Origin of the sequence: Enterococcus crotali (assembly GCF_000633635.1) — a bacterium.
Lineage (GTDB): Bacteria > Bacillota > Bacilli > Lactobacillales > Enterococcaceae > Enterococcus_L > Enterococcus_L crotali.
Map to the genome: position 1 here is coordinate 692057 of NZ_AYPQ01000001.1, position 57671 is coordinate 749727.

Consider the following 57671-nt stretch of genomic DNA (forward strand, 5'->3'; position numbering starts at 1 on the left):
TTTGTAATGAAGGTCAAGTGATTGAGCGTAAATCGAAAAAGAATCGATTATTCTATGGCTGTAGTCGTTATCCAGAATGCGATTTTACTTCGTGGGACAAACCAATCGGACGACCATGTCCAAAATGTGGACAGTATCTCGTTGAGAAGAAAGTCAAAGGCGGCAAGCAAGTCGTATGTATCAATGGCGATTATGAAGAGAATGTTCAAAAATAAACAACACCCACAAAATAGAAAATTTAAAAACCAGCGGAGAAGCCCGTTGGTTTTTTAAAGAAAAGAGGAAATAGATGACTACTTCTGTAACAGTTATCGGCGCAGGATTAGCGGCAGTGAAGCCGCTTGGCAAGTTGCTCAGGCAGGTGTCCCAGTAACGCTGTATGAAATGCGTCCAGTAAAAAACACTCCAGCACACCAAACTGAAAATTTTGCCGAATTAGTATGTTCCAATTCGCTGAGAGGAAACAACTTAACGAACGCTGTTGGCGTGTTAAAAGAAGAAATGCGTCGTTTGGATTCAATCATCATCACTAGCGCAGACAAAACTGCTGTGCCAGCAGGTGGAGCATTAGCAGTTGATCGTGACACATTTTCACAAGAAATTACTGATAAAATCAAAAATCATCCATTGATTACAGTAAAAAATGAAGAAATCACTGCAATTCCAGATGGAATCGTAATTATTGCAACAGGGCCGTTAACGTCAGAAGCATTAGCAGAGCAAATCAAAGAGTTTAACGGCTCAGATGGTTTTTACTTCTATGATGCAGCGGCACCAATCGTTGATAAAGCTACGATCGATATGGACAAAGTTTACTTGAAATCTCGCTACAATAAAGGCGAAGCTGCCTACTTAAATTGTCCAATGACAGAAGAAGAGTTTAAAGCTTTTTATGAAGCGTTAATTTCTGCAGAAGTTGCACCTTTAAAATCGTTTGAAAAAGAGAAATTTTTTGAAGGTTGTATGCCAATTGAAGTAATGGCCAAACGTGGTATCAAAACGATGTTATTTGGTCCTTTAAAACCAGTTGGATTAGAGGATCCTAAGACCGGAAAACGTCCATATGCGGTTATTCAATTACGTCAAGACAATGCTGCTGCTTCACTATATAACCTTGTAGGTTTCCAAACGCATCTAAAATGGGGGGAACAAAAGCGTGTTTTCCAAATGATTCCTGGTTTAGAAAATGCTGAATTTGTCCGTTATGGTGTTATGCACCGGAATAGTTTTATGAACTCACCAGAACTATTAAAACCAACCTACCAATCTCAAAAAAGAGAAAACTTATTCTTCGCTGGTCAAATGACTGGGGTCGAAGGCTATGTCGAAAGCGCGGCTAGCGGTTTATTAGCAGGTATGAATGCAGCACGTTTGGCTAAAGGAGAAGAACCTGTAGTTTTCCCGAGAGAAACAACTTTAGGAAGTATGGCCTATTACATTACACATGCAGAAGGCAAACATTTCCAACCAATGAACGCTAACTTCGGCTTATTCCCTGAATTACCAGAAAGAATCCGCGATAAAAAAGAACGCTACGAAGCAATTGCGGATAGAGCTTTGACGACATTAGCACAAGTAACAAACGAGCAAAATCTTGTAGAACAAACTAACTAATCAAAAGACCAAGACAAATCAAAATTTTTGTCTTGGTCTTTTGATTTATCGTGACAAGCGAACACTAGATTAAATTACGCTTATAATTTATGAGCATTTAAAGGCAAATATGAATAAATTGTTACCAAATTTGAAAATATTGATTAAATTCTGACAATTCGTTTGTTTTTTCAAAATGGTTATGCTAAAGTTACTGTGTAATTTAATGGAGGAAGATCTATGCATGAGAAAAATTGGTCTGAGTTGTTTCTAAATTATTTGATCGTTGAACGTGGTTATTCCCAAAAAACCAAGATTGCTTATGAAGAAGATATGCTTAATTTTTTTGATTTTCTAAAGGATTCAGGAGAAGCTGATTATTTAAGTGTTGATCATTTGGATATTCGTACTTACCTAAGTTTTCTCTATGACAAAGAATATAGTCGGAATTCTATTAGCAGAAAAATTGCCAGCTTACGCTCATTTTATCAGTTTTTACTTAAAAATGAAGTAATCAAAGAGAACCCTTTTTCATATGTTCACATGAAGAAAAAGCAATTACGACTTCCTCGTTTTTTCTATGAAAAGGAGATGGATGCTTTATTTGATAGCGCTAAGGGTTCAAAGCCTTTAGATTTAAGGAATCAAGCATTATTAGAAATTCTTTATGGTACTGGAATCCGGGTAAGTGAATGTACTAATCTAACGTTGCAGTCCATTGATTTTTCTGCAAATGTGTTATTGATTCACGGAAAAGGGAATAAAGATCGCTATGTTCCTTTTGGTTCTTTTGCTCAGGATGCATTGAAAGAGTATTTAGAACATGGACGTGCTCCTTTGATGGAAAAGTATCATCAAGCACATCCTTTTGTCTTTGTGAACCATCATGGTGAACAAATCACGCCAACAGGTATTGAATACGTGTTGAATCAACTTATTAAAAAAAGTACGTTAAATAGCGATATTCATCCTCATATGTTACGGCATACATTTGCAACACATCTGTTGAACAATGGAGCTGATATGCGGACGGTACAAGAATTACTAGGGCACTCTGACTTATCAACAACACAAATTTATGCCCACGTAACAAAAGAAAGCTTACAAAAAAAATATCGAACGTTTCATCCTCGTGCATAACGAGGGAAATTTTGTCTAGCTATGCGGGCTAGCGCTACGCTCTGCTTCGATCTCAACAATTCCAAAGAGCGACAGCTCTAAGGAGTGAAGGTTTTGAAAAAAAAGATAAAAAGCGAATGTGTCACAGAATGTCACAATCAATTTTTCTTTTTTTACTGCAGAGCTGAATGAGCCTGTTCAGCTTTTAAATTAGGAGGAACTATAATGGTTGAATCACAATTTCATTCGACAACGATTTGCGCTGTTGAAAAAGATGGAAAATTTGCGATGGCTGGTGACGGTCAAGTAACAATGGGCGAATCAGTTGTTATGAAAGGAACTGCAAAAAAAGTTCGTAGAATCTATAACGATGAGGTAGTTGTCGGTTTTGCTGGAAGTGTTGCAGACGCTTTTACATTAGAAGAAAAATTTGAAGGTAAATTAAACGAGTACAATGGCAATCTAACCAGAGCTGCAGTTGAATTAGCGCAAGAATGGCGTATCCAACAATCTATGCAAAAATTAGAAGCCATGTTGATCGTGATGAATGATAAAGAAATGCTGCTAGTTTCAGGTACTGGTGAAGTGATAACTCCAGATGATGGCATCTTAGCCATCGGATCAGGTGGTAACTTCGCATTATCCGCAGCTCGTGCTATGAAACATTACGGAGATAAAGAAATGTCTGCTAAGGAAATCGCGAAAAATGCCTTGAATATCGCAGCAGATATTTGCGTCTTCACAAATCACAATATCATTGTAGAAGAAATATAAATGGGGATAACGACCATGAACGAATTAAATAAAACACCAAGAGAAATCGTAACAGAACTAGATGAATATATCATCGGACAAGAAACCGCTAAGAAATCTGTTGCAGTCGCTTTAAGAAATAGATACCGTCGTTTGCAACTTGAAGAAAAAATGCAGCAAGATGTAACGCCTAAAAATATGCTGATGATCGGACCAACAGGTGTCGGAAAAACAGAAATCGCTAGGCGCTTAGCAAAAATCGTCAATGCCCCTTTTATCAAAGTAGAAGCAACTAAATTTACAGAAGTTGGTTATGTTGGTCGGGATGTAGAATCGATGGTTCGAGATCTAGTTGAAAACGCGATTCAAATCGTTGAAAAACAACAATACAGTAGAGTTTACTCTCAGGCCCTAAAAAAAGCGAATAATCGCTTAGTAAAAGTTCTAGTACCTGGGATCAAAAAAGAACAAAAACAAGCATCGAACAATCAGTTTGAACAAATGATGCAAATGTTCAATAATGCGCAACAACCCCAAGAATCACAAGAAGAAGTGACTGAAGAAATCAAAGTAAATCGCAAGACGATTCTGGAGCAACTAGAAAAAGGGCTGCTGAATAACCGTGAAGTAACCATTGAGATCGATGAACCTAAAAAAACGATGCCTGCGATGAATACAGGGATGGAACAAATGGGGATCGACCTAAACGAGACATTGGGCGCTTTATCTCCTAAGAAAAAAGTTGAACGCACAGTTACCGTGAAAGAAGCACAAGAGTTATTAGTAAAAGAAGAATCTGCGAAAATCGTCAAAGAGGCAGATATTCATAGCGAAGCGATCCGTTTAGCTGAAAGCAGCGGAATCATTTTCATTGATGAATTTGATAAAATCACTTCCAAAAGCCAACAAAACTCAGGTGAAGTATCTCGAGAAGGTGTACAGCGCGATATTTTACCCATCGTTGAAGGTTCACAAGTCAACACGAAATATGGTGCAATCCAGACAGACCACGTTTTATTTATTGCCTCTGGTGCATTTCATTTATCTAAACCAAGTGATTTGATTCCCGAGTTACAAGGTCGTTTTCCAATTCGCGTTGAATTAGACGATCTTACTGCTGAAGACTTCGTGCGAATTCTAACTGAACCAAATAACGCATTGATCAAACAATATATTGCCTTAATTGGTACTGAAAATGTCACAGTGATTTTTACAAAAGAAGCGATTGAGCGCATTGCTAATATTGCCTTTGATGTGAATCGTGATACGGATAATATCGGAGCTCGTCGTCTGCACACTATTTTGGAACGGTTGTTGGAAGACTTATTGTTTGAAGCACCAGATATGCAAATGGGCGAGATCACGATAACAGAAGCTTATGTAAATGAAAAACTGAACAGTATTGTTCAAAATGAAGACTTAAGCCGATATATTCTTTAAAATTACCTAGATTTATGTTTTTCAGTGTTTGCTTTGAAACGTGCTAAGAAACGCAAGTAAGAAGTGAAATGCTGCTAATTGGTTAATGTGAAGCAACGTGGAACAGTCTTGCCATGTATTATCTAGCTTTAAGAGCTAGCCTTTCAAGGAGAAGATAAAAAATAAATGAGACAAAAGCGTCTCATTTATTTTTCCTATTTTCTTTTCAAGGCTGAACAAGCTCTTTCAGCTTTTAAATTAGGAGGAGTACAAAATGACTACTTTATTAGAGAAAACCCGTCAGATCAACAAGCTTTTACAACAAAAAAATACTTTTGATCAAAAAGCTGATTTGCCTTATGACAAAATGGCGGTGATTTTAGGGGATGTGCTAGAAAGCAATGCCTATATCATAAGTAACGAAGGTGTTTTATTAGGGTATAACGAAAAGCTAGATGTTAATAATGCACGAGTGAAACATATGTTTGAAGAAAAACGTTTCCCTCAAAGTTATACAGATGCTGCAGACAATTTAATCAAGACTGAAGCCAATATTTCGATTGCCAGTGATTTAACAGCATTTCCAGTTGAACTACGTGAAAAATATCCTTTTGGGCTAACAACGATCGTACCTATGTTTGGTGCGGGGGAACGCTTGGGTACAATTATTTTAGCTAGAGTAGAGCAATCATTCAATGAAGAAGATTTAGTCTTAGCTGAATATAGCGCGACAGTTGTTGGGATGCAGATTCTCTATCAACAATCAAGAAACATCGAAGCCAACGTCCGCAGCGCAACTGCAGTCCAAATGGCGATCAATACGTTATCTTACAGCGAATTAAAAGCAGTCCAAGCTATTTTCAAAGCTCTGGATGGCGAAGAAGGCAGATTGACAGCTTCTAGTATTGCTGATGAAATCGGAATCACGCGTTCAGTTATTGTAAATGCATTACGAAAATTAGAGTCTGCTGGGATTATCGAATCAAGATCCTTAGGAATGAAAGGCACATATCTGAAAGTATTGAACAAGCAATTTATCAAAGAATTGGAAAAAGATAACCAGTAGGAGGCAGCGGACATGACTGTACAAATTGAAAATGAATTTTTGATCGCAACTATTGCAGAAGACGGTGCTGAATTAATCAGCTTAAAATCAAAGAAAAATAATATCGAGTATATTTGGCAGGGGGATCCAGCTTTTTGGGGGCGTCATGCACCCGTTTTGTTTCCTGTTGTGGGTCGTTTAAAAGACGATCAATATACCTATGAGAACAAAACATATCCGATGAGTCAGCATGGTTTTGCTAGAGATAGTCTTTTTGAAGTTATTGAGCACGGAAGTGAACTTGTTTCATTATCACTAAAAAGTAGTAAAAAAACAAAAGACGTCTATCCTTTCGACTTTGAACTGATTCTTTCTTATGCCTTAGAAGCCGATAATTTAGTCGTTCATTATCAGGTTGAAAATACAGGGATTGATGAGATGTATTTTTCAATAGGGGGGCATCCTGCGTTTAACGTTCCTTTAGAACAAGACTTAACGTTTGATGATTATTATTTAAGTTTTTCTCCTAAAAAATCTCGCACTCAAATTCCTTTAGCGGGACCTTTTGCAGATTTTGAACATAAAACGTTGGGTCAGACCAACACCAGTCTTGATATTCGCAGAGAACTGTTCAAAGATGATGCAATCGTTTTTGAAACTAAAGGGGCTAATGCTTTTACAATCGAGACAGATGAAGGCTCACATAGTATTAGTTTAAGCTACACAGATATGCCTTATGTAGGAATTTGGTCTCCTTATCCACAAGAAGCGCCATTTGTTTGTATCGAACCATGGTGCGGTATCGCTGACGAAGTCAATGCAACAGGAAACCTCGTAGATAAAAAAGGAATCAACAAATTAGCTCCATCAGACGTTTTTAAAACGCAGTATACTCTTACAGCTAAATAATGATAGTTAAAAACTAGAGCCCGAAAACAAAACTGATTTTTAGTTTTGTTTTCGGGCTCTAAATTCGGATAACTGGTGGTAACAGAAGCAACCTCTAGTTTTTAATTTCCTTTTTTTACGCCTAATCCAAAAGGGACGCGACTTTCAGTACCATCTTTGATTCGTTTTATATTATCTTTGTGACGGACGAAAATAAAAATCGTCAAAGCTAGTGCAATCAGCGTCAATAACCAATCAAACTGAGGCAATATAGCTGGGATAGCAAATGGGAGAATAACCGTTGAAAGAGTGATCAATACAGCGCTGATCATACTTGTCAAACTCACCATGCTGGTAATGTATAACATAATAATGAAAATTAAAGCAGAATAAACAAAAAATGCCGGATTGTAAGCCAAAATCATCCCTGCGCTTGTTGCAACAGCTTTTCCTCCTTTAAAATTTGCGAAAACTGGAAACGTATGTCCTAAAACGGCAGCAACACCAAAAACTAAAGGATTAACATTCAGAGAAAACAGCAATGGTAAACTAGTTGCTAATGTCCCTTTCAAAATATCCATCAGCAAAACCGCTACGCCAGCTTTTTTACCTAAAACTCTAAACGTATTTGTCGTTCCGGTATTACCACTGCCAAATTGACGAAGATCCTTTTTAAAAAAGAGTTTTCCTACCCAAACACCGGAAGGAATAGAACCAAGTAGATAAGCTATAATTAATAGCACAAAGAATTTCATTGAGCAACCTCTTTCCATTCAAACTAGCACTTATTTTATCATGAATAGAAACAGCTAACAATAATTAAATATTCGTTGTATAATGAAAGGAAGAGAAATTAGAAAGGAAGATCAAAATGCCGATAGAAAACCCTTCACAAGAACAAATTTTTGATTACTTAAAACAAGCTAAACGAATCGCAGTCGTTGGGCTAAGCGCAAAAGAAGATCGCACAAGTTATAAAATTGCTAAATTACTACAAGAATATGGCTACGAAATCATTCCTGTAAATCCAATCTTAGCTGGACAAGAAATCCTTGGTGAAAAAGTCTATGAGAAATTACAAGATGTGCCTGGCCAAATCGACATCGTCGATATTTTTCGCCGAAGCGAGTTTTTACCAGAAGTTGCGAAAGATTTCATTGAGACTGATGCAAAAATCTTTTGGGCTCAATTAGGGCTTGAAAGTCAAGAAGCTGCTGAAATCTTGAAAAAAGCAGGAAGAAATGCTATTATAATGAATCGTTGCATTAAAATTGAACTAGCAGAAATGCCGAAATAGATGCAAATAATTTTAAGAAAGAGTTACCGAATAGGAAAGCTCTTTTTTTTTGAGAGCTTTTAGAGTATTATTGTAATGATGTGGCCTTGCGCCCTATAATTCAAGAATAAGGAGTTTTTTCTTTGGCGAAAAAAGTAAACAATGAATACAATGACGCCTCCATCCAGGTCTTAGAAGGATTGGAAGCTGTACGGAAAAGACCAGGAATGTATATCGGCTCCACAGACAGCCGCGGATTACATCATTTAGTCTATGAAATCGTCGATAACGCTGTTGATGAAGCATTATCCGGTTACGGAAATGAAATCAGCGTGACGATCCAAAAAGACAATAGCATCAAAATCACTGACTCCGGACGCGGAATGCCAGTTGGCATGCATGCATCTGGAATCCCTACTGTAGAAGTAATCTTCACAGTTCTTCATGCAGGTGGTAAATTCGGGCAAGGTGGTTATAAAACATCTGGTGGACTACACGGTGTAGGTGCCAGCGTAGTAAATGCATTATCTAGCTGGTTAGAAGTACGTATTGTCCGTGACGGTGTTGAGTACATGGAACGTTTTGAAAACGGTGGAAAACCCGTTGGAACCTTAAAAAAAGTTGGGAAAACGAATAAAAAGAATGGAACTTCTGTAATTTTCCTTCCTGATGATACCATTTTTTCCACTATACATTTTTCATATGATACCTTAGCAGAACGCCTAAGAGAATCTGCGTTTCTATTAAAAGGTGTAAAAATTTCTCTAACAGATCTTAGAGGAGAAGAACCAAAAGAAGAAATCTTCCACTATGACGAGGGTATCAAAGAATTTGTAGCTTATCTTAACGAAGAAAAAGATACATTGACACCCGTTGTCTACTTTTCAGGTGAAAAAGACGGTATCGAAGTTGAGCTTTCTTATCAATATAATGATGGCTATTCTGAAAATGTCCTTTCATTTGTAAATAACGTACGAACAAAAGATGGTGGTACTCATGAAGTGGGTATGAAATCATCGATGACGAAAGCGTACAATGAATACGCAAGAAAAGTTGGTTTACTAAAAGAAAAAGATAAAAATCTCGAAGGTAGTGATTTCCGCGAAGGATTAGCAGCTGTATTATCGATTCGTGTTCCGGAAAACTTATTACAATTTGAAGGGCAAACTAAAGAAAAACTCGGCACGCCAATGGCACGTAATGCAGTGGATAACGTTGTCGGGGAACAAATGGGCTTTTATCTACAAGAAAATAGCGAAATGAGTCAACAATTGATTCGTAAGGCAATCAAAGCCCGTGAAGCTCGTGAAGCAGCCCGTAAGGCTCGTGAAGAAAGCCGAAATGGGAAAAAACGGAAAAAAGGAGAATCTCTTTTATCTGGTAAACTAACGCCAGCTCAATCGCGTAATCCTAAAAGAAATGAATTATATCTAGTCGAAGGAGATTCTGCCGGCGGATCTGCCAAACAAGGCCGGGACAGAAAATTTCAAGCGATTTTACCATTACGAGGTAAAGTGCTAAATACTGAAAAAGCAAAAATGCAGGATATTTTGAAAAACGAAGAAATCAACACGATGATTTATACGATTGGTGCAGGTGTTGGTCCAGAATTTTCAATCGAAGATTGTAATTATGATAAAGTCATCATCATGACCGATGCGGATACCGATGGTGCGCACATTCAAGTCTTGCTATTAACCTTCTTTTACCGCTATATGAAACCACTGATCGAAGCCGGTAAAATCTATATTGCATTACCACCACTTTACAAAGTCTCAAAAGGTGTCGGCAAAAAAGCAATAACAGAATATGCCTGGACAGACGAAGAATTATCTAACGTGACTGAACAAGTCGGCAAAGGTTATATGCTTCAACGTTACAAAGGTTTAGGTGAGATGAACGCAGATCAGCTGTGGGAGACCACAATGGACCCTGAGACACGCACATTGATCCGAGTGAGAATAGATGATGCTGCACAAGCAGAACGTCGTGTAACGACGCTTATGGGCGATAAAGTCGAACCAAGAAGAAAATGGATCGAGCGCCACGTCCAATTCACCTTAGAAGAAGATGGCAGCATTTTAGATAGAAAAGATGGTGAGACGGAGATTTCTCCATCCATTTCAAATGAAGTACTAGATGAAGAAAAAAAAGAAGAAACTGAACGTAAGAATGCAGAGACACAAGCAGCAGAAATCAGTTTATTCGACTTAGAGTAGGGAGTGACGAATTTGGAAAAACGCCAAGATATTCAAGAGTTAACACTTGAAGAAGTAATGGGCGATCGTTTTGGAAGATATTCCAAATATATCATTCAAGAACGGGCCCTACCTGATATTCGTGATGGACTAAAACCTGTACAACGCAGAATTTTATTTTCCATGAATAAAGATGGCAATACCTTTGAAAAAAGCTTTAGAAAATCCGCAAAATCTGTCGGTAATATCATGGGGAATTATCATCCTCATGGTGACAGTAGTATATACGAAGCTATGGTTCGCTTAAGTCAGGACTGGAAGCTTCGCGAAGTATTGATCGAAATGCACGGAAATAACGGTAGTATGGATGGGGATCCGCCAGCGGCAATGCGTTATACTGAAGCTCGCTTATCCGAACTGAGTGGAGAACTTTTAAGAGATATCGAAAAGGATACCGTCGATTTCGTTTGGAATTTCGATGATACTGAAAAGGAACCTACAGTACTGCCCGCTAAATATCCTAATTTATTAGTAAATGGCTCCACTGGTATCTCGGCAGGTTATGCCACTGAAATTCCTACGCATAATTTAGCGGAGATCATTGACGGTACGATTTATTTAATTGATCATCCCAATGCGACACTAGATAAATTAATGGAATTTATTCCAGGTCCTGACTTTCCCACAGGTGGTATTTTGCAAGGAAAAGAAGAAATCAAAAAAGCCTATGAAACAGGTCGCGGAAAAGTGATTCTTCGTTCTAAAACTAGAATTGAACCTTTAAAAGGCGGTAAACAACAAATTATTGTGACTGAAATCCCTTATGAAGTCAACAAAGCAACTTTAGTTAAAAAGATGGATGAAGTCCGCTTAAACAAAAAGATCGATGGTATTGCGGAAGTTCGTGATGAAAGTGATCGAACTGGGTTGCAAATCGCGATCGAACTTAAAAAAGATACAAATGCTGAAGGGATTTTAAACTACCTTTTTAAAAATACCGAATTGCAAATCAACTATAATTTCAATATGGTAGCAATTGATAACATGACGCCGCAACAAGTCGGCTTAAAACGTATTTTAGATAGTTATATTGCCCACCGTAAACAAGTGATCACTAACCGCAGTCAATATGAATTGAATAAGGCTAAAAAACGTCAACACATCGTTGCTGGTTTGATCAAAGCATTATCGATCTTAGATAAAGTAATTGAAACGATCCGTGGTAGTAAAGATAAAAAAGACGCTAAAATGAATTTAGTCAAAGCCTATGCATTTACAGAAGAACAAGCAGAAGCAATCGTTACTTTACAATTGTATCGTTTAACCAATACAGATATTACGCAGCTTGAAAAAGAAGCGGAAGAGTTAAACCACCTTGTTACAGAGCTAACGAAAATTCTAAGTGATGAAAAAGAATTATTCAACGTCATGAAAAAAGAATTACGTGAGGTCAAAAAACAATACGGAAATCCTCGCCTAACACGAATCGAAGATGAAATACAAGAAATCAAGATCGATACAAAAGTTCTGATCGCTCAAGAAGATGTAGTGGTTACTGTTACACATGAAGGGTACATCAAACGTAGCAGCTTACGCTCATACAGTGCATCAAAACCAGAGGAAGTTGGAATGAAAGATGGCGACTTCTTACTTTATACAGGTGAAGTCAATACGCTCGATCATATTTTATTGATCACAAACAAAGCAAATGTAATCTATCGACCTGTCCACGAACTTCCAGATTTGAGATGGAAGGAAATAGGTGAACATATTTCACAAGCTATTTTAAACCTTTCAGTCGATGAGTCAATCATTGCTGTCTACACCTACAAAGAGCTTTCTCCAACGAAAACATTTGTTTTCATGACAAAAGAAGGAATGATCAAACAGAGTAAAATGACCGACTTTGAACCATGGAGAACGTATAAGACTCGTCCGACAAACTGTATGAAGCTAAAATCTGAAACAGATGAAATCGTAAATGTCTATTTAACCAATGAACAAAAGATTTTAGACGTCTTTTTAGTTAGCCACCGCGGGTTCGGTTTACGTTATCCTTTAGAAGAGGTTCCTGTTGTAGGTGCTAAAGCGGCAGGTGTTAAAGCAATGAACTTGAAAGAAGAAGACTATGTTGTCAATGGCTTATTAGTTCATGAAGAGGGGGATACCCCAATAGTGATCTTGACCCAACGAGGTAGTATCAAACGTATGCTAGCTCAAGAATTGCCACAACTCGGGCGTGCTAAACGTGGACTGATGGTTCTTAGAGAATTGAAAAAGAATCCTCACCGTGTAACGTTTATGTCTGAAAGCAGTCCATTAGAATTACTAGTAACTACACAAAATGGGCAACAATACACAATTGATTCTGAAAAATATCCTATCAACGATCGAACGTCTAACGGTTCCTTTATGCTTGATGAAAAGCAAGATGGGGAAATTTTAGAGGTTCATGAGATGCACACTGCAGAATTAGAACCAAAAACAGAAGAGCAGTCTAGTTAAACGAATGATCTGTTCTATAGAATTAAGAAAAGCGCCTTTCTGTACTAGTACAGAAAGGCGCTTTTTTATAACAGATTTCTTACTTTGTAAACTTCGCAATCCATTGTTAGTACACTAAATCACAAAGATTAAACCTTGATATATCAGCATTTTAAAGGTATTTTTCGAAAAATAAAGAAATAAGTTCAAAATATAGTAAGGAAAGGCTTGCATAAAAATGATGATGTGTTATACTAATCACATAAAGCTGTTACAATAGATTTCAGCATACTAAGGAGGCCCCAAAATGGAGCAATGGAAAGGCTTTAAAGGCGACAAATGGCAAACATCAGTAGATACACGTGACTTTATCCAAAGAAACTACACTGAATACACAGGTGATGATTCTTTCCTAGAGCCAATCGCGCCAAGTACTGATAAATTATGGACAAAATTACAGGAATTATTTGAAGTACAGCATGAAAAAAATGGTGTATATGACATGGACACAAATATTCCTGCAACTGTTACTTCTCATGAACCTGGATACTTGATCAAAGAAGAAGAAAAAATCGTTGGTTTACAAACAGATGTACCTTTGAAACAAGCATTTATGCCATTTGGTGGTATCAATATGGCAAACAACTCTTTAACTTCAAATGGTTACGAAGTAGACGCAGAAATGTCTAAAATCTTTACAGAGTGGAGAAAAACTCATAACCAAGGTGTTTTCGATGCCTATACTCCAGAAATGAGATCAGCTCGTAAAAATAAAATCATTACAGGTCTTCCAGATGCTTATGGCCGTGGTCGTATTATTGGTGACTACCGTCGTATTGCTTTATATGGTATGGACTTCTTGATTGCTGAAAAGAAAAAAGATTTAAGTAACACTGGTAACAAAGTAATGACAGACGATGTTATTCGTTTAAGAGAAGAAATTTCTGAACAAATCAGAGCAATGGCTGATCTTAAAGAAATGGCTTCAACTTACGGTTTTGACATTTCTAAACCAGCAGCAAACGCTAAAGAAGCGATCCAATGGTTATACTTTGGTTACTTAGGCGCTATCAAATCACAAAATGGTGCAGCTATGTCTATCGGACGTATCTCTGCATTCTTAGATATCTATATCCAACGTGATTTAGAAGCTGGGGTAATCACTGAATTTGATGCACAAGAAATGATCGATCACTTGATCATGAAATTACGTATGGTTAAATTTGCTCGTACGCCTGAATACAACCAATTATTCTCTGGTTACCCAATCTGGGCAACATTATCAATCGCTGGTATGGGCTTAGACGGACGTTCATTAGTAACTAAGAGTGATTTCCGTATCTTACACACATTAACAAACATGGGTCCATCTCCTGAACCTAACTTAACTGTATTATACTCTTCACATTTACCAGTTGGATTTAGAACATTCGCTTCTAAAATTGCGAAACAAAGTTCATCTATCCAATTTGAAAATGATGACTTATTACGCGCTAACTGGGGATCAGATGACTGTGCAATTGCATGTTGTGTATCTGCAACAGTTATGGGTAAAGATATGCAATTCTTCGGTGCTCGTGCCAACTTAGCTAAAGCTGTCCTTTATGCAATCAATGGTGGGGTAGACGAAAAAACGAAAATGCAAGTAGCTCCTAAATTCCGTCCAATGACTGGCGATACTTTAGACTACAACGAATTTATCGATCGTTATAAAGATATTATGGATTGGTTAGCTGAATTGTATGTAAATACATTAAATGTTATCCACTACATGCATGATAAATATTCTTATGAAGCCGCTCAATTAGCTTTCATGGAAAGTAATTTACAACGTACATTCGCAACTGGTATTGCAGGGATTTCACATGCTGCAGACTCAGTAATGGCGATCAAACACGGTAATGTACAAGTAATCCGTGACGAAGATGGTTTAGCAATCGATTATGTTCCTCAAAATGAGTTCCCAACTTATGGTAACGATAATGAAGAAGCAGACGCAATGGCTAACTGGATCCTTGAGTACTTCATGACTCAAATCAGACGTCAACATACGTACCGTAATGCGAAACCAACAACATCATTATTAACAATCACTTCAAATGTTGTTTATGGTAAAGCAACTGGTAATACTCCAGACGGACGTCGCGCTGGCAAACCATTAGCACCAGGTGCTAACCCAAGTTACCAAGACGGAAAATTCTTAGGTGAGAAAAACGGTCTTTTAGCATCACTTAACTCAACTGCTAGATTAGAGTACACAAGTGCATTGGATGGAATTTCTAATACACAAACAATCAACCCTAACGGTTTAGGTAAAGATGATGATACAAGAATCGACAACTTACGTAACGTAATGGACGGCTACTTTGACAAAGGTGGTTACCACTTGAACGTTAACGTGTTCACAAACGAATTATTATTAGATGCACAAGCACATCCAGAAAAATACCCTAACTTAACGATTCGTGTATCTGGATATGCCGTGAAATTCCGTGACTTAACTCCTGAGCAACAAGCAGACGTTATCTCTAGAACTTCTCACGACAGACTATAATAAACTAAAAATTGAAGGGTTGACCTCGTGTCAGCCCTTTTTTTAAAAGAAATGAGGAACAAGAAATGACAACTCCTGTTATCGGTAGAATCCACTCTACAGAAAATTTTGGGACCGTTGACGGCCCTGGCGTTCGTTTCATCGTGTTTACACAAGGCTGCCGTATGCGCTGCCAATTTTGTCATAATCCTGATACTTGGAAAATCGGTTCTGGTGGACGTGAGGTTACAACGGATGAAGTCTTAGATGAAGCAATCAAGTATCGTTCATATTGGGGCGAAAAAGGTGGAATCACTGTCAGTGGGGGCGAACCTTTACTTCAATTAGCTTTTTTAACAGACTTATTTAAAAAAGCCAAAGAAAAAGGAATACATACAACAATCGATACTTGTGGTAAACCATTCACAAGAGAAGAACCATTTTTCAGTGAATTTGAAGAACTAATGAAATATACTGACTTATTGTTATTTGACATCAAACATATTGATAATGAACAACATAAATTACTTACTTCATTAGGAAATGAAAATATTCTAGAAATGGCTCAATATCTTTCAGAAATCGGTAAACCCGTTTGGATTCGTCATGTGTTAGTTCCTGAACGCAGCGACTATGATGACTATTTAATTCGCTTAGATAGTTTTATTAAAACATTGAAGAATGTCGATAAGGTAGAAGTGTTACCTTATCATACGATGGGTAAATATAAATGGGATGAATTAGGCTTAAAGTATCCACTAGATGGAATCGAACCGCCTAAAGAAGACCGCGTAGCAAATGCTAAAAAGTTACTTCATGTCAATGACTATCAACGATACGCAACAAGATAGTTGAGAAAAATAGAAAAGAGCGGCATTTATTGTTGTTTCTTTTCTATTTTTGTTATTATTAATAATGAAGAAAAAAGAAGGAGTGAACTATTTTTATGTCAAAAATACTCGTTTTCGGACATCAAAATCCTGATACAGACGCAATTGGAGCTGCAATCAGCTTTGCATACTTACAAAAAGAACTTGGGAAAGAAACAGAAGCTGTAGCTTTAGGTGCACCTAGCGAGGAAACACAATATGCACTGGATTACTTCAATGTCGATGCACCAAGAATCGTAGAAAGTGCTGCTAGCGAAACAAATCAAGTAATGCTTGTCGATCACAATGAATTCCAACAAAGTATTTCCGATATTGCAGATCTAAATATCCTTGCAGTAGTCGATCACCATCGTATCGCGAACTTTGAAACAGCAGATCCGTTGTATTATCGTGCAGAACCAGTAGGATGTACAAGTACGATCGTATTAAAGATGTTTAAAGAAAATAATATCACCATTCCAAAACCGATTGCTGGTATGATGGTATCAGCAATCATTTCTGATACGTTATTATTTAAGTCACCAACATGTACACAAGAAGATATCGATGCAGCGAATGAATTAGCCGATATTGCTGAAATCAATTTAGATGGTTATGGTTTAGACCTGTTAAAAGCCGGCACGAATCTAAGTGATAAAACGGCTGAAACTTTATTAGATTTGGACGCTAAAAGCTTCCCTATGGGGGATAAGAACGTCCGTATCGCTCAAGTCAATACTGTTGACCTAAATGAAGTATTAGATCGTCAAGAAGAGCTTGAAGCTGCTATGAACAGCGCAAACGCTACAAACAACTATGATTTATTTGTATTGATCATCACGAACATTCTAAACAGTGATTCTGAGCTATTAGTTATTGGAGAATCAATCGACAAGGTGGAAGCTGCGTTTAATGTAAAACTTGATAACAATCGTGCGTTCTTAAACGGTGTTGTTTCTCGTAAAAAACAAGTTGTTCCTCAATTAACAGAAGCATTTAGCTAAAATTACACATCTGATTTATGAATTAGCAGCTTAATAAACTACAGGTGGTGTTTTATATACTCCATCTGTAGTTTTTATTTTATCTAGGGGAAAGAAAGAGTGATGTTACTATGGAAAATACAAGCTATTATTTTACCTCAAACAAAAACGAAAAAGAGCTAGATAACATAATTTCTGATCCATTATTCAAAAAAATAATTGATTACCTTTCAGAGCACAAAAATCAAGAAGTGATTCTACGCCAAATAAAAGCAGCTATTCCAACTGATAGTAATTTGGAATTATACTTGGACAAATTAATTAAATATAACCTAATTGAACGGAAAAACAGAAGATATTCGTTAGTATTTCCCGTTTATTCCGCTGAAGAAAAATTATTGGTTCCTGACTCAATAACTGATCTGTTAGAAAATCTTATTCAAGCAACGCCACCCCAAATCCATTACTTTATATTTGGAGAATGGTTATGGCCTTTACTTTTTGAAGAAGAGCAAGACAGTTATTTTTTGGTGTTCAAGCTTCCTCAAATACTATCCCACTCTTTCGTAAAAGAGAAGAGGGGAATAGTACGCTACAGTTTGTGTCTATTTATCAGGATGAAGTGATCCCTTTAGACTTAGCAAATTATTTCAACTTACTTTCAAAAAGACAAAAACTACCTGAACATTTTAAACCATTACAAGCAATCATCGGTGATGTTGATATCAATTATTTTATAGCACAAGTCCAAAAAGTGATTCGATCTGTCAAACGAAACACGTCAAGAGTCAAAAAGCAAAATATCTTTGAACAGGCCTTGTTAACAACGAAGGATCTAAAAAGAAATCCTGAAGGAAAATTAATCTTGACGGCAACTCAACTTGATGATGTTACACTTTCTGAAGAAAATAAAATTATGCTAGACATGCTGAAAACGGAGTTAGTTCTATTTGGAACAACAATTGAAGAACGTAACCAACGTATATTCCTTAAAATGCAACTATACAGTACTCTATTTAGCATTTGTTTTCCAAATCAAAAAAATATCAATTATTTTAAAGATTAGTTCACTATAATTATATTATGTAAACTTAAAAAGAAAATAGACACCGTAACTTGATTTATGAATGGTCAAGCTACGGCGTTTAACTAATTATTTCTTTTCCGGACCTTCTTTGTCCAAAAACCTCCAGATATAAATTTTGGTTCATATGAAATGATAAATGCTCTAGGCTCTTGCTCATTAATTAGTTTATAGAGACTACGTTCATTCTTACGTGGAGATAGAATTTCTAATATCATCCGTTCACCTTCACGACCGGCACCAAAACTTTGCGTAACGCCATATCCATGGTCTCTCAATATTTCCGGCAGATTCAGTTGCTCTGTAGAAGAGGGAAGGATAGCCGTTACCATAATATAGCCTAGTGCTAAGTAATCTTCAATTTTAATGCCGACGCTGATTCCTACAGCATAACCAAGCGCATATACGACCAGATTCAGCGGATTATCTAAACGATTTAGCACCATGCTAAGGCCTAATACATAAATCGTTATCTCAGCCATACTAACTAAAGGAGCAATTAAGCGATAGCCTTTCATTGTAAGCATAAAACGGATCGTATTCAATGTGATATAAGAAAAATTGACCACAAAGATAGTGAGTAACATTTTAATATCCATTTTTATTCATTCCTCTTTCCAATTAACGATATCAGCATATTATAGTACAACATTATGAGAAATGAAATAGGGAAAATCAAAATATAAGAACAGTTAAGATTTAGACAATGAGAACAACTGATTATATGATATTCAGTGTTATTTCTTGGATGAATCTGTTGTTTTTGCTATAATCACTATATTACGTATTTTAAGGGAGAAATGAAATCGGATGAGAATCTTTATCATCATACTTGTTCTGTTAGTGTTATTAAATACAACAGCAGCACTTATTACAGTTTTTAGAAAACCAAGAAGTATTTCAAGTGTTTTAGCTTGGATCATGACTTTAGTATTTTTACCAGGAATCGGATTTATTATTTACCTCTTTTGCGGTAGAGGAATCAACGGTCAAAAAGTGTTTAAATTGACCGCACATGACAAAGAAAAAATCACTGAGATCAAGAAAATGGTCGATGACGATAATCTAAAGTCAAATGAAAAATTGGATATCAATTTATTGACTGATGCACGTGTGTTGAACAAATACTTTAGAAATATGGATTCTTCACCATTAAGTAAACGAAATAGTTTAAAAATCTACACAGACGGGAAAGAAAAATTTGAAGCCTTATTCGAAGACATCCGTCAGGCGAAAGAAACTGTTCATGTCGAATATTATTCTTTTTTTAATGATCGTATCGGGAATCAATTTTTAGATTTACTAGGCGAAAAAGTGAAAGAAGGAGTCGAAGTCCATCTGATCTATGATCCTTGGGGCTCTCCTGGAGCAAATAAAAAGTTTTTTGCAGCATTCGTTGCTTTGGGTGGGAAGGTAGCTCCTTTCATCACCTCCAAAAATATGATCAGTAAAACTCGCTTGAACTATCACTTACATCGCAAAATTGTCGTAATTGATGGGAAGATAGGGTGGACAGGTGGCTTTAACGTAGGTGATCAATATTTGGGTGAGAGCAAAAAATTCGGTTATTGGAGAGACACGCATATTCGTTTAGTCGGAACATCTGTTTTCTCATTGCAGGAAATTTTCATCATGGACTGGAATGCGTCCATTCAAGAAGAGTCTCACAAAATGGAATACTCAGAAAACTATTTCCAAATTGCTGAAGACAATGAACTTGGTGATTTAGCATTGCAAGTTGTTTCTGACGGACCTGATTCTGAAGAAGAAATTTTGAAAAGTGGTTTTATCAAAATGATTTTATCTGCTGAAAAATCGGTTTGGATCCAAACGCCGTATCTGATTCCGGATGACAGCATGATCAACGCTATTTTGATTGCAGTTCGCTCTGGAATCGACGTTCGAATTATGATTCCCTGTATGCCTGATCATCCGTTCATTTATCGTGCTACTCAGTACTACGCAAATTATTTACATAAGCGTGGTGTGAAAATTTATATGTATCAAAACGGCTTTTTACATGCTAAAACGATGATCATTGATAATGAGATCTGCATGGTTGGAACAACAAATCAGGATATTAGAAGTTATGCATTGAATTTTGAAGTGAGCACGTTTATCTATGATACGAGAATCGCATGGAAATTAACTCAAATTTTTGAATCTGATATGGATAAAAGTATTCTATTAACAGACGAAATAATCAAAAACCAATCTCACTGGTTACGATTTAAACAAAATTTCTCACGATTATTATCACCAATATTATGATATTCAAAGAATCATATAAGCAAAAACAACGAGTCCGCTAGTAAAAGAACTCGTTGTTTTTGCTTATATGATTAAAACTGTAAAGAGGGAGAGAAGTTCTTGTGTATTTTTAATTTTATATTCTAGTTAACATAATATACATTATGCAAAGTAGATTTTAGATTAGGAAAAAGTACTTACTCTCTGATCTTTGTATCAATTGGGATTAAACTACTTGAAAAAACGTTGAATTTCTGTAATCACTTTCTGACGTTCGTCCAATTGTAAATTATGACCAGCGGTATCAATCAAAACAAACTCACCATTTAGAAATTGATTTCGATAGTTTAAAATATCTTTATAGCCAACAACATCGTCTTGCTTACCTAAAATAATTAAACTATTACATGCAACTAATTCGCCGAAAAGATTTTTTTCAAAATCAAATGCATAACCCGTTTCTTGAAAAGACTTTTGGAAGCGGCGGTCACCAACGCATAATCCGGAATGGATTTCAGTGATATAATATTCATATCCTTTTTCGTGATGTTAACAGCAGAAGTTTTGTATTCTTCAAAAAGACTTTTCTCCTCAACCTCAAAAAAGACTTCTTTCGTCTTGAGTCTTTTCGGTAGTTTTCTCTTTTCACTGTCGGCTATAACTACTGGTGCTAATAAGACTAATTTTTCAATTCTTTTAGGAACTAATTTTACTAATCCCAAAGCTAGATAACCACCGTAAGAATAGCCTAGAATAGAAAATGATGCTTCTTTTCCTAGAATTGTGTCTATAAACTCAAGCAAGCTGTTTAATAGATCGTCCGCATTAATCGGTTTATTAGGTGCTGGTGATTTTCCCATACCAGGTAGATCGATATAAATCCGTTTATACATGTTCGCCTGTAAAGACTCTTCAGCGGTTCCTTTTAAACTTCTATGATCAATAGCAAATCCGTGAATAATCAGTAGTGGCTCCCCTTCTCCCACAATATCGTAGTACATATTTATTTCTTCATTAGAATAATACATTTTGTACTCTCTCCTTTTTGAATAGCCCTTCAATAATAAAAAAAGTCTTTCTATTTTTGATGTCTAGTGAAGTAGTTTTTAACCTCATTTAACATGAAATTTTCAATCAGCTCTACTTGATTGATAGTAGATCCTTGTTCCAGCACAGTTTTGCATTTTATGAAAGACCAGTCTGGCAGCGAACCCCTGAATCTGGGATCATTAGCGTATACAACTCCATCAATTCCACTCCAAATGACTGCAGATGAACACAATGGACAAGGTTCAAATGTTGAATACAACCAATAACCTGGCGGGAACGTATCAGTCTGTAAGAGTTCACAAGCAGATCTGATAGCATTGATCTCGGCATGTGCTGTCGGATCATTTGTTTGAGCAACAGTTGTTCTGCCGATAGAAATAATCTCTGATTTTTCGTTTACAACTGCAGCGTAAATAGAATGCTCTGACCATTGTTTTTCAATTAATTCTGTCATGATTTTTGTACTTGGGTGTTGAGTCATTTTGCCCTCCTTTTATAATTAAGTCTTTTCACTTTATTTGTCTTGTCATACTAATATCTGTTGCTATAAAACCCGTTTGCTCATATAGATGAATCGCACCTTTATTGTGAGCGAATACATGTAAGTCGATCTGTGATACATTCATTTCTTTTGCTTTTTCAGCCAGACAAGCAATTGTTTGTTTACCGTAACCTACATTTCTAAATTCTTCAAACACAATAAAATCATAAATGAATAATTTTGAATCATATGGTGTTTTATTTAAATGAACCCATAAATAGCCGACATTCTTATCAAACGAATCTTCCTTAATAGAATAAAGAAAATCATTTTTTGTATCCGTGCCTTCTGGCAGAAGTTCGTTAAAACTTTCTGTTGCTAACTGAATCGCTTCTTTCTCATTCCAAGTTCCAGCTGTAATTTTATCTTGAGCATAGTCTTTAATTGCGAAAGATAAATAATTTTTATAGTCAGTTTTTGACATCTTTTCTAACCTAATTGTCATTGTTTTTCCACCTATTCTAGTTATTTAGTCAAATAATACCATTTTTATTGTATGAAAAAAAGACTACAGTACGCATATGTTACTGCAGTCTTATACTTTTAAAGCCTATTGTTCGTTTTTCATAGCTACCAGTGCCGCTGTATTGATAATATTCCAAGGTTTATCAAACGATGGTTGGAAGAAAAAGTCGGCATAAGCTAAATCTTCAATCGTCATTTTCGCTTTAATTGCTAATGAAATTGCATTGATGTTTGCTGTAAGGTCTGCTTTTGACATCAATTGAGCCCCTAAAATTTGTGTTGTTTCAGGGTCATAAACTAGCTTAAACCACGCTTTTTGTTTATCAGGATTAAAATCCATTAGATAGTCTTCAACAACGATTGCAGATTTCGTCTTCATGTTCAATTTTTTAGCCATTTCTTCGTTGATACCTGTAGAAGCAAATTTGTAATCAAAGACAGCTAAACCTGATGATCCTTGAATACCAGGGAACGGTTTTACTGGTCCGTTTAAGTTTTTCACTGCAAAACGTCCTTGTTTTCTTGCGTTAGTTGCTAGAGCAATGTTTACTTCTGTTTCGCCAGGATTATATTTGATCAAAGTAGCATCTCCTACTGCAAATACATCCTTCGCGCTCGTTTGCATATACTCATCTGTTTTAATCAAGCCGTTAGGATGTAATTCTAAAGTATCCTTTAACCATCCAGTATTTGGACGAACGCCGACTGCTACAACAACAAGATCAGCATCATATTCCCCTTTATCTGTTACAACTTTTTGAACATGTCCTTCACCTTTATAACTTTGAACTGTTTCATTGGTTACTACGTTGATATTGTTAGCTTCCATTTCTTCTGTCAAAACATCTGTGAATTCTTTATCTAAATACACGCCTAAAGGTCGATCTAAAATATCGATCACTGTTACTTTTTTACCAGCTTTAGCAAATGATTCTGCAGCTTCAATTCCGATATATCCGCTACCGATCACAACAACATTGTTCACCTCAGGATCAACTGTTTTTGCTTTCAATTTGATCGCCCATTTTCTGCCACGCATCAAATAGATATTTTCTAAGTCTTTACCTGGTACATTTAATTCAAACGGAACTGCTCCAGGACTGATGATTAATTTGTCATACTCTTCCACTCGCTCTGTGTCCGTTAATAAATCTTTGACAACAACTTTATGCTCTTCTGGTTTGATAGCCGTGATCTCTGTATTAGAGAATACATTGACACCTCTGCTCTCCATTTTTTCACCTGTCATATAGCGTACAGAATTGACATCTTTTACTTTACCTTCTAAATAAAGCTGCATGCCGCATGATAAGAAAGAAATAAAATCTCCTTTTTCATACCATTGAATCTCTGCATTTGGATGTAAGTTTAATAATTCTTCAACTGCTTCATAGCCTCCGTGTGATGAACCTAGAACGATTACTTTCATTTCATATACCTCCAATATTATTTATTATATAATAAAGAGTATCATATAATCGTATGTAAACACAAGCGTTTAACCAAAACATTCTCAATTAAGTTTTATAATTGAGAATGTTTTGTCATAATAATCTATTATATATGATATAAGTGTAAATGATTTTTTTATTATCTCTTTCATTTTAGTTTACATAAAAATATTATGTTTAACTAAAACAAGAAATACAAGACTGAGACATAACATTATAAGCCATACCTCAGTCTTATCCAATTAAGATAAAGGAGGAACCTTCGTTGCATCACCTTAAAGTAGAAATGCGTTTAGCTCCTACTAACCCTTATTTATAAATAGTCACTTCTTTTTTTACTTCCACTGTAATTTTCCCATTCTTAATAACATAATTTCTTTCTGGAATATCAATGATAGCATTCGCTTTTACTTTCGTATCTAGTAAGACTAAGTCAGCATTGTCACCCACTTGAAGACCATAATGTTCTAACCCTAATGCTTTTGCTGGGTTTTCTGTAATCATCGGCAAGACCGTCGGCAAATCATCTGCTCCACCAAGATGGCCTACAGGAATCGCTAACATTGCAATTTGCATTAAATCACCATTTCCATAAGGTGTAAAGGCATTACGAATATTATTAGTAGCTAGACAAACATTAACGCCAGCATCACGTAGTTTTCTGATTGGAGTTACCGCTCTTCTTACATTATACGTATCATTTCTAGCACCCAAATGTAAATCAGTTGCTGGTAAAGCCATGACACTGATTTGAGCTTCGGCCATCAATGTTAAAATTTCGTTTAATCGTTCAGGTTCCAAGGCATGGAGTGCTGTCAAATGCCCAACAGAAACTCTGCCCTGATAGTTTTCTGCAATCGTCTTTTTACACAAATACTCAATCGAAATATCCGTTGCTTCATCACTGAAATCTTGATGAAGATCAATGTCTTTATCATATTTTTTAGCAATTTCAAAAACTAAATCGATGTGTTTATCTGCTGGTGCATCATTATAAGGAATGCCTCCAACAACATCTGCGCCCATTTCCATTGCTTCATACATCATTTTTTCCGTACCTGGCGCCTTAAAAATTCCTTCTTGTGGAAACGCAACGATTTGCATATCGATCAAATCCCGATATTCTTCTTTTAATTTCATAATCGTTTTAAAGCCAGAAAAGCCTTGTGCAGGATCAAATTCTGCGTGTGTTCTAACTGCTGTCACACCGTGAGAAATAATCATTTCCAGTGCTTTTTTTGCCCGTGCGTAAATGTCTTCTTCCGTAAATGTGGGTTTCAGTTCAGCAGTAACACTAATCGCTTCTTGTAAAGTTCCAGACTTATTTGGTTTTCTATCTGCAATCAGTGCTTTATCTAAGTGAATATGACTTTCTACTAGGCCCGGGATCAATACTCGACCTTGCGCTTCGATCACAGTAACTGCATTGTCAGTCAACTTTTCTGAAATCGCGATGATTTTTCCGTCTTTAATTCCTACATCTTGTAGTTCTTCTCCATCACTTAATCGTGCTTGTTTAATTAAAATATCCATTCTTGAACACCCTTTCTATTTTAAATAAAGAATCCAATGGCAATCAATACAACTGAAGCTAAACTGATCCATTTCACATTGCCTTTTACCACATCTAAAATTGGAATTTGGAAGCCGGATGATAAGGCTTGCATCGTGATATTCACAAAACTCATTTGGCTACCTAAACCTACGCCCACTGCAACCAATCCAAGCTCAATAGAAGAAAAACCAAGAGATACCGCAACTGGCAGAACCAGTGTCAACACAGAACCCACGTAAGCACCTGCTGGAACACCAATTAAAATACCAGTTAAAATCGCAACTGGAACCATGATCAATGTAGGCGCAGCACTTGCAATACCTGCAATAACAGCAAATGTACCTGTTTGAGCGATGATATTAATAAATGCTAAGAAAATTCCAACCTGAAATAATCGTGTTAAAATATACGTTGACCCATCCACCATTGCTTCCACCGACTGATTCAATGAGAAATCTGAACAAATAAATATTAAAGCCAATGTCAAAACCATATAAACTAAAGGTGTCAATAATGGAAAACCAACTAGATCATTCACGACAGGTCCGAAAATTACAGCAAATAATAAAAAGATTGCAGGCAATGTCAACTTAAATAATGCCTTATTACTCATTGAAGCATACTCATCATCATCGTTTTCTTTAAATCCGATATTCCGACGTTTCGTTCCCCAAAAAGCTAAAATAATAGCTAAAGCACAAAAAAGTAACCAAATTGGGCGCATATCGGAAACGTATTTGGCCACACTGAAATCACCCAACTTAGAGACGATACTAGATTCTAGTGAAGCAGGTGAAGTTGTAAATGAAACGGCTGCTGCCAATGACATTGCTGCAATCAGCTCAGGAACTGCGCCAACGGCTACAAAAGCTAAAGGTGCGATTACCATTGCGCTACCACCGCCGATCCCTGACATATAAGTCGCTGCGGCTAATAAAATCACGATAAAAGCTGAGACGTATTCCACTTTACCTTTGGTTCCACGTTTAGCAAGAGTCAACGCCGCAGAATAACCGCCTGATTTAAATACAGCCATTGCAACAGCTGAGTTGATGATCGGGACAGTGATTCCAAGCATCGTTGGTATCGTTTCTAATAACTGTTTATTCGCTTGTTCTAATCCGATCCCACCAATAATCATTGCTAAAACGCCACCAACAAACCCTGCAATGATCATATCCACTTTCATAAATAATAAAACTAAAACTAAGATCAATGGAATGATTACGATTACCGCTTTTATTCCTGTAGGTGCTGTAATGGCATCAATCTCTTGTGCGAAGGCAGGTACAAATGAAAACAGAAATAATAGTGCAAGTAGCAGTCCGCTTAAAAATCTTTTAGGTATTTTCATCATTATTCCTCCGACTGTGGTTAATTAAAACCTCTTTTTTATAAGTGAACATTTTTTCAAATCAATTACATTTTTTACCTAGAAATTTCTAAATAGATACTACATTAAGATTTAGTGATAACGCTTAAATAAGTTACTTATTCTAACTTAGGACATACAATAAATAACCCTTTACATCATCAAAATAGTTTTTTTCTTTCGCATCAACTTGAATGCGAGTCCCTCCTTCCTTCTTCTTATAATACGTTTATTTTCTCGAAAAAGGAACAAGAATGCACCTATAATTTATCTGAATCTAAATTATAGGTAACGTTTGCATTTTCCATACCTACAGTATTTATAAAAAATAAGTGGGGCATAACTCTTAGAGTCATATCCCACTTACACGTTCCAGATAAACAGCGAGAGCAGAAGCAATCTCTTCTGTCCCATCTCTTTTCATAGTTAAAATTCTGTTCTTTTCAGTAGTTCTGTTAAATCATAAGGTGTATTTTGATAAACTGCGTAGTTTAACCAGTTAGAAAATAACAAGGACGCAGCCATATGCCATCTTAATGTCGGTCGTTCATTCCTATTATTATTTGGAAAATAGTTTTTTGGTAAATTAGGTTGGATCCCCTTTAACTGATCACGTTCAAATTCCTGTTGTAATGTTTCACGATCATATTCCAAATGTCCTGTTGCGTAAAATGCTCGATTATTTTTATTTCCAACTAAAAATATCCCAGCTTCTTTTGATTCAATCAAATTTCTAAAGCTTCAACCTTCTCTACGTCGCGTCTTTCAATACCTGTGTAGCGAGAATGAGGAGCAAAAAATACATCGTCAAATCCTTTCAAGATACTCCAAGTTGGCGCCAATACATCATGCATGTAAATCCCTGTTAGTTTTTGGTTTAAGAGGTACTTATCGATTTTATGATGGTAATAGAGACCAGCTTGCGCCCCCCAACAAATATGAAATGTTGAAAACACATGTGTTTTACTCCACTCAAATATTTCTTCCAACTCTTGCCAATAATCAACTTCTTCAAACGGCATCTGTTCAACTGGTGCACCTGTAATAATCAAGCCATCGTAAAATTTGTCTTTAACTTCTTTGAATTGACAATAAAAACGGTTCAAATGTTCACTTGATGTATTTTTCGCCTCGTGACTACTCATATGTAAAAATTCAACATTGATTTGCAAGGGCGTATTACTTAGCAATCTCAAAAGTTGAACTTCAGTTTCATCTTTTTTAGGCATTAAATTTAAGATCAAAATTTCCAAAGGGCGAATGTCTTGGTGCATGGCACGATCTTCGTCCATCACAAAAATTTTCTCTTTTTCTAGTACTTTAATTGCTGGTAGCTCTTTTGGAACACGAATCGGCATGTGTAAATCCTCCCTTTCCTTTTGTCTAAATTCATTTTACGATAAAAAGATATAGAAAGAAAGATTCTTTGGTCGAAAAACGAGCCTAATTCTTTATTTATGGTTGTTATTATAAAAAACATGAGATAGGACATATGCCCACCTCATGTTTTAGTCCTTATAGAAAGTTCATGTGTTATTTTTCCCTTTATTCTTCTTCTTTTTTTGTTGTACGTTTAAAGGTGAAGAATCCTAGAACACCTAGAAGTAACGCGCCTACCAATCCCCAATTACTAACAATTTCACCATTGTTTGGAAGATTTTTTTGTGTAGAACTTAAGTTTTTCAACCCGGAGTTACCATTATTCCCTAAGTTACCACCGTTACTGGTGCCATTTCCATTTCCGCTACCGTTACCACCATTTTCACCTGGATCGGCAGGAAGTTTGAAGTTCGCCGGTTCACTTTGATTCCCATCGATGTCTTTGGCAATTGCTGAAACGAGTTCTTTTGGTTCAGCAAAACCAATTGGTATTTCGATGACAAATCCACCAGTGTCGCTTGCTGTTGCTGCACCTAGAACTTCTCCAACTGTATTTTGAAGCTCCACTTTATTTCCTGGTGTAGCAATCCCTTTGACTGTATAACCAGTCATTGAGTTTCCGCTCACGCTATTAATAATTGGTGTTGCAACATAGACTGTTGGATCGGCCGGTGTCATAAATGGTGTTGCTGAACTAACTTCTCCAACGTTATTTTCAGCAGTCGCTGTCAACGCTTCATTTTCAGTAGCTACTCCTTTTGGTAAAGCTATGGCAAATTCACCATCTAGTGCAAACGGTGCTGCAACTAAAAATGTTCCATTCAGATCAGCTACACCTGATCCGATGACTCTTCCAGCAACGTTGCGAATTTTAACTTTGTTACCTGCTGTCGCTTTACCAGTTACGATATAGCCAGATTTTGATGTCCCTGTGACACTACTGATTGTTGGTGCTTTAATGTTTGAAGATGGATCAGCAGGGATTGTAAATAATGTTGGTAAACTAGTGTTAAGAGCATCATCGATTGCAACCGCATTTAATTCTTGTAATGGGGTTACATCTTGAGCGCCTAATTCAATTGAGAACTTACCTGTATCATCAACCTCTCCGGCTCCTACTTCATCACCAGAAAGACTTCTAAGTGATATAGAGTCCCCAGCAGTTGCTGTTCCCTTGACCGTGTATCCAGATTGAGAATCACCTACTACACTAGTTATGATTGGTGCTGCTACTATTGGATCAGCTGGTGTTGTAAACGATGTTGCTGGACTTTGATTCCCTGCACTGTCAGAATCTATCGCTCTCAATTGCTCAAGTTGACTGGCTGAACCTGTCGGAAGCACTACTGAGTAATTTCCACTACCATCTACCTCGGCTGAACCAATCACCGTTCCATTTAATTTTTTGATTGAAACTGTGTCACCGGCAACCGCAGTACCAACTACTGTATAACCAGTACCCGATGTTCCTGTTACGCTAGTAACAACTGGAGCTTGAATAGAAACTGGGTCAGCTGGTGTTGTAAAGATTGTTCCAGGACTAGTGTTACCAGCTCCATCTTTAGCTGTTGCTGTCAATTGTTCATTTGGTGATGCTGAACCGGCTGGAATTACAACAGTGTAATTGCCACTGCCATCTGATAGACCTGTTCCAATCACTGTTCCACCTGTATTTTTAACTTCTACAGTATTACCTGCTGTTGCCGTACCTGTCACTGTATAACCTGTAGTTGAATTACCTGTTACACTATCAACTGTTGGGGCTTGAACCACTACTGGATCTGCTGGTGTTGTGAATGGTGTTGCCGAACTTTGATTATTATCTCCATCTACAGCTACTGCAGAAAGTTGTTGAAGTGGTTGTGCTAAACCTACTGGAATTGTGATTGTGTAATCGCCACTACCGTCTGCCACAGCACTTCCAATAATTGTTCCTCCTGTATTTTTCACATCTACTCTATTACCAGCTGTGGCCGTACCTGTCACTGTATAACCTGTTGCTCCTGTACCTGTTACGCTATCAACTGTTGGTGCACTAACAACCACTGGATCTTGTGGCGTAGTGAAAGGAGTTGCTGGACTTTGGTTTCCATCAGCGTCTTTCGCAACTGCAGATAATTGTTGATTTGGCGTTGCTGAACCGGCTGGAAGCACTACTGTGTAATTGCCACTAGGATCTGCGATTGCTGTTCCTATAACTGTTCCACCTGTATTTCTAACTTCAACAGTATTACCTACAGCGGCCGTACCTGTCACTGTATAACCTGTTGCCCCTGTTCCTGTTACACTGTCAACTGTTGGCGCAGTAACAACTACCGGATCAGCTGGCGTTGTAAATGATGTTCCTGGACTGGTGTTACCATCTGCATCTTTTGCTGTTGCCGTTAATTGTTCACTTGGGGCTGCTGAACCAGCTGGAATCGTAACTGTGTAATTACCGCTTCCATCTGCTACTCCTGTTCCAATCACCGTGCCACCTGTATTTTTGATTTCCACAGTACTTCCTTCAGGTGCTGTTCCTGTTACTGTATAACCCGTAGTTGAATTACCTGTTACACTATCAACTGTTGGGGCTTGAACGACTATTGGATCGGCTGGCGTTGTAAATGTTGTTGCTGGACTTTGGTTATTATCTCCATCTACAGCTACTGCAGAAAGTTGTTGAAGTGGTTGTGCTAATCCTATTGGAATTGTAATTGTGTAATTGCCACTACCGTCTGCCACAGCACTTCCAATGATTGTTCCGCCTGTGTTTTTAACATCAACTCTGTTACCAGCTGTTGCCGTTCCTGTTACTGTATAACCTGTCATTGATGTACCTGTTACGCTATTAACTGTTGGCGCTTGAACCACTACCGGGTCAGCTGGTGTTGTAAATGTTGTTCCAGGACTTGTATTGCCATCTGCATCTTTAGCTGTTGCTGTTAATTGTTCATTTGGTGATGCTGAGCCAGCTGGGATCGTAACAGTATAATTTCCACTACCATCTGCTACGCCTGTCCCAATCACTGTGCCACCTGTGTTTTTAATTTCCAAATTACTTCCTGCAGGTGCCGTTCCTGTCACTGTATAACCGGTTGTTGAATTCCCCGTCACACTATCAACTGTTGGCGCTTGAACCACTACTGGGTCGGCTGGTGTTGTGAATGGTGTTGCTGGGCTTTGATTGCCATCAGTATCTTTAGCTATTGCGGATAATTGTTGGCTAGGATTTGCTGCTCCAATTGGAATTATCACTGAATAGTTGCCACTTGGATCTACTAATGTGGTTCCAATAATTGTGCCACCTGTGTTTTTGATTTCTACAGTATTTCCTGCTGTCGCAGTACCCGTTACAGTGTAGCCAGTCGCTGATGTACCAGTGACATTATTTACCGTTGGGGCACCGACGACTATAGGATCAGCAGGCGTAGTGAATGATGTTCCAGGGCTTGTATTACCACCTGTATCTTTAGCAGTTGCTGTTAACTGTTGGTTTGGTATTGCTAGGCCAACTGGAATCGTAATAATGTAGTTGCCGCTTGGATCTACAATCGCTGTTCCGATTACGGTTCCACCTGTGTTTTTGATTTCTACAGTATTGCCAACTGTAGCTGTCCCCGTTACAGTATAACCTGTTGCTCCTGTACCTGTTACACTATCAACTGTTGGCGCAGTAACAACGACTGGATCGGCTGGCGTTGTAAATGATGTTCCAGGACTTGTATTACCATCGGCATCTTTAGCAGTTGCTGTTAATTGTTCACTTGGTGCTGCTGAACCGGCTGGAACCGTAACTGTGTAATTGCCGCTTCCATCTGCTACGCCTGTTCCAATCACCGTGCCACCTGTATTTTTGATTTCTACAGTACTTCCTGCTGGTGCCGTACCTGTCACTGTATAACCTGTTGTTGAATTACCCGTCACACTATCAACTGTGGGAGCAGTGACAACGACTGGATCGGCTGGTGTTGTGAATGGTGTTGCTGAACTTTGATTGCCATCGGCATCTTTAGCAGTTGCTGTTAATTGTTGGCTAGGTGTTGCTAAACCAACCGGAATCGTAACTGTAAAATTACCACTTGGATCGGCAATCGCTGTTCCAATTACGGTTCCACCTGTATTTTTAACTTCAACAGTATTTCCTGCTGTCGCCGTACCGTTTACGGTATAGCCAGTCGCTGATGTACCAGTGACATTATTTACCGTTGGGGCACCGACAACTACAGGATCAGCAGGCGTAGTGAATGATGTAGCTGGACTTTGGTTCCCATCTGCATCTTTAGCAGTTGCTGTTAATTGTTGGTTTGGTGTTGCTAAACCAACCGGAATCGTAACTGTAAAATTACCACTTGGATCGGCAATCGCTGTTCCGATTACGGTTCCGCCTGTATTTTTAACTTGCACTGTGTTTCCTGCTGTTGCTGTCCCTGTCACCGTATAACCTGTTGCGCCTGTTCCTGTTACATTATCAACAGTTGGTGCTTGAACTATCACTGGATCTGCTGGTGTTGTGAATGATGTTGCTGGGCTTTGATTTCCATCTGCATCTTTTGCCACTGCAGAGAGTTGTTCGTTTGGTGTTGCAGATCCAGTTGGAATTGTAACTGTATAGTTGCCACTTGGATCAACAACAGCCGTTCCAATCACTGTTCCACCTGTGTTTTTAATATCAATCGTATTTCCTGCTGTCGCTGTCCCTGTTACTGTATAACCAGTACTCGAGGTTCCTGATACATTGTCAACTGTTGGTGCGCCGACGATTACCGGATCGGCTGGTGTTGTAAATGGAGTAGGTGTACTTTCGTTTACTCCTATTTTTGCTACCGCAGTCAAGGACTCGCTTGCAGTTGTCAATCCTTGAGGAATCACAATAGCAAAATTACCGCTACCATCAGCAATGCCACTTCCAATTGTAGTGCCACCGGCATTCCGAACATCTACTGTATTACCAGCTGTGGCCGTTCCTGTTACTGTATGTCCAGTTGCTGAAGTACCTGTTGTATTTGTTACGACTGGTGGTGCTACAACAATTGGATCGGCTGGTGTTGTAAACGGAGTAGATGTACTTTCATCGGATCCAGATTTTGCAATAGCATTTAAAGTCTCGCTAGCTGTTGCTTGACCTTGTGGAATTGTAATATTGAAGTTTCCAGTCCCATCTACTGTGCCCGTTCCGATTGTAGTGCCACTTAGATTACGAATATCTATCGTATTTCCTGCTGTCGCTGTACCAGTCACAGTATAACCTGTTGCTGAAGTACCTGTTGTATTCGTTACGATTGGTGGTGCTACAATTACTGTATCGGACGGTGTAGTAAAGGTGGTCGGTGTACTTTCATTACCATCAGATTTAGCAATTGCGTTTAAAGTTTCATTCGCTATTGCTTGACCTTGCGGAATTGTGATACTAAAATTACCGCTACCATCAACTGTGCCTGTTCCAATCACTGTTCCACCTGTGTTTTTAATATCTATCGTATTTCCAGCCGTTGCTGTACCAGTGACAGTATAACCTGTTGCTGAAGTACCTGTTGTGTTCGTTACGACTGGCGGTGCTACAGTTACTGCATCGGCTGGTGTAGTAAAGAAAGTTGGTGTACTTTCATTACCACCGTTGGATGCTGTAGCGGTCAATACCTCACTAGCAGTTGCGGAGCCTTGTGGAATGCTGATTTCAAAATTCCCACCAGTTGCTGGTCCCGACGCAATTGTTGTTCCACTTGCGTTTTTTATCGTAATTGTATCACCTGCTGTTGCTGTACCGAATACGGTATAGCCTGTTGTTGAAGTACCAGTCGTATTCGTTACGACTGGTGGTGCTACAATCGCTGCATTACCGGCGTAATAGATATCAGATACTCCGTTAGCTGTATTGATCAAGCTAATATCAATAACATCTGATTTTATAACAGTTCCAACGAATCTGGCGTCTAAGTTTTGCGTTAGACTTGTTGGACTTACAACGGTTGTTGGAATATTGATCGTTGTCGAACCCAATACTGAAGCATCAGCTAATTGATTGACCCCAGCGCCTCCAATTCCTACTAGTGGTAAAGCAAGATTAATAGCTGTGTCTACAGTCCCTTTAACTGGGAGTAACGCGGCGTTGATAGCTGCTGCAACTACATTACTTGTAATTCCGCTACCAGATGCTTGTAAAGCGTCAACTGCTGCTTTTAAATCTTGTAAAAGAGATGATACATTCTGTGCTAAAACTAAACCTAATCCATCATCGATATTGGCTTGAATATATTTGCCATCAGGAGAAAGAACAGCGTTAGAACTAAACTGTGCACTACCAAAATTCTCAAGATTATTTAAAGCGTCAATTTTTTGATTAACTGTAGTTAAATTCAAGGTAACTCCCGTTAAACTCCCCAAAGACCCACCAACAATATCAGTCAACAAATTCGATAAATTATTAACGGCAGTCAACGTTCCAGTTAAAAACGTTAAGTCACCAACTGTTAAAGTCACATTTGTATTAATTTGTGCTGCTCCGTTTGGAGAAACGCGTCCGTTTAATTCAGTCGGAATTGATAATACAGCTTGCTTTGTTCCGCTCGTGATAACAGTTCCCCCAACTAACTCACTTCCAGTTATAGAAAAGTTCACATTTTTTGATGTTCCATCAGCGGACCAACGAGTTCCTGCGGATGTACCGCTATCATTTGAAGTAGTGATATTTGAGAGGATTTCTGCATCTAAAATTGCAGCTGAAGCAGTAATCCTCCGGGTAAATAAAACGATAATGGAATCGTTAACGGGGCAATAACTAAACTACTTGTCAACACTAATGATAATGCACGATACTTACTCTGTTTTTTTGAATAGGCAGTACTTTTCTTTTTTTGCTTATCATCTTTCATGATTATCCTCCTCTTGCGTTTAAACTGATACCACATAACGAACAACTAGAAGCTTACTAAAACCGACAGACACTCTCCTTTCATAAAACATGAGCAATATAAACAATTATTTAAGCTTCTACCTTTGGATTTTATAACCTTTATAATATTTTTGGAAATGATATGAACCGAAAATATTAATTTTATTTTAATCAATAAAAAATATTCTGCGAATAAATACCAAAAAAGAGCGTAAAACGCTTATAAACAAACATTTTACGCTCTTTTATAAAAAATATTTTTTTAATCAAAATAATATATAGGTACCAAAATAATTATCTGTATAATATTAAATTCCATCCTAAGAAAAATAAAAACGCTATCATTTTCCTTATGTAAATTATTTTAGTATAAAATAGATTCCAGAATCAAAGAATATTGCTCGCTTTGTTCCTGAAATCTATTTAATAACCAACTACTCATTTACTTTGCGATACTCTTTTCAATTAACGGCTGACAAACTTTCTTATTCCAAAAATCAATGAATGGACCTGTGAAAAAGGCGTTAATTACTGTCCCAATACCAACGGGACCACCAAAAATAAAGGCTATTATTACAAAAATGATATCTTGGACTACTCTCACTAAACGATACTGAGCACCAGTATGTTTGACTATGATGGGCGCAATTGCATCATAAGGAGCATTCCCAACCTTAGCTGACATATAAAATGATGCGCCAAAAGTGAATATCAATACGCCAAAAATAAGGAGTAGGCTTTGTGAAAATAAATTGAGTTTAATCGTGAAAAAACTTGTATAAACCCACGTATAAAAATCAATGAAAAAACCTGCAAGAACCATGTTGATCACAGTTCCAATCCCAATATATTGCCTTCCAAAAATAAAAACCAAGACTAAGATAGCCAGATTGATGAGCAATTGATACACACCAAGTGAAAGGTTTAGCACAGAACCAATCCCAATATTTGCTGCAGTGTATGGATCTAAACCTACCTGACCTATTCGTAAAGTTGCAGCGCCAAAAGCTAAAATTGCAACGCCGATTAATGCATATAACGAACGAATAGCAAGCTCTCTTATTTTTGTATTTCCTTTCATCCTCTAACCTCTCATTCGTATTACTCACTAAAGCATCTCAAAAAAATGCTAAAAAAGCAAAGCTTTTCTCTTCTCTCAACAAAAAAACTGCGGGAAAACAAAACTAAAAAACAGTTTTCCCCCACAGTTTAACACTTAGTAATGAGATCACAATGATTGTGATCTCATTACTAAGTCAATTTTTTTATTTTCCAGCGATATCTTTTAGCGCAGCTTGAGCTAATAAATTCAAGTAATTCCACGGACGATCAAAGTGCGGCTGGAAGAAGAAGTCAGATAATGCAAGATCTTCCACAGTCATTTCATTTTGAACAGCCAAAGATAAAGTATTAGCAGATTGTGTAATATCATACTTGGACATTAATTGTCCACCAACGATACGGTTTGTTCCTTTTTCATAAACTAATTCCATCATCACATTTTCAGTTGTCGGCATAAATTCTGGACGATAGTTATCCTCAAATTGTGTTGCTTCAACTTCTAAGTTGTTCATTTTTGCACTTTCTAAGGTAACGCCTGTTGAACCGATTTTCCAGCCAAATAAATATAAACCAGAAGTTCCTTGAGTTCCGCGATAAGCTAGTTTTTCTTCTGCCAAATTGTACCCTACTAACATACCTTGTCGAACTGCATTTGTTGCTAGCGGAATATAGTTAGTTGTATTACTTGGATTATAGTGTACAACTGCACTATCACCTGCAGCAAGAATGTCTGGGTTGCTTGATCTCATAAATTTATCTACAACGATCGCACCATTTGGCAACATATCTACCTTATCTTTAAGTAATGTTGTATTCGGACTGAATCCAACACACATAATTACCATATCCGCTTCAAATTCTTGACTAGGAGTAATTACTTTATTCACATGTCCGCTCGCATCAGCTTGGAACTCTTGAACATTTTCACCCAGCGCTAAAGTTACACCACGATCAACAAGTTCTTTTTCTAAAACATCTGTAAAGGGCTTATCTAAATATTTGTTTAAAATACGATCCAAGCCATCAATCAACGTAACTTCTTTCCCTGACTCTACAAATGCTTCGACCAATTCGATACCGATATAGCCTCCGCCAACAACGACAACTTTTTTCGCATCTTTTGCACGTTCAATGATCACGTTAGCTTGGTTAAAGTTTTTACATAATAAAATATTTTCAGCTTCGATTCCTTTGATAGGAGGAATGATTGGCCAAGAACCTGTTGTCATTACTAACTTATCATACTCTTTTGTTTCAACTTTTCCTGTGTTTAAATCTTTTGCAGTGATTGTTTTATGATCAACATCGATAGTTTCGACTTCATGTTCCATTTTAACTGTAGCACCTAGAGACGCTAGTTCTTCAGGACTTGAATAGAATAAACTGTCAGCCTCCTTTACTACTCCTCCAACATATAGAGCAATTCCGCATGATAAAAATGATACATTATCATTTCGTTCATAAACGGTTACCTCCGCGTTTGGGTGATTTGTTAAAATACTTTTGACTGCAGCTGTTCCTGCATGCGTACATCCTACGACTACGACTTTCATTTTGTAAATCCCTTCTTTCAAGTTAAATTTTTCACCAATGAATGTATAATAAAATCTATTGGTATACTAAAAATATAACAAAGTAAGAAACCATATTCGAGTTCTTTGCTTGTGAATTGCAAACTTATTTTTTCACAAACTTTTCTTTTTTTAACTCGTTTTTCATTTAAAAACAAGTAATCTTAGTCGAAAACACTATTTTCACAGTAAAAAAAGCTGAGAAACATTGGTTTCTCAGCTTGTGAAATTAAAGCTCTACTCATTTATTGCAGCAATAATTTCGATTTCAATTAAAACATCTTTAGGCAAGCGGGCTACTTCTACAGCCGAACGAGCGGGTAATTGATTCGTGAACGCCGTTGCATAAACCTCGTTAAAAGAGGCAAAATCATTCATATCTTTTAAAAAGCAAGTCGTTTTGACAACATGATCAAAGTCACTACCTGCTTCTTTTAGAATCGCTGCAATATTATCTAAGACTTGTTTTGCTTGTTCTTCTATTGTAGTGCCAACAACTTCTCCAGTTTCAGGGCTTAAAGGAACTTGTCCTGAGGCAAATAATAAGCCATTCACAATATTGCCTTGTACATAAGGTCCGATAGCTTTAGGAGCATTATCTGTATGAATAGATTTCATCTTCTCACTCATTTCATTCATTTTCTTTTTTTTGACAATCTGGACATAGACCATATAATTCTAAGCGATGTTCATTAATTTCAAAACCTGTCAATTTACTTGCAGCCATCTCTACATCTTCCAGTCCCGGATAATGGAAATCAACGATTTTACCACAATTTTGACAAATAGCATGATAATGCTTTTTAGAGCTGAAGTCAAAACGGCTTGATGCATCACCATAATTCATTTCCTGAACAAAACCGATGTCCGTGAATAAACGTAAATTATTATATACAGTTGCTACACTCATATTAGGAAAATGATCTTCTAACGAGCGATAAATTTCATCAGCGGTTGGATGACTATGATTCTCAATTAGATATTCTAAAATCGCATATCTTTGAGGAGTAATACGAATATTGGCTTCTTTTAATTCTTCAAGTGCATTCTTTACCAATATATTGTCCATTTGGTTCCCCTCCCAGTCTTCTTTCTTAAATGATACTATTTCTAAACTATCTTGACAAGAATAATTGCATAAATAGTATAGGAAATCTCCTGTTTATCGCTAATTTACGCACCTTATTAAATTATTACATACTTTTTGTGTGATTAGACAAATTAAAATTGAAAAAGAAAACTTAGCTTTCTCCAGATGAATATCATCAAACGGAAAAAGCTGACAAAAAAGCCAAGCAATTACGCTTAGCTTTCAATAGTTAAGATTTATTGTAACACTGCATTTGTTTAACCTTTATAAAGCAGTCCGAGAGTTGTTCTTTTTTTAACATAATTACTCAGAAAAATTGTACAAAGCTGTTGATAAATATCGTTCTCCATTATCAGGTATCACGGTCAGTACTTTTTTACCCGCACCTAATTCTTTTGCGACTTCAATTGCAGCAGAAACTGCAGCACCAGCTGATATTCCTACTAACAAGCCTTCTTCAACTGCTAATTGACGAGCTGTTTCCATGGCTACTTCACTAGGAACCGCAATGACTCTTCCATAAATTTTGGTATCTAAAACATTTGGAATAAAACCTGCTCCGATCCCTTGGATTTTGTGCGGACCTGACTCTCCACCTTCTAGAACAGGGGATTCAGTCGGTTCTACTGCGACAATTGAAATTCTAGGATACACTCGTTTTAATTCTTTGCCAACACCCGTTATGGTACCGCCAGTGCCCACGCCAGCAACAAAGGCATCTAGGCCAGCTGGACCGAAAACGTCTTGAATTTCTTTTCCAGTTGTTTTTTCATGAGTTTCAGGATTAGCTGGGTTATCAAATTGCATGGGCATGAAATAGCCATCTTTATCAGCCAGTTCTGTCGCTTTGGCAATAGCCCCTTTCATTCCTTTTGCGCCTGGGGTTAGCAATAATTCAGCACCATACGCCTGCATCAATTTGCGGCGCTCAATACTCATCGTATCAGGCATAACAATCACAACTTTATATCCTTTAGCAGCACCAACCATTGCTAGTCCGATCCCTGTATTCCCGCTAGTCGGTTCTACAATGGTATCTCCAGCCTTAAGCAAGCCGCTTTTTTCTGCTTTTTCAATCATACTTAACGCAATTCGGTCTTTTACACTGCCACCTGGGTTGAAAAATTCAAGCTTTACAAAAACATCTGCTGCTCCATCAGGGACAATACGTCCTAATTTTACAATTGGTGTCTTGCCAATCAATTCGGTAACTGAATTAAAAATTTGAGTCATTGATCATTCCTCCATCTTAATATTCGTGCAAGCAAAAACGTTCTTTTGTTTATAATAGCCTATATCCGTTCATCTGGCTATTATTTTGCAATCATAGACTGCTTACTTTCTAAAAAACAATGCTTCTTTATGATATAATTACATTGTAAAGGAGTTGGAGATAACTGTTAAATAAGAATGTTTATTTTTATTCATTATCCATCATTATTAATATGATTGCGATTATATTAACTATGACACATAATATGGTTGAAATTGGTTTAGGACTTCTTATCGTCATGCTCCTCTATTATTTTTCGTCCTATTTTTCTGCAAACATATTAATATTTATAGCAATTGTCATGATTTTACCCTTTTCAGTTTTTTTATTTTTTATGGGTCTAATGGCTTATATTTTTAATGGCATCCCCGATGGGAACACTGATGCTTTTACATCGATCCTAGCTATATTTTTTTTATCTTATTCCGTTATCAATCCTGTGTTATGCTTGTGTATTATTATAAGAAAGTCAAAACGCAAGCTTTCTCAATGATACGAAGGTAATATCACTATGAAGAGCAGCGTTTAATCTCTTTTAACACAAATTTAATAAAAGTATTATATAGTAAGCAAAGCTTTAAAATTCAGTAAATAGGAGTTTGTTCAATGATGAAAATTGTAAATATTAGTCCTCGCGGCTATTGTTATGGTGTTGTTGATGCGATGGTTATTGCCAGAAACGCTTCACTAGATGAAAATTTACCGCGTCCTATCTATATTTTAGGGATGATCGTACATAATAAACATGTGACAGATGCTTTTGAAAGTATTGGAATCCATACCTTGGACGGAGCAAATAGAGAAGATATTTTATCCCAAGTTGATCAAGGAACAGTTATTTTTACAGCTCATGGAACTTCACCAAAAGTAAAAGAGTTAGCTGTTCAAAAAGGGTTGACTGTTATTGATGCAACTTGTCCTGACGTTATGATCACTCATGAATTGATCGCAGAAAAAGTGGCTAAAGGATATGAGATTATTTATATTGGCAAGAAAAATCATCCAGAACCTGAAGGAGCAATAGGTGTGTCTCCTGATCATGTGCATTTAGTTTCAAACGAGTCAGACATTTCAGCGTTAGCTTTAACTGCAGAGGCTATTTTTGTGACCAATCAAACAACCATGAGTCAATGGGATGTTAGCGACTTGATGGATTTGATTAAAGCTAAATATCCGCATGTACATATCCATAAAGATATTTGTAAAGCCACACAAGTTCGTCAAGAAGCTGTTGTAGAACAAGCACAAGGTTGCGACTTGACAATTGTTGTGGGAGATCCGAAAAGTAATAATAGCAATCGTTTAGCTCAAGTTTCTATCGAACAAGCAGGAGTTCCAGCTCATCGAATCTCGGATATTTCTCAAATCGATCCCCAATGGTTATTGAATGTGAAACAAGTAGCTGTTACCGCTGGAGCGTCCACCCCTACTCAAATCGTTCGTGAAGTCATTGAGTATTTAAAGCTCTTTGATCCTAACGATCCTGCCACGCATAAGAAAAAATCAATCACAACTGCTGATGCAATTTTACCGAGACCAAGAATTAAAGACCTGACAAAGAATCGACAACGGCGCTTAGAAGAATTGCGTTTAGGAAAAAGATAAAAAACTGCCAACAACAGTCATTAAATGACGATTGTTGGCAGTTTTTTATGCGATTTGCAATACTTGTCCGACAGTAATCAATTCGGCAGATATACCATTTGAAGACATAAGCTGATCAACAGATAGACCAAATTTTTCAGCAATTCCCCAAAGAGTGTCACCAGAAGCCACAGTATAAGATTGAGCAGTCAGCGTTGCACTACTTTGTCCAACAGCAGATTGAGATGCTGTTTGTTCGCTAGTCACTGAGGCTTCAGTAGTCCCCCAGTCATATGCTGTTAAACCATAAGTTGCAATTAACCAATTTAGCTTGCCTGCATAACCAGGATCTGTTGCATAGCGTCCAGCTAGAGCTGCTGTGGCATCCATATAACTAGATGTGTTGCTTTTCCATACGCCAGAATAATGGTAGTCTCCACTTGATGCTAAAGTTGTTTTAAGAACATTGGCATGATCTTGAAATGACTCAGCATAAGACGGATAACTTCTAAAAGGTTCTGTCATCGTTACCCATTGCCCATTCAAGTACTCTGAGGTAGGCATGTAAACGGTTTGCCCATTATAGCTACCCTTTACACCGAATAAGTTATAGTTTGGTGCTGCTGATAAGCCAGATGTACCATAGCTACTTTCTAAAAGTGCTTGGGCAATCATTACAGATGCGTATAGATCATTAGCAGACGCTACAGATGCAGCCGAATAGCCAATAGAATCAATAAATGCTTGTTGTGAAACTTCTCCTTGAACTTCAACTTCGTTTGCATGAACACTTAAAGGGAGTATATTCCCTGCTATCGGAAGTAAAACCAATGAAGTTCCTATCACAGATGCTAATCGTTTATTACTAGTTTTAGGCTCTTGGTTATGATGCCTGCTACTTCTTGTCTTAATCTCGTCCATTCATTTGTTCCTCCTCAATAGAACATCGTAACACCATTTTACTCGGAGAAATTTTTATAAACAATTATTTGCTCTTGAAACTTGAAGTTTTAAAGTCAGTGTAATCAGGTTGACATTTTTGTTTTATTGTTCAACGTATATTTGTCTTATTCAGTTTACATGATTGTATATTATTCGAACGTCTTTTTTAGGTAAATACCCTTATTATCAAATTATTAAATATTTTTTAATAAACAAAAAAAGATTGCAACATTTTTCTTTTTCGTTACAATCATTACTAAAAAGTTACAAAGAGCATTTGGATGAAGTGAATAAAATCAAAAAAATGTCGTTATGGTTATCATTAATTGGTCTATTAGTTGGCTTTGCACTATGTCCAATTGAGTATTAGCAGAAACAGTTACAAGTTTGATAGTACTCTTAGTGAAGCTACTGAGTCGACCTCTACTGAACAAACAGATTCTATTTTGGTAAAACTAAGAAAAAACTTTATTCATAAAAAATATAGCTTATATAAATAATAAAAAAAGGTCTATAGCATAACTTTAAATGTTATGCTATAGACCTTTAAAACGAGACAGACATTAAAATGTCGATTCTATAATTGGTTGTATGTTGTTACTACGTTTTCCACTGTAAAGCCAAACTCTTTCAAGACTAAATCACCCGGAGCTGAAGCACCAAAATGATTAATTGTCACAGTTGTGCCAGCTGTACCCACATAACGCTCCCATCCAAATGGTGAGGCAGCTTCGATCGCTACACGTTTGGTTACGTCTTTAGGTAATACAGATTCTTTATATTCTGCTGTTTGCTTTTCAAATAAGTCAAAACTTGGCATTGAAACAACTGAAACATCTTGACCTTGCTCTGCTAAAGCTTTTTGTGCTTCGATCGCTAAGTTGACTTCTGAGCCAGTTGCAATCAAGATTCCTTCAGGCTTTTCACCTTTTTGTTTAGAAATTACATAAGCACCTTTTTGAACAAGTTCACTTGCATGCTCCTTAGTCCCATCGATGACAGGTAAATTTTGACGACTTAAAACTAATACAGTTGGAGCATCTTTTGTTGTCATAGCGATCTTCCAGGCAGCGACTGTTTCATTTCCATCTGCTGGACGGATTACTTGAACACCCGGCATACAGCGAATACTTGCTAATTGCTCAACAGGTTCGTGAGTTGGTCCATCTTCTCCTACTGCTACAGAATCATGTGTCAATACATAAGTCACAGGCGTATGTTGAAGAGCTGCTAAGCGTAATGCAGGACGTAAATAATCAGTAAATACAAAGAATGTTCCACCATAAACACGGCTTCCTCCATGTAACTGAATGCCGTTCATGGCAGCGGCCATTGCAAATTCACGAACGCCAAACCAAATATTACGACCTTCATATTGACCAGGCTCAAAATCTTTTTCTACTGCAACCATTGTATTGTTTGATGCAGATAAATCAGCAGAACCACCCCAGAAGCTAGGTACAGTTTTAGAAATCGCTTGAATCGTTTCTTTACTTGTTACTCGGCTAGCTGCACTTGAGCCTACTTCGTATGATGGTAGTTCCTTATCCCAATTTTCAGGCAGTTCATCAGCAAAAGCTTGTTTAAATTGTTTTGCTAACTCTGGATGTTCTTTTGTATAGTTTGCAAACATGGTATTCCATTTTTCTTCAGCTTTCTCGCCTTCATCGATCATTGTTTCTTTGAAACGAGCAGCAACCTCTGACGGCACCGTGAAATCAGGATATTCCCAACCATAAACAGCTTTAGCAACAGTAATTCCTTCTGCTCCAATCGGTGCTCCATGAACTGCAGATGTTCCTTCTTTTGGCGCTCCGTAGCCTATAACAGTTTTAACTTCGATCAACGTTGGTTTATCTGTTTCAGCTTTAGCTGTTTCGATTGCCTTAGATATTTCTTCTAAGTCATTTCCATCTTTTACTAAAATATGTTGCCAGCCATAAGCTTCATAACGTGCGCCAACATTTTCAGTGAACGCTTTAGATGTAGGACCGTCTAATGAGATATCATTTGAATCGTATAACACAATCAGCTTGCCTAATTTCATGTGTCCAGCCATAGAACTAGCTTCTTGTGAGACACCTTCCATCAAGTCACCATCACCACATAATGCATACGTATAATGATCAACCACTGGGAAACTATCGCGATTATAAGTTGCCGCCGTGTGTGCTTCAGCCATTGCCATCCCAACAGCCATTGCAATACCTTGGCCTAAAGGTCCTGTCGTTGCTTCGACACCATCTGTATGTTGGACTTCAGGATGTCCAGGTGTTTTACTATTCCATTGACGGAAGTTTTTTAAATCATCCATTGAGACACCATAGCCAGCTAAGTGAAGTAAGCTATACAACATTGCAGATCCATGACCTGCTGAAAGAATAAATCGGTCTCTATCTGCCAATTTCTTGACGTTTTAGGGTTTACTTTCAAATGTTTTGTCCAAAGTGCGTATGCCATCGGTGCAGCACCCATTGGTAATCCAGGATGTCCTGAATTTGCCTTTTGTACTGCTTCGATACTTAATGTACGAATTGTGTTGACGCCTAACTGATCAGTGTTATCGAACAAAAAAATCATCTCCTATTTAGGTTTTTTTTACCTTTATTAACTATATTTTAGCCTATTTCCTTTATGAAAGCAATTACTTTTAGTAAAAAAAACTAAAATTATTTTCTATTATGTAATCCTTTAGCTTTTTGAATTTCTTTCAGTTTCTCTGGTGTAACGTCATTCCCTTTAGGGTCGACAACTTTCATTCCTTCGATATGATGACGCATACCACCACGGAAAGCTGCTAAATATTCTTGACGAAGCACTTTTTGTTCTTCTTTTTCACTCTCAGACAATGCGCTTTCCTTTGCCTTTTTCGCAAGTGCATTGATTCGTTCCAATTTCTCTGATGATAACATGATCCTACCTCCTTATTTTAACAGCTGAACAGGCTTATCCGACCTTGACAAAAAATAGGAAAATATGAGAGTAGTGGTTTTTACCACAATCAAATTTTATCTTTTTTCCTAAAGGTTAAGCCAGTAAAGCTAAATGAGTTTACTTTCCATGTCTATCTTATAAGATGAGGCGGGAAAATACAACTATATTCATGATAATAATGAGGAACGACAGTCTTTATTAACAGATTGTACGCTTAAACACAGTTGTTTTTTATCAAAAAATTAGATTGCCTAAGTATTTTCAAAAAAACACGAACGCTTGTTTGATTCCTATATAAAACTATGGTACACTAAAAATATAAATCGAAAGAAGGTGCGGGTTGTGGTGAAACGTACAGACACAAGACAAATCGAAGTATTAAAGTATATATATGAGCAAGTTGAGCTTAAGGGCTATCCACCGACCGTACGAGAGATTGGAAAAGCGGTAGATCTTTCTTCAACCTCTACTGTTCACGGACATTTAGCTCGTTTAGAAAAAAAGGGCTTGATTTTACGCGACCCTACAAAACCAAGAGCGATCGAGTTGACAGCGGATGGTTTAGAAAGAATCGGTGTCAAACCATCAGTTATTCCAATGCTTGGTGTTGTTACTGCCGGTGAGCCTATTCTAGCTGTCGAAGAAGCCTCTGATTTCTTCCCTCTTCCGCCAGATTTAGTAGCAGAAGAAAATGCTTTATTTATGCTGACTATTAGAGGAGAAAGTATGATCAATGCTGGAATATTAGATGGCGATCAAGTTATTGTACGCAAACAAAGTGCTGCTTCTAATGGGGACATCGTTATTGCGATGACTGATGAGGATGAAGCAACTTGCAAACGATTCTTTAAAGAAACAGACCATATTCGTTTGCAACCAGAAAATGATGCATTAGACCCGATTATTTTGAATAATGTGAGTATTTTAGGTAAAGTTGTTGGATTATATCGCAATCATATTTAGATGAACTAAAAAAGCAGACTCGATTTTGGTATGCTTTTTTAGTTTATTTTCGTTTGATTGCTACTAACTTAGTTATTGGCCATCAAGAATTCAATCCTTTGCTTTCTTGAAAAAAATTTGGGCATGACAAATGATTTCATCATTAATTATTAATACGTTTATCTCTTATAAAAACTTATGGAGTCATTGAATCCAGCAATCGACTGAATTTAATGACTCCATAAGTTTAATTTATTCTGTTGCTACTTTACGTTGGTATGTCTCGAATTGATAAGAATAGGTATTTTCTTCATCCTGTATCCCTTCACTCAAATTGATCAACGCCCAATCGTCCCAAGAAACAGCGGGAAACTTTGTGTCTCCATCAAATGAGTGGTGAATAACAGTTCGATATAAGACATCGCAATAAGGTAAAAAGTCCTTATATATAGCTGAACCACCCGCAATAAAGGTAATTCCAGAAAAAGATTTTGCGTAATCAAGCACCTCAGCTATACTGTGCACTACATTGACTCCTTCAGCACGATACGCTTCATCTCTAGTCATAACGATTGTTTGCCGGTTAGGAAGCGGACGACTCCCCATTCCCTCAAAGGTTTTTCTCCCCATAACAATCGTGTTGTCTTCAGTCATTTGTTTAAAAAATTTCAAATCATTTGGCAGATGCCAAGGAAGTCGATTGTCTTTGCCGATTGTCCCTTGTTCATCTTGAGCCCATATAGCTGCTAACATTGAAGAACTCCTTTCAAATTAAACGGCGATTGGCGCCTTGATTGCTGGATGTGGCTCATATCCTTCAATAGCAATATCTTCCATTTCAAAATCAAAAACTGACTTCTTATCTTGATTTAATTTTAGCGTAGGAAACGAGCGAATTTCTCTAGAAAGTTGTTCGTTCATTTGATCAATATGATTCGTATACAAATGAGCATCGCCTAAAGTATGCACGAAGTCTCCCACCTCTAAACCTGTTTCATGAGCAATTAAATGAGTCAATAAAGCATAACTTGCGATGTTAAACGGTACACCAAGAAAAACATCACCACTGCGTTGGTACAACTGACAGCTTAATTTTCCATCATTTACATAAAATTGAAACATTGTATGACAAGGTGGTAAAGCCATTGTTGGAATATCTTCTGGATTCCAAGCCGATACAATCAGACGTCTTGAGTCAGGTGTTTTCTTGATCATTTCAATAACGTTTTTCAGTTGATCAATAAACTGTCCATTTTTTGTTTCCCAATGACGCCACTGTGCACCATAAATATTGCCCAGTTCGCCATACTTAGCAGCGAAAGCCTCATCTGTTAAGATTTTTTCGCAAAAGTCTGTATGCTCTTTTTGATATTTTTCTTTAAATGTCTCATCTGTCAACACTCGGTGGCCAAAATCAGTCATATCTGGTCCATGATAATCCTCACTTTTGATATAACGCTCAAAAGCCCACTCATCCCAAATATGGTTATTATGCTCCAAGAGATAACGAATATTAGTATCACCATTTAAAAACCACAAAAGCTCGCTTTTGATTAAGCCAAACGGTACTCTTTTAGTTGTTAGTAATGGGAACCCTTTTGATAAATCAAAACGCATTTGATGACCAAAAATGCTTCGCGTCCCTGTTCCAGTACGGTCTTCTTTCAAATGACCTTCCTCTAAAATTTTGCGGCCTAATGCTAAGTATGCCTCTTCCATCGTTTCTGCCTCCTAATTATCTGCAAATTCACTTAAATATTCCCAGCGTTCCATCTTTTCTTCAAGTACTTCTTCTAGTGAGGACAATTCTGCTTGCAATTCCTGCAGCTTCGTAAAATCATCCCCTTGATGGTTCATTTCTTCTGTCAATTGTGCGGTTCTCTCTTCTAGTGAAGCAATATCCGTCTCGATTGTTGCCCATTCTTTTTGTTCCATGTAGGTCAATTTCTTTTTTTCTTTTTTTTCAGCTTCTTTAGTTGGTTTTGTCTCGATTTTTATTGCCTTTTTTGACTCTTCTTTATTTGTTGCCAAATATTCACTCATTGAACCAAAGTAAGCTGTGATTTGACCTTCTCCTTGGAAAACTAATAATTTATCCATCGTTTTATCCAGAAAATAACGATCATGTGAGACTGCTATTACTGCACCTTTAAATGTTTGGATGTAATCTTCTAAAATTGTTAACGTATCGATATCCAGATCATTTGTCGGTTCGTCCAATAATAACACATTTGGCTGACCAATTAATAGTTTTAACAAATACAATCGTCGTTTTTCTCCACCGGAAAGTTTGCCGATAATTGTACCATGCATAAATCGTGGGAATAAAAAGCGCTCTAATAATTCAGCAACACCAATATTGGTGCCGTCGCTCCGTTGTACTTGTTCTGCCGCTTCTTGTAAATACGATATCATACGCTGGTTTGGATCCATCGCTTCATTTTGCTGTGTATAATACGCTAAATGTACTGTTTCACCAATTGAGTAAATACCGCTGTCTAAAGGTAAACGTCCGGCAAGAATATTTAATAGGGTCGATTTTCCGGCACCATTTTTTCCAGTGATCCCTACTCGATCCCTAGCTTGAATAAGTAAATCAAATTCCTTTAGTAGTGTTTTATGTTCAATCTGGTAACTTCCATCTTTGATTTCTAACACTTTTTTACCCAATCTTTGTGTAGCCATATCTATTTCTAATTGGCCTTTTTGATTGACTTGATGAAGGTTCTCTTTTAGATCATGGAAGCGATCTTGTCGCGCTTGTTGTTTAGTTCCCCGCGCTTTTACGCCAGCACGCATCCACTCTAATTCTTGCTTGTATAATTGTTTTCTTTTTTCTTCTTGTTCAATTCCAACACGTTCACGCTCAGCCTTAGCGATGATATAGGCTTCATAATTTCCTTTATACTCATATAAGTTTCCAAAAGATAGCTCAAAAATGCGATTCGTTACCCGATCTAAAAAATAACGATCATGTGTCACCATCAAAATAGCACCGCGATACCCATTTAAAAAACTTTCCAACCAATTGATTGCTTCATAATCTAAATGGTTGGTGGGTTCATCCAGTAAAAGTAGATCTGGTGATTCGATCAAGACTTGCGCTAAGCTGACACGTTTCTTTTGTCCGCCAGACAATTCTCCCATTTTTTTATGGAGCGTTTCGATACCAAGCTTTTGTAAAATGATTTTAGCATCTGTATCAGCAGTCCATGCATCTTCTTTGTTCATCCGTTCTTCAGCCTGTGTATATTGTTTTTGAACAGCTTCATTGAGGCCATCATTTGCCAAAGCAAGTAAAGCTAATTCATAATTTTTTACAGCTTGAATGATTGGAGTCTCCCCTTGGAAAACAGCTTCAACAACTGTTAAAGTAGGATCAAAGACTTGATCTTGTGATAAGTAACCAATTTGATAATCATTTGGCTGTTGAATCGCACTAATGTCGCCATCACCACTATCTTTACCAGCCAAAATATTTAACAAACTAGTTTTTCCAGTTCCATTTGTACCGATCAAACCAATTCGATCTTTATTGTGAATATGGAAAGAAATGTGGTCAAATAATGTCTTCTCTCCATATGTTTTGGTTAGTTCATTTACTTTTAACTCATTCATATGCTCACGCCCTTTTCATCCTGCCTATTGTATCAAAAAATAGTAAAAAAAGAAGCTAGTTTTCTTCCTCTGCTTCTTTTTTTAATTCTCTTGTCAATTTTCTGAGTGGAACAGTGCTAGAAACATCATTAATCGAATAGGATTCTAACAAATTAACATTTTTGCGGTATTCATTTGCTTCAAATGGAGAGATTTTTCCACTTGTTTCATACGCATCGATTACTTTTCGTTCTTCCTGATAGCCTATTACAAGTTCTTTCACATAGTTGGATTGAGAACGAACGATAAATGAGTCAATAAATGTTCCATCTTCTAATCTTTGAGCCAATTGCAAACGTCCTTCGATAAAGAAACGAATAATTTCATCGTCGTAAACACCTTTTAAATTATCCAAACTTTTTAAAATAACTTCAGTGTTTTGTAAGAAAACCTGACGGACGTTTTCTAATTCTTCCTTTTTGAACTCTCTTCTATTTTCCTCATCTTTTCCGGCGAACAGCAATTTAGGATGGACAAAGAAGGCAATAATTTGGCGCACAAAAAGTAACCAGAAACCAATGATGGATAATAATTGTCGTGCGATAGAACGTTCCATTCTAGAAATTAGGCGTTCATATAAGCGATAGCCCTCAATCCCAATTTCTTTTTGACGAAAGCTTTCTTCCAATCCATCACGTTCAATCGAAACGATCAACGCTCTTAATTCTTGTACTTCTTGCCTTTGATCAGATGGTAATTGCTCCGTATACAGTTCCTTGATGCGATCCTGATAATTTTCTATAACAACGTTCATTTCAACATGAGGATCATCTTGATTTATCTGTTTAAGTCTTTCTATAACGTCTTGTAGTAAAATAATCCCTTGAATATTTGTGCTTTCCACTTCATCAGATTCAGTTAAAAACGGCAGAACTAAAATCCCACCCACTAAAGTCACTAAAATTACACACGCGGTAATAAATAAAAGCAAGGATCGCTCTGGAAAATCTTGACCATTTACGGTTAATGGCAAAATAAAAATCGTTGCCAAACTAACAGTTCCTTTGACTCCGCCAAATGTTAAAATCAGCATCTCGTTCATCGACTGCCAAATATTTTTAAAACCATTCTTCACACTATAAATCAGTACGATAGAAAGAAAGCGTGCTGCAAACAGCGTAATGCTTAAAATTAAAATGACCACCATCAAAAAACTATTGGAATATGTTTCGCTATTCCAAATTGGTGAAAAAACTTGTGATAACTCAATGCCTAAAAATAGAAAGACCAAGGCATTCAACGTAAACGTAATGGTGCCCCACGTACTTTCAGAGACACTTGAAAGTTCGGCTTCAAACAATGAAACCTTTTTAAAACTAGCAGCTTGCATAACTCCTGCGACAACTGCTGCAATAATTCCAGAAACATGAAAAAGTTCAGCAACCATATAAGCTAAAAACGGTAGCAGCAGTTCTAATAGCAAATACCCTGTCACATCTCTTGCTGAAGCTTTTTCTAAGATCATCACAACCTGGCGTTTGATCATCACTAAGACAGCACCCACAATAGCACCGCCGATACTCGATACAACCAAAGTAATTCCAGCATCTGTTGCTGAAAAACTTCCTGTTAACAAAGCAGCCAAAGCGAATTGAAAAGCCGTAACGCCTGACGCATCATTAATTAGCCCTTCACCTTCTAAGATATGCATAGCTTTTGGTGGTATCTGAATCTTTCCAGATAAAGAACCTACAGCCACTGCATCTGTAGGTCCAAGTGCTGCCCCCAAAGCGAAACAGGCTGCGATCGGTAAAGCAGGAATAATCATATGTAAAGCCCAACCTACACTGACTAATGTAATTAAAACGCCGATAAACGCTAAAAATAAAATTACACTAAAATTTTTCATAGTGGCAGCAATATCATTTCGTTCCCCTTCTCTAAAGAGCAAAGGTGCAATAATCATCACCAAAAATATTTCTGGTTCAAATGTGATTTCACGACCCATATCTGTCAGTCCGATTAAAATACCTACAATAATTTGCATGATCGGTAAAGGAATTATTGGAAAGATTCGATTGAAGACATTGGAAAATGTTATAGCCAATACAAATACAATAATTAAATAAACAAACTCCATCTCGTATCCCCCTTATTCATTAATGATTGAGTTGTTTCCCTAAATACCGTAATAATTTTTCTTTTTTACAGGTAATTTTTTTCTCTATTAAACCAAGTTCTTTTTCTTTATCGCACAATTCTAACTGCGCCCGACGAGCTTCCAAACGCAGTAGTTCTGATTTGATTAATTCGATTTTTTTATAATTCAAAAAGTTTCTCTTTTTGATATGATGTTCCCATTCTGCTTTTTTCTCTGGGGGTAATTCTTTGTATTTTTCACGTAATTCAGCTATTCGTTGTTCTATTTCTTTATTCACAACAATACTTCCTTTCAGAATTTCTCTGCACATTATAGCAAACAGTTTAAGAAATACCTACTAAAATTGACTATTCTTTTAAAAAAACTGTATAACACTTAAAATTGGATACTAGAAAAAAATAGTCACCATTTTCTTCTGTAAGAATTATTTATCTATCACTCATTGATCCTCTTCAACTAGGATACTGATTTCAGTTTCTTCATTCAATCGTCCAGAAAGAAAAGCCAACAAATCCTCTAGCGGGATAGAGAATTTCATCATAGGACCACGTCGACCATTTTTGAAATAATTTAAGCGAATTTCTTTTTTCTTTAATAACAAAGCTATTTTTTCAACATCCTTATACATCACACCATTTTTGTCAAATGGGCCTAGAATGAGCCGATCATCTGAAAGACCTTTTGAGTCTAATAAGAAACTCAAAATAAGCAAAATCGATAACCCACTACGCACCATTTGGTCGATGGTTTGATCAGAAGTAAAGATGGTTATTAAAATCAGCAGACTCATCACGCCGACTAATCCGTAAATCGCCCTTCTTTTAATACTCTTGATCAGAATGCTTTTTCTGACTAAAATCAAATAAGTATACAAAATCACAACAAAAGCTGCGAGTAGCACTGTAAAAAAATCTATTATCACAATAGGCTCCTTTTATAACTGGAATTTTCTGTTTTGGGACTTATTTACATGAACGTTAACAGACCTCACAAATATGCTAGTCCTTTTTATTTAGCTCTGTTAATTGTTGATTGATCTTTTTTATTTTGTCTTTACAAGCTAAAATATCACGAATCATCTGATCACGCTTAACGCCAAGTGGTAGACGATTCACTACTTGATAATATGCTGCGAGTAGTTGAACTTGTTTCATTTTTTCTTTTTGTAAACGTTCTTCTGCTAGACTCACCCACTCGCCCTCCTTTTTTCTTTAAGTATACCTTACTTTTAAAGGAAAATGACTATCGAATTGTTATTTTTTATCCAAATTAGATAAAAAAGTATGATTTATTTGTTATTGTAACACACTATCTCTTTTAAGTTGAAGTATACGAGAATCTTTAATTTTTCAACAGTTCTGTATCGTAAATCGTATAATCGCATCTGTAAATAAATAAGTATTTTCCGTCGATCAACAGTCCCGTACTTTTCGGTACATCAGTTTGATACATTGAGACTTTTTCACCAGCATAGGTAGCTAAAGGCGTCCCATTTTGACTACGGATCAAGATAACTTTTTTCTTTCCAGTAAATGAGTTTTTTAAGTCGTTGACCATACTATTGACAAACGGAAGGCCACGATCAAAATTTTCAATGTCCGTAGACTTAGCATAATCTTCAAAGATGTTATCCAACCCAGTTTCACTAATGATCATTGAAGAACCCACATGATGCATCTCATGTTTTCCAATAGTTAGTTGAATAACATCTCCTTGTTTTTCGTTTTCACCTTCATGAATATCAAAGGTTTCATCTCGTTCGATTTTTACAGATTTCCCAACGATTTTATCGACAAGCTGACTTTGCTCATCGTATGTTTGAATCGACATTTCCAGGCCTTTGAAATTCTCTTCAAATCCTTTAAAAAACATTTTAATATTTTGACAACCACTTAATACAACCAGAACACTACACATTATAAAAACGATGATTGCAGTTCTTTTGACATTATTTTTTTTCATTGTTCTCTCCCCCTTTTTATAGCATATCAGATACTGATGTTCAAAGATATCCATCTAAAGGATGAAATAAAAGATGAAACAAAAACTGAAAAACAGCTTTGCTTCATCTTTATGTTTATCATTGTGCCGAGATACAAAGAGCAATGGCTTTTTCACCTAAATGTGTGCCAATAACAGGATTAAAATGACCAATTTCAATAATTGCTTCTGGGTATTTAACTTGGAGCTTCGCTTTTTCTTCTTCGGCGACCGCTAAATTATTCGCATGAATCACATATAATTTAACTGGAAGACCAATTTCTTTATCTCGTTTACCTATGATTTCTTCTGCACGAGCAAAAGCTTTTTTTGTTGAGCGAATTTTTTCAAATAAAACGATCTTCCCATCTTCAAAGGTCAAAATTGGTTTGATCTTCAATAAGCCGGCAATTAGAGCTGCGCCATTCGTTAATCGGCCACCGCGGACTAAATTGTTTAAATCTTCAACAATCAAATAAGCATAGGTATTATCTCTAATGATATCTAATTTGGCAAAGATATCTTCTAAACTAGCATGTTCATTCACTAGATCCAAAGCTGCCTCAACCATGTGCCCCATGGGAACACTTGTGATTTTAGAATCATAAGGATAAAGGGTGACGCCATTGATGGAATCTGTCAATGAGAATAATGTATTTACAAAACCAGAAATGCCAGACGAGAGATGGATACTGATAATCGTATCATACCCTTTAGTTGCGATTTCTTGATATAGTTCGATGACCTCACCTAATGCCGGTTGAGAAGTTGTCGGAAACTCATTACTATTATTCAACAAGCTGTAATATTCGTCAGCTTCAATATCGATTCCTTCGTTATATATCCTACCATCTAAAATAACTGGGATAGGAATTACAAACAGATTAGGCGAGTTCTTGATTCGTTCAGGTAAATATGCCGTACTATCTGTTACAATAGCAATTTTCATTTTGTAACCTCGTTTCACTAAATTTACACGATACTATAAATATAGCATAAGTCTGTACAGATTTAAATAAAATACTTATTGATCAAGGAAATTTTGAACCGCTGATTGATTCATGTCTAAATCGATTTGAAGGATACTACCCGCATATGAAGACTCCTCATTACTCCAAGAACCTTCTACTGGAACTGTCAAACGCTCAATTCCACTTCCACCTTTCAACATCAACGAAGGTCCATTCCTTAGCATAAAGGTCGTTGGAACATCCGTAGACATATAGCCAACTAAACGGCCTAATGATTCTGGCGTACGAAGCAATGCTAACGGGTTCTTTAACTGCCCCATAACAGCCGTCATTACTTGTTGTTGACGACGAACACGACCAAAATCGCCTTCTTCATCCATTCTAAAACGGGAATATTGTAATAGAGTATGGCCATCCATTTTCTGGCTACCTTTTGCAATATCGACGCCATCTAGATTCAAATCTTTTTCAGCATCGATCTTCACACCACCTGGAAACATAGCATCAACAATTTTTTCAAATGATTGAAAATCGACTTTAGCATAATATCTACATTGAATATTAAAATTTTCAGCCAATGTTTGGCGAACTAAATCTGCTCCACCCAATGCGTAGGCTGAGTTGATCTTATTTGCATCGTAACCTGGAATATCAACAAATGTATCCCGCATAAATGAGATTAGTTTAGGTTTCTTTGAAGGACCGTCTAATTGCAGAACCATAATCGTATCAGCACGACCAGCATCTTCTCCTCTTGTATCGCTACCTAAAATCAAAATATTATTAGCCCCGTTGGCACTCTTCACACCGTTAAAGGTTTCAAGTGCTTCTTTCGGTAAGGAGCTATCATTCTCCGCATAAAATTTTCCTTTAAAAAAGAATCCCACTGCTAACACTAATAATAAAACAATAACTAAAATAATTCTTTTAGGCCAACTAAATCGTCTTTTTTTTCTAGGCTTTTTAGGCTTCTTTTCTTTTTTTGAAAATTGTTTGTTTTTTCATCAGCATTTGTTTGGTTAAAGCTTGGATTGTTCTCTCGTATTGGTTCTGACTCCGATTGCCATTCTCGTTCTAAATGATTGCTATTACTAGATTCTTTTGTAGCATGATTTTTTTCTTTTCTAGGATTAAAACCATTTTTTTCTTCTATTGGTTTTGCTTTATCATGTACATGTTTATAACGATCCACTCGGCTCATTATTTCCACCTCACTTAAATTAACAACAGCTATAAGCATACCTTATTTCACTAAAAAATCCTATTATATAGTTAAAATTTAACAAAAAATAAAAAGACCTTTTCAGATCTTTATACTCCGTTGATTGGATGGACCGCATAATTTCCGAATATTTTAACTGTCCCACCCATTAAACATATTTCTTCTAGTGCATTTTCTATTAACTGTTGTGGCTTTTGACCATTGATATCAATCAAAAAGAAGTATTCTCCTAAAGTTGTTTTCAATGGACGAGATTCAATCTTGCTTAAATCAATTTCTCGCCAACTGAACACAGACAGTGCTTTATGCAAAGCTCCTGGCATATTATTTGGCATCGTTAAGGCCAAAGTCAGCTTTTGATCACTTGCTTGGATCGGCAGCTCAACTTTTTCAGCACCAATCACCCAAAACCGTGTCTGATTGATTGCAACATCTTGAATATCTTTTCCTACGATTTCAAGATCATACGTCTTTGCAGATAGTTTTGGTGCAATTGCGGCAATTTTTTGATCTGGATGATTCGCAACAAAACTTGCTGCATAAGCAGTCGATGGTGTCGCTTCAAGGTCCGCCATTGGAAAGTGTTGACGAATAAATTCTTGAGATTGCGCTAACGCTTGTGGATGCGATAGAATTTTTGTTGTTGCGAGCCAAGTTTCTTTGTTGTTTTGTGCTACCATTAATTGCTGGTAGATTGGCAAAACAATTTCTGCTCCCACTGGAATTGATGTTTGGTGGAAAAGATAATCGACGGTTGTATTGACAGAACCTTCGATTGTATTTTCAATTGGAACAACGCCTAGATCAACCTCACCAAACTCAACCCCTTTGATGCAGGCTGGAATTGAATGATAAGAGAACAATTCTTCATTTGGGAAAGCTGTTTTTGCGGCATTATGCGTAAAAGAAGCTTCTGGTCCTAAAAAACCGACTTTCATTAGCTCACCTACTTTATATTCTCTAAAATTTCATATGCGATTTCTTCAGGTGTTCGGTCATCTGTATCTACTATTAAACTGGCACTTTCCTCATAAAAAGGAATCCGCGGTTCAAAAACATGCCTGATTTCCTCCGGAGATTTTGAAACGACTAGTGGTCTGACTGTAGTGTGATCATGTTTTAGTCTTGGTATAAAAACTTCTGGCTTAGTTTGTAAATACACA

Annotated in this window: 44 protein-coding genes and 5 pseudogenes (2 of these 49 running past the window's edge); 18 read left to right on the plus strand and 31 right to left on the minus strand. The window is 37.0% G+C overall.

Annotated features, from left to right (window positions below; translation table 11 throughout):
* From topA to V192_RS0103305, 7 genes and pseudogenes are all read left to right on the plus strand, one after another.
* Positions 1-215 (plus strand): annotated as a pseudogene (gene topA / locus V192_RS19180) (type I DNA topoisomerase) (it extends 1863 nt beyond the left edge of the window).
* A 74-nt stretch (positions 216-289) separates the two neighbouring features.
* Positions 290-1614: pseudogene (trmFO, locus tag V192_RS19185) on the plus strand (FADH(2)-oxidizing methylenetetrahydrofolate--tRNA-(uracil(54)-C(5))-methyltransferase TrmFO).
* A gap of 219 nt (positions 1615-1833) precedes the next feature.
* Positions 1834-2733 (plus strand): tyrosine recombinase XerC, encoded by a 900-nt coding sequence (gene xerC / locus V192_RS0103285; RefSeq protein WP_025868932.1) that lies wholly within the window; start codon positions 1834-1836, stop codon positions 2731-2733.
* A 204-nt stretch (positions 2734-2937) separates the two neighbouring features.
* Positions 2938-3486: an HslVU peptidase proteolytic subunit gene (gene hslV, locus V192_RS0103290; protein ID WP_025868933.1), complete on the plus strand. Its 549-nt coding sequence runs from the start codon at positions 2938-2940 to the stop codon at positions 3484-3486.
* 15 nt (positions 3487-3501) lie between these two features.
* Positions 3502-4905 carry an ATP-dependent protease ATPase subunit HslU gene (hslU, locus tag V192_RS0103295; RefSeq protein WP_025868934.1) on the plus strand — a complete coding sequence of 468 codons (1404 nt, stop codon included), beginning with the start codon at positions 3502-3504 and terminating at the stop codon, positions 4903-4905.
* 253 nt (positions 4906-5158) lie between these two features.
* Complete coding sequence (gene codY, locus V192_RS0103300; protein WP_025868935.1) at positions 5159-5950, plus strand: GTP-sensing pleiotropic transcriptional regulator CodY; 792 nt, start codon at positions 5159-5161, stop codon at positions 5948-5950.
* Between the two features lie 12 nt (positions 5951-5962).
* Positions 5963-6838 (plus strand): aldose 1-epimerase family protein, encoded by an 876-nt coding sequence (locus tag V192_RS0103305; protein ID WP_025868936.1) that lies wholly within the window; start codon positions 5963-5965, stop codon positions 6836-6838.
* A 101-nt stretch (positions 6839-6939) separates the two neighbouring features.
* On the opposite strand, the gene plsY is transcribed toward V192_RS0103305, so the two are convergent.
* A complete protein-coding gene (gene plsY / locus V192_RS0103310; RefSeq protein ID WP_025868937.1) occupies positions 6940-7572 on the minus strand; it encodes a glycerol-3-phosphate 1-O-acyltransferase PlsY in 633 nt (210 codons plus the stop codon).
* Between the two features lie 116 nt (positions 7573-7688).
* On the opposite strand from plsY, the gene V192_RS0103315 reads away from it, so the two are divergent.
* The 8 genes from V192_RS0103315 (at position 7689) to V192_RS21895 (ending at position 18226) form a co-directional block, all read left to right on the plus strand.
* Complete coding sequence (locus V192_RS0103315) at positions 7689-8114, plus strand: CoA-binding protein (RefSeq protein WP_025868938.1); 426 nt, start codon at positions 7689-7691, stop codon at positions 8112-8114.
* Between the two features lie 122 nt (positions 8115-8236).
* Positions 8237-10312, plus strand: coding sequence for a DNA topoisomerase IV subunit B (gene parE / locus V192_RS0103320; RefSeq protein ID WP_025868939.1), 2076 nt, complete (start codon positions 8237-8239; stop codon positions 10310-10312).
* A gap of 12 nt (positions 10313-10324) precedes the next feature.
* Positions 10325-12796 carry a DNA topoisomerase IV subunit A gene (gene parC / locus V192_RS0103325; RefSeq protein WP_025868940.1) on the plus strand — a complete coding sequence of 824 codons (2472 nt, stop codon included), beginning with the start codon at positions 10325-10327 and terminating at the stop codon, positions 12794-12796.
* Between the two features lie 286 nt (positions 12797-13082).
* Positions 13083-15329 (plus strand): formate C-acetyltransferase, encoded by a 2247-nt coding sequence (gene pflB, locus V192_RS0103330; protein WP_025868941.1) that lies wholly within the window; start codon positions 13083-13085, stop codon positions 15327-15329.
* 65 nt (positions 15330-15394) lie between these two features.
* A complete protein-coding gene (gene pflA, locus V192_RS0103335) occupies positions 15395-16159 on the plus strand; it encodes a pyruvate formate-lyase-activating protein (protein ID WP_025868942.1) in 765 nt (254 codons plus the stop codon).
* Between the two features lie 95 nt (positions 16160-16254).
* Positions 16255-17181: a manganese-dependent inorganic pyrophosphatase gene (locus V192_RS0103340; protein ID WP_025868943.1), complete on the plus strand. Its 927-nt coding sequence runs from the start codon at positions 16255-16257 to the stop codon at positions 17179-17181.
* A 110-nt stretch (positions 17182-17291) separates the two neighbouring features.
* Entirely contained in the window at positions 17292-17786 is a 495-nt protein-coding gene (locus V192_RS21890; protein WP_239644555.1) for a DUF1803 domain-containing protein, read from the plus strand.
* A complete protein-coding gene (locus tag V192_RS21895) occupies positions 17783-18226 on the plus strand; it encodes a hypothetical protein (protein ID WP_239644556.1) in 444 nt (147 codons plus the stop codon). Before V192_RS21890 ends, V192_RS21895 begins: the two co-directional genes overlap by 4 nt.
* An 83-nt stretch (positions 18227-18309) precedes the next feature.
* On the opposite strand, the gene V192_RS0103350 is transcribed toward V192_RS21895, so the two are convergent.
* Positions 18310-18849: a DUF2179 domain-containing protein gene (locus tag V192_RS0103350; protein WP_029948103.1), complete on the minus strand. Its 540-nt coding sequence runs from the start codon at positions 18847-18849 to the stop codon at positions 18310-18312.
* A 205-nt stretch (positions 18850-19054) separates the two neighbouring features.
* Here V192_RS0103350 and cls point away from each other — a divergent pair, with 205 nt between their 5' ends.
* On the plus strand, positions 19055-20515 hold the full coding sequence (gene cls / locus V192_RS0103355) for a cardiolipin synthase (protein WP_025868945.1): 1461 nt from the start codon (positions 19055-19057) through the stop codon (positions 20513-20515).
* A 392-nt stretch (positions 20516-20907) separates the two neighbouring features.
* On the opposite strand, the gene V192_RS0103360 is transcribed toward cls, so the two are convergent.
* From V192_RS0103360 to cysK, 14 genes and pseudogenes are all read right to left on the minus strand, one after another.
* Positions 20908-21522 carry an alpha/beta fold hydrolase gene (locus tag V192_RS0103360; RefSeq protein ID WP_025868946.1) on the minus strand — a complete coding sequence of 205 codons (615 nt, stop codon included), beginning with the start codon at positions 21520-21522 and terminating at the stop codon, positions 20908-20910.
* Between the two features lie 50 nt (positions 21523-21572).
* Positions 21573-22025: a nucleoside deaminase gene (locus V192_RS0103365; RefSeq protein WP_029948104.1), complete on the minus strand. Its 453-nt coding sequence runs from the start codon at positions 22023-22025 to the stop codon at positions 21573-21575.
* A 28-nt stretch (positions 22026-22053) separates the two neighbouring features.
* Positions 22054-22530 carry a GNAT family N-acetyltransferase gene (locus V192_RS0103370; protein WP_082265960.1) on the minus strand — a complete coding sequence of 159 codons (477 nt, stop codon included), beginning with the start codon at positions 22528-22530 and terminating at the stop codon, positions 22054-22056.
* A gap of 105 nt (positions 22531-22635) precedes the next feature.
* Complete coding sequence (locus V192_RS0103375) at positions 22636-23979, minus strand: FAD-dependent oxidoreductase (protein WP_025868949.1); 1344 nt, start codon at positions 23977-23979, stop codon at positions 22636-22638.
* 331 nt (positions 23980-24310) lie between these two features.
* Positions 24311-25534: an amidohydrolase family protein gene (locus V192_RS0103380; protein ID WP_025868950.1), complete on the minus strand. Its 1224-nt coding sequence runs from the start codon at positions 25532-25534 to the stop codon at positions 24311-24313.
* 20 nt (positions 25535-25554) lie between these two features.
* Entirely contained in the window at positions 25555-26910 is a 1356-nt protein-coding gene (locus tag V192_RS0103385) for a hypothetical protein (protein WP_025868951.1), read from the minus strand.
* A gap of 444 nt (positions 26911-27354) precedes the next feature.
* Positions 27355-28286, minus strand: a pseudogene (gene metA / locus V192_RS19195) (homoserine O-acetyltransferase MetA).
* 187 nt (positions 28287-28473) lie between these two features.
* Entirely contained in the window at positions 28474-35043 is a 6570-nt protein-coding gene (locus tag V192_RS20810) for an Ig-like domain-containing protein (protein ID WP_338030844.1), read from the minus strand.
* Positions 34995-35159 carry a hypothetical protein gene (locus V192_RS21900; protein WP_239644557.1) on the minus strand — a complete coding sequence of 55 codons (165 nt, stop codon included), beginning with the start codon at positions 35157-35159 and terminating at the stop codon, positions 34995-34997. The genes V192_RS20810 and V192_RS21900 overlap by 49 nt, the downstream gene beginning before the upstream one ends.
* Positions 35160-35621: 462 nt before the next feature.
* Positions 35622-36260, minus strand: a complete 639-nt coding sequence (locus V192_RS0103410) for a YczE/YyaS/YitT family protein (protein WP_025868953.1) — start codon at positions 36258-36260, stop codon at positions 35622-35624.
* A 184-nt stretch (positions 36261-36444) separates the two neighbouring features.
* Positions 36445-37794, minus strand: a complete 1350-nt coding sequence (locus tag V192_RS0103415) for an NADH oxidase (protein ID WP_025868954.1) — start codon at positions 37792-37794, stop codon at positions 36445-36447.
* A 255-nt stretch (positions 37795-38049) separates the two neighbouring features.
* Positions 38050-38430, minus strand: a complete 381-nt coding sequence (locus V192_RS0103420) for a RidA family protein (protein ID WP_025868955.1) — start codon at positions 38428-38430, stop codon at positions 38050-38052.
* A gap of 13 nt (positions 38431-38443) precedes the next feature.
* Positions 38444-38881: a peroxide-responsive transcriptional repressor PerR gene (gene perR / locus V192_RS0103425; protein WP_025868956.1), complete on the minus strand. Its 438-nt coding sequence runs from the start codon at positions 38879-38881 to the stop codon at positions 38444-38446.
* 324 nt (positions 38882-39205) lie between these two features.
* Entirely contained in the window at positions 39206-40135 is a 930-nt protein-coding gene (gene cysK / locus V192_RS0103430; RefSeq protein WP_025868957.1) for a cysteine synthase A, read from the minus strand.
* A gap of 646 nt (positions 40136-40781) precedes the next feature.
* Between cysK and V192_RS0103435 the strand changes: the two genes are divergently transcribed.
* Positions 40782-41780, plus strand: a complete 999-nt coding sequence (locus V192_RS0103435; protein ID WP_275574522.1) for a 4-hydroxy-3-methylbut-2-enyl diphosphate reductase — start codon at positions 40782-40784, stop codon at positions 41778-41780.
* Between the two features lie 45 nt (positions 41781-41825).
* Here the strand turns inward: V192_RS0103435 and V192_RS0103440 are convergent, their stop codons facing one another.
* From V192_RS0103440 to V192_RS0103450, 3 genes and pseudogenes are all read right to left on the minus strand, one after another.
* The gene (locus V192_RS0103440) at positions 41826-42680 is read right to left on the minus strand and encodes a glucosaminidase domain-containing protein (RefSeq protein ID WP_025868959.1); all 855 of its coding nucleotides are present in this window, start codon (positions 42678-42680) and stop codon (positions 41826-41828) included.
* Positions 42681-43278: 598 nt separating this feature from the next.
* Positions 43279-45272, minus strand: a pseudogene (tkt, locus tag V192_RS19205) (transketolase).
* Positions 45273-45370: 98 nt separating this feature from the next.
* Positions 45371-45613, minus strand: a complete 243-nt coding sequence (locus V192_RS0103450) for a DUF896 family protein (protein ID WP_025868960.1) — start codon at positions 45611-45613, stop codon at positions 45371-45373.
* A gap of 364 nt (positions 45614-45977) precedes the next feature.
* On the opposite strand from V192_RS0103450, the gene lexA reads away from it, so the two are divergent.
* Positions 45978-46598: a transcriptional repressor LexA gene (gene lexA / locus V192_RS0103455; RefSeq protein WP_025868961.1), complete on the plus strand. Its 621-nt coding sequence runs from the start codon at positions 45978-45980 to the stop codon at positions 46596-46598.
* Positions 46599-46829: 231 nt separating this feature from the next.
* Here lexA and V192_RS0103460 read toward each other — a convergent pair whose 3' ends face one another.
* The 12 genes and pseudogenes from V192_RS0103460 to V192_RS0103520 form a co-directional block, all read right to left on the minus strand.
* A complete protein-coding gene (locus V192_RS0103460) occupies positions 46830-47330 on the minus strand; it encodes a dihydrofolate reductase (RefSeq protein WP_025868962.1) in 501 nt (166 codons plus the stop codon).
* A gap of 18 nt (positions 47331-47348) precedes the next feature.
* Positions 47349-48296: a thymidylate synthase gene (locus V192_RS0103465; RefSeq protein ID WP_025868963.1), complete on the minus strand. Its 948-nt coding sequence runs from the start codon at positions 48294-48296 to the stop codon at positions 47349-47351.
* A 12-nt stretch (positions 48297-48308) separates the two neighbouring features.
* Complete coding sequence (locus V192_RS0103470) at positions 48309-50195, minus strand: ABC-F family ATP-binding cassette domain-containing protein (protein ID WP_025868964.1); 1887 nt, start codon at positions 50193-50195, stop codon at positions 48309-48311.
* Between the two features lie 55 nt (positions 50196-50250).
* Positions 50251-52314: a cation:proton antiporter gene (locus tag V192_RS0103475; RefSeq protein ID WP_025868965.1), complete on the minus strand. Its 2064-nt coding sequence runs from the start codon at positions 52312-52314 to the stop codon at positions 50251-50253.
* Positions 52315-52333: 19 nt separating this feature from the next.
* A complete protein-coding gene (locus tag V192_RS0103480; protein WP_025868966.1) occupies positions 52334-52612 on the minus strand; it encodes a hypothetical protein in 279 nt (92 codons plus the stop codon).
* A gap of 162 nt (positions 52613-52774) precedes the next feature.
* Positions 52775-53257, minus strand: coding sequence for a hypothetical protein (locus V192_RS0103485; protein WP_051581921.1), 483 nt, complete (start codon positions 53255-53257; stop codon positions 52775-52777).
* 76 nt (positions 53258-53333) lie between these two features.
* Positions 53334-53525 (minus strand): hypothetical protein, encoded by a 192-nt coding sequence (locus V192_RS0103490; RefSeq protein WP_025868968.1) that lies wholly within the window; start codon positions 53523-53525, stop codon positions 53334-53336.
* Between the two features lie 151 nt (positions 53526-53676).
* Positions 53677-54297: a DUF5052 family protein gene (locus tag V192_RS0103495; RefSeq protein WP_025868969.1), complete on the minus strand. Its 621-nt coding sequence runs from the start codon at positions 54295-54297 to the stop codon at positions 53677-53679.
* Between the two features lie 118 nt (positions 54298-54415).
* Positions 54416-55264, minus strand: a complete 849-nt coding sequence (locus tag V192_RS0103500) for a DegV family protein (RefSeq protein ID WP_025868970.1) — start codon at positions 55262-55264, stop codon at positions 54416-54418.
* Between the two features lie 75 nt (positions 55265-55339).
* Positions 55340-56487, minus strand: a pseudogene (locus tag V192_RS0103505) (LCP family protein).
* A gap of 110 nt (positions 56488-56597) precedes the next feature.
* Positions 56598-57446, minus strand: a complete 849-nt coding sequence (gene pheA / locus V192_RS0103515; RefSeq protein ID WP_025868971.1) for a prephenate dehydratase — start codon at positions 57444-57446, stop codon at positions 56598-56600.
* An 8-nt stretch (positions 57447-57454) separates the two neighbouring features.
* On the minus strand, positions 57455-57671 hold the end of the coding sequence (locus V192_RS0103520; RefSeq protein WP_025868972.1) for a shikimate kinase. 287 nt of this gene lie beyond the right edge of the window; 217 of the gene's 504 nt are visible here — the last part of the coding sequence; its start codon lies beyond the right edge, outside the window; the stop codon is at positions 57455-57457.

Coding starts and splice junctions, on each gene's coding strand:
- cls (WP_025868945.1), top strand. CDS start 19,055: ATGAGAATCTTTATCATCATACTTGTTCTGTTAGTGTTATTAAATACA.
- V192_RS0103380 (WP_025868950.1), bottom strand. CDS start 25,534: ATGGATATTTTAATTAAACAAGCACGATTAAGTGATGGAGAAGAACTA.
- V192_RS0103385 (WP_025868951.1), bottom strand. CDS start 26,910: ATGAAAATACCTAAAAGATTTTTAAGCGGACTGCTACTTGCACTATTA.
- V192_RS0103475 (WP_025868965.1), bottom strand. CDS start 52,314: ATGGAGTTTGTTTATTTAATTATTGTATTTGTATTGGCTATAACATTT.
- V192_RS21900 (WP_239644557.1), bottom strand. CDS start 35,159: ATGAAAGATGATAAGCAAAAAAAGAAAAGTACTGCCTATTCAAAAAAA.
- V192_RS21890 (WP_239644555.1), top strand. CDS start 17,292: ATGGAAAATACAAGCTATTATTTTACCTCAAACAAAAACGAAAAAGAG.
- V192_RS0103375 (WP_025868949.1), bottom strand. CDS start 23,979: ATGAAAGTAATCGTTCTAGGTTCATCACACGGAGGCTATGAAGCAGTT.
- perR (WP_025868956.1), bottom strand. CDS start 38,881: ATGGACAATATATTGGTAAAGAATGCACTTGAAGAATTAAAAGAAGCC.
- V192_RS0103435 (WP_275574522.1), top strand. CDS start 40,782: ATGATGAAAATTGTAAATATTAGTCCTCGCGGCTATTGTTATGGTGTT.
- V192_RS0103460 (WP_025868962.1), bottom strand. CDS start 47,330: ATGTTAGCAGCTATATGGGCTCAAGATGAACAAGGGACAATCGGCAAA.
- V192_RS0103450 (WP_025868960.1), bottom strand. CDS start 45,613: ATGTTATCATCAGAGAAATTGGAACGAATCAATGCACTTGCGAAAAAG.
- pheA (WP_025868971.1), bottom strand. CDS start 57,446: ATGAAAGTCGGTTTTTTAGGACCAGAAGCTTCTTTTACGCATAATGCC.
- V192_RS0103470 (WP_025868964.1), bottom strand. CDS start 50,195: ATGAATGAGTTAAAAGTAAATGAACTAACCAAAACATATGGAGAGAAG.
- V192_RS0103340 (WP_025868943.1), top strand. CDS start 16,255: ATGTCAAAAATACTCGTTTTCGGACATCAAAATCCTGATACAGACGCA.
- hslU (WP_025868934.1), top strand. CDS start 3,502: ATGAACGAATTAAATAAAACACCAAGAGAAATCGTAACAGAACTAGAT.
- xerC (WP_025868932.1), top strand. CDS start 1,834: ATGCATGAGAAAAATTGGTCTGAGTTGTTTCTAAATTATTTGATCGTT.
- V192_RS0103370 (WP_082265960.1), bottom strand. CDS start 22,530: ATGACAATTAGGTTAGAAAAGATGTCAAAAACTGACTATAAAAATTAT.
- codY (WP_025868935.1), top strand. CDS start 5,159: ATGACTACTTTATTAGAGAAAACCCGTCAGATCAACAAGCTTTTACAA.
- pflB (WP_025868941.1), top strand. CDS start 13,083: ATGGAGCAATGGAAAGGCTTTAAAGGCGACAAATGGCAAACATCAGTA.
- hslV (WP_025868933.1), top strand. CDS start 2,938: ATGGTTGAATCACAATTTCATTCGACAACGATTTGCGCTGTTGAAAAA.
- V192_RS0103500 (WP_025868970.1), bottom strand. CDS start 55,264: ATGAAAATTGCTATTGTAACAGATAGTACGGCATATTTACCTGAACGA.
- V192_RS0103440 (WP_025868959.1), bottom strand. CDS start 42,680: ATGGACGAGATTAAGACAAGAAGTAGCAGGCATCATAACCAAGAGCCT.
- pflA (WP_025868942.1), top strand. CDS start 15,395: ATGACAACTCCTGTTATCGGTAGAATCCACTCTACAGAAAATTTTGGG.
- V192_RS0103415 (WP_025868954.1), bottom strand. CDS start 37,794: ATGAAAGTCGTAGTCGTAGGATGTACGCATGCAGGAACAGCTGCAGTC.
- V192_RS0103365 (WP_029948104.1), bottom strand. CDS start 22,025: ATGACTCAACACCCAAGTACAAAAATCATGACAGAATTAATTGAAAAA.
- V192_RS0103420 (WP_025868955.1), bottom strand. CDS start 38,430: ATGAAATCTATTCATACAGATAATGCTCCTAAAGCTATCGGACCTTAT.
- V192_RS0103410 (WP_025868953.1), bottom strand. CDS start 36,260: ATGAAAGGAAATACAAAAATAAGAGAGCTTGCTATTCGTTCGTTATAT.
- V192_RS0103315 (WP_025868938.1), top strand. CDS start 7,689: ATGCCGATAGAAAACCCTTCACAAGAACAAATTTTTGATTACTTAAAA.
- V192_RS0103465 (WP_025868963.1), bottom strand. CDS start 48,296: ATGGAAGAGGCATACTTAGCATTAGGCCGCAAAATTTTAGAGGAAGGT.
- cysK (WP_025868957.1), bottom strand. CDS start 40,135: ATGACTCAAATTTTTAATTCAGTTACCGAATTGATTGGCAAGACACCA.
- plsY (WP_025868937.1), bottom strand. CDS start 7,572: ATGAAATTCTTTGTGCTATTAATTATAGCTTATCTACTTGGTTCTATT.
- V192_RS0103305 (WP_025868936.1), top strand. CDS start 5,963: ATGACTGTACAAATTGAAAATGAATTTTTGATCGCAACTATTGCAGAA.
- V192_RS0103495 (WP_025868969.1), bottom strand. CDS start 54,297: ATGAAAAAAAATAATGTCAAAAGAACTGCAATCATCGTTTTTATAATG.
- V192_RS0103360 (WP_025868946.1), bottom strand. CDS start 21,522: ATGTATTATTCTAATGAAGAAATAAATATGTACTACGATATTGTGGGA.